Origin of the sequence: Streptomyces sp. NBC_00440 (genome assembly GCF_036014215.1) — a bacterium.
Lineage (GTDB): Bacteria > Actinomycetota > Actinomycetes > Streptomycetales > Streptomycetaceae > Streptomyces.
Genome location: NZ_CP107921.1, coordinates 4,011,612 through 4,069,282, shown reverse-complemented (window position 1 = coordinate 4,069,282; position 57,671 = coordinate 4,011,612). Strand labels below are relative to the sequence as shown.

The 57,671-nt window shown below is 70.0% G+C and carries 50 protein-coding genes (2 of these 50 cut by a window edge); 19 read left to right on the top strand and 31 right to left on the bottom strand.

The genetic code is table 11. The features are described from left to right. On the bottom strand, positions 1–359 hold the 5' portion of the coding sequence (locus OHB13_RS18360) for a DUF2269 domain-containing protein (RefSeq protein WP_328377828.1). It extends 172 nt beyond the left edge of the window; the window shows 359 of its 531 coding nt (coding positions 1–359); the start codon lies at positions 357–359; the stop codon falls past the left edge of the window. Between the two features lie 76 nt (positions 360–435). On the opposite strand from OHB13_RS18360, the gene OHB13_RS18355 reads away from it, so the two are divergent. After that, on the top strand, positions 436–1,074 hold the full coding sequence (locus OHB13_RS18355; protein WP_328377827.1) for an HAD family hydrolase: 639 nt from the start codon (positions 436–438) through the stop codon (positions 1,072–1,074). A 24-nt stretch (positions 1,075–1,098) separates the two neighbouring features. Here the strand turns inward: OHB13_RS18355 and OHB13_RS18350 are convergent, their stop codons facing one another. From OHB13_RS18350 to OHB13_RS18335, 4 genes are all read right to left on the bottom strand, one after another. Then, entirely contained in the window at positions 1,099–1,581 is a 483-nt protein-coding gene (locus tag OHB13_RS18350; protein WP_266855265.1) for an NUDIX domain-containing protein, read from the bottom strand. Between the two features lie 60 nt (positions 1,582–1,641). Then, positions 1,642–2,538 (bottom strand): LysR family transcriptional regulator, encoded by an 897-nt coding sequence (locus OHB13_RS18345; protein ID WP_266855266.1) that lies wholly within the window; start codon positions 2,536–2,538, stop codon positions 1,642–1,644. Positions 2,539–2,824: 286 nt separating this feature from the next. Continuing rightward, complete coding sequence (locus tag OHB13_RS18340) at positions 2,825–3,982, bottom strand: cystathionine gamma-lyase (protein WP_405752984.1); 1,158 nt, start codon at positions 3,980–3,982, stop codon at positions 2,825–2,827. A 7-nt stretch (positions 3,983–3,989) separates the two neighbouring features. After that, positions 3,990–4,367 carry a phage holin family protein gene (locus OHB13_RS18335; protein ID WP_266855267.1) on the bottom strand — a complete coding sequence of 126 codons (378 nt, stop codon included), beginning with the start codon at positions 4,365–4,367 and terminating at the stop codon, positions 3,990–3,992. A gap of 51 nt (positions 4,368–4,418) precedes the next feature. Between OHB13_RS18335 and OHB13_RS18330 the strand changes: the two genes are divergently transcribed. The 4 genes from OHB13_RS18330 (at position 4,419) to OHB13_RS18315 (ending at position 6,800) form a co-directional block, all read left to right on the top strand. Then, complete coding sequence (locus OHB13_RS18330; RefSeq protein ID WP_266855268.1) at positions 4,419–4,736, top strand: cupin domain-containing protein; 318 nt, start codon at positions 4,419–4,421, stop codon at positions 4,734–4,736. A gap of 156 nt (positions 4,737–4,892) precedes the next feature. Continuing rightward, positions 4,893–5,111, top strand: coding sequence for a DUF5326 family protein (locus OHB13_RS18325; protein WP_266855269.1), 219 nt, complete (start codon positions 4,893–4,895; stop codon positions 5,109–5,111). A 414-nt stretch (positions 5,112–5,525) separates the two neighbouring features. Further along, positions 5,526–6,251, top strand: a complete 726-nt coding sequence (locus tag OHB13_RS18320; protein ID WP_323183768.1) for an IclR family transcriptional regulator — start codon at positions 5,526–5,528, stop codon at positions 6,249–6,251. A gap of 114 nt (positions 6,252–6,365) precedes the next feature. Next, a complete protein-coding gene (locus OHB13_RS18315) occupies positions 6,366–6,800 on the top strand; it encodes an SsgA family sporulation/cell division regulator (RefSeq protein WP_266855271.1) in 435 nt (144 codons plus the stop codon). Between the two features lie 76 nt (positions 6,801–6,876). Here the strand turns inward: OHB13_RS18315 and OHB13_RS18310 are convergent, their stop codons facing one another. Next, positions 6,877–8,265, bottom strand: coding sequence for a YibE/F family protein (locus OHB13_RS18310; RefSeq protein ID WP_328377826.1), 1,389 nt, complete (start codon positions 8,263–8,265; stop codon positions 6,877–6,879). A 189-nt stretch (positions 8,266–8,454) separates the two neighbouring features. On the opposite strand from OHB13_RS18310, the gene thiC reads away from it, so the two are divergent. After that, on the top strand, positions 8,455–10,230 hold the full coding sequence (gene thiC, locus OHB13_RS18305) for a phosphomethylpyrimidine synthase ThiC (protein ID WP_266855273.1): 1,776 nt from the start codon (positions 8,455–8,457) through the stop codon (positions 10,228–10,230). Positions 10,231–10,418: 188 nt separating this feature from the next. Here the strand turns inward: thiC and OHB13_RS18300 are convergent, their stop codons facing one another. The 3 genes from OHB13_RS18300 to OHB13_RS18290 form a co-directional block, all read right to left on the bottom strand. After that, on the bottom strand, positions 10,419–11,249 hold the full coding sequence (locus tag OHB13_RS18300) for a hypothetical protein (RefSeq protein WP_266855274.1): 831 nt from the start codon (positions 11,247–11,249) through the stop codon (positions 10,419–10,421). A 149-nt stretch (positions 11,250–11,398) separates the two neighbouring features. Continuing rightward, complete coding sequence (locus tag OHB13_RS18295; protein ID WP_266860895.1) at positions 11,399–12,493, bottom strand: metallophosphoesterase; 1,095 nt, start codon at positions 12,491–12,493, stop codon at positions 11,399–11,401. 156 nt (positions 12,494–12,649) lie between these two features. Then, complete coding sequence (locus OHB13_RS18290) at positions 12,650–13,771, bottom strand: LacI family DNA-binding transcriptional regulator (protein ID WP_266855275.1); 1,122 nt, start codon at positions 13,769–13,771, stop codon at positions 12,650–12,652. Positions 13,772–14,106: 335 nt separating this feature from the next. On the opposite strand from OHB13_RS18290, the gene hisC reads away from it, so the two are divergent. The 5 genes from hisC (at position 14,107) to OHB13_RS18265 (ending at position 23,407) form a co-directional block, all read left to right on the top strand. Then, entirely contained in the window at positions 14,107–15,186 is a 1,080-nt protein-coding gene (gene hisC, locus OHB13_RS18285; protein ID WP_266855276.1) for a histidinol-phosphate transaminase, read from the top strand. A 239-nt stretch (positions 15,187–15,425) separates the two neighbouring features. Next, on the top strand, positions 15,426–17,009 hold the full coding sequence (locus OHB13_RS18280; protein WP_266855277.1) for a cytochrome ubiquinol oxidase subunit I: 1,584 nt from the start codon (positions 15,426–15,428) through the stop codon (positions 17,007–17,009). A 13-nt stretch (positions 17,010–17,022) separates the two neighbouring features. After that, positions 17,023–18,024 carry a cytochrome d ubiquinol oxidase subunit II gene (cydB, locus tag OHB13_RS18275; RefSeq protein ID WP_266855278.1) on the top strand — a complete coding sequence of 334 codons (1,002 nt, stop codon included), beginning with the start codon at positions 17,023–17,025 and terminating at the stop codon, positions 18,022–18,024. A 29-nt stretch (positions 18,025–18,053) separates the two neighbouring features. Continuing rightward, entirely contained in the window at positions 18,054–21,650 is a 3,597-nt protein-coding gene (gene cydD, locus OHB13_RS18270; protein ID WP_328377825.1) for a thiol reductant ABC exporter subunit CydD, read from the top strand. 20 nt (positions 21,651–21,670) lie between these two features. After that, entirely contained in the window at positions 21,671–23,407 is a 1,737-nt protein-coding gene (locus OHB13_RS18265) for a GAF domain-containing sensor histidine kinase (RefSeq protein ID WP_328377824.1), read from the top strand. Positions 23,408–23,427: 20 nt separating this feature from the next. Here the strand turns inward: OHB13_RS18265 and OHB13_RS18260 are convergent, their stop codons facing one another. Further along, positions 23,428–24,282, bottom strand: a complete 855-nt coding sequence (locus OHB13_RS18260) for an HAD-IIB family hydrolase (protein WP_328377823.1) — start codon at positions 24,280–24,282, stop codon at positions 23,428–23,430. 227 nt (positions 24,283–24,509) lie between these two features. On the opposite strand from OHB13_RS18260, the gene OHB13_RS18255 reads away from it, so the two are divergent. Continuing rightward, the gene (locus OHB13_RS18255) at positions 24,510–25,424 is read left to right on the top strand and encodes an LLM class flavin-dependent oxidoreductase (RefSeq protein WP_328377822.1); all 915 of its coding nucleotides are present in this window, start codon (positions 24,510–24,512) and stop codon (positions 25,422–25,424) included. Positions 25,425–25,599: 175 nt separating this feature from the next. Here OHB13_RS18255 and OHB13_RS18250 read toward each other — a convergent pair whose 3' ends face one another. The 4 genes from OHB13_RS18250 to OHB13_RS18235 form a co-directional block, all read right to left on the bottom strand. After that, positions 25,600–26,559 (bottom strand): MerR family transcriptional regulator, encoded by a 960-nt coding sequence (locus OHB13_RS18250; protein ID WP_328377821.1) that lies wholly within the window; start codon positions 26,557–26,559, stop codon positions 25,600–25,602. 182 nt (positions 26,560–26,741) lie between these two features. Beyond that, positions 26,742–27,680, bottom strand: a complete 939-nt coding sequence (locus OHB13_RS18245) for a metal-dependent hydrolase (protein WP_328380325.1) — start codon at positions 27,678–27,680, stop codon at positions 26,742–26,744. 26 nt (positions 27,681–27,706) lie between these two features. Then, entirely contained in the window at positions 27,707–29,485 is a 1,779-nt protein-coding gene (locus tag OHB13_RS18240) for an SDR family oxidoreductase (protein WP_328377820.1), read from the bottom strand. After that, positions 29,482–30,381, bottom strand: a complete 900-nt coding sequence (locus OHB13_RS18235; RefSeq protein ID WP_328377819.1) for a M24 family metallopeptidase — start codon at positions 30,379–30,381, stop codon at positions 29,482–29,484. The genes OHB13_RS18240 and OHB13_RS18235 overlap by 4 nt, the downstream gene beginning before the upstream one ends. 339 nt (positions 30,382–30,720) lie before the next feature. On the opposite strand from OHB13_RS18235, the gene OHB13_RS18230 reads away from it, so the two are divergent. The 4 genes from OHB13_RS18230 to OHB13_RS18215 are packed head-to-tail and all read left to right on the top strand — an operon-like array spanning position 30,721 to position 34,257. After that, on the top strand, positions 30,721–31,734 hold the full coding sequence (locus OHB13_RS18230) for an ABC transporter ATP-binding protein (RefSeq protein ID WP_328380324.1): 1,014 nt from the start codon (positions 30,721–30,723) through the stop codon (positions 31,732–31,734). Then, positions 31,731–32,612: an ABC transporter permease gene (locus tag OHB13_RS18225; RefSeq protein WP_328377818.1), complete on the top strand. Its 882-nt coding sequence runs from the start codon at positions 31,731–31,733 to the stop codon at positions 32,610–32,612. The genes OHB13_RS18230 and OHB13_RS18225 overlap by 4 nt, the downstream gene beginning before the upstream one ends. Next, complete coding sequence (locus OHB13_RS18220) at positions 32,609–33,520, top strand: ABC transporter ATP-binding protein (protein ID WP_266855286.1); 912 nt, start codon at positions 32,609–32,611, stop codon at positions 33,518–33,520. The genes OHB13_RS18225 and OHB13_RS18220 overlap by 4 nt, the downstream gene beginning before the upstream one ends. Before the next feature lie 17 nt (positions 33,521–33,537). Further along, positions 33,538–34,257, top strand: coding sequence for an ABC transporter permease (locus tag OHB13_RS18215; RefSeq protein WP_266855287.1), 720 nt, complete (start codon positions 33,538–33,540; stop codon positions 34,255–34,257). Between the two features lie 129 nt (positions 34,258–34,386). Here OHB13_RS18215 and OHB13_RS18210 read toward each other — a convergent pair whose 3' ends face one another. The 12 genes from OHB13_RS18210 to OHB13_RS18155 all read right to left on the bottom strand — a co-directional run bounded on the left by OHB13_RS18210 (position 34,387) and on the right by OHB13_RS18155 (position 47,853). Further along, a complete protein-coding gene (locus OHB13_RS18210; protein ID WP_328377817.1) occupies positions 34,387–35,124 on the bottom strand; it encodes a hypothetical protein in 738 nt (245 codons plus the stop codon). 226 nt (positions 35,125–35,350) lie between these two features. Further along, positions 35,351–36,628: a CynX/NimT family MFS transporter gene (locus OHB13_RS18205; RefSeq protein WP_328377816.1), complete on the bottom strand. Its 1,278-nt coding sequence runs from the start codon at positions 36,626–36,628 to the stop codon at positions 35,351–35,353. 77 nt (positions 36,629–36,705) lie between these two features. Next, positions 36,706–37,380, bottom strand: coding sequence for a FadR/GntR family transcriptional regulator (locus OHB13_RS18200; RefSeq protein ID WP_266855290.1), 675 nt, complete (start codon positions 37,378–37,380; stop codon positions 36,706–36,708). A gap of 310 nt (positions 37,381–37,690) precedes the next feature. Continuing rightward, a complete protein-coding gene (locus OHB13_RS18195; protein WP_328377815.1) occupies positions 37,691–38,503 on the bottom strand; it encodes an HAD family hydrolase in 813 nt (270 codons plus the stop codon). Further along, the gene (gene serS / locus OHB13_RS18190) at positions 38,500–39,777 is read right to left on the bottom strand and encodes a serine--tRNA ligase (protein WP_266855292.1); all 1,278 of its coding nucleotides are present in this window, start codon (positions 39,775–39,777) and stop codon (positions 38,500–38,502) included. The genes OHB13_RS18195 and serS overlap by 4 nt, the downstream gene beginning before the upstream one ends. Before the next feature lie 708 nt (positions 39,778–40,485). Then, positions 40,486–41,421 (bottom strand): prephenate dehydratase, encoded by a 936-nt coding sequence (pheA, locus tag OHB13_RS18185; protein WP_328377814.1) that lies wholly within the window; start codon positions 41,419–41,421, stop codon positions 40,486–40,488. 166 nt (positions 41,422–41,587) lie between these two features. Further along, positions 41,588–42,862, bottom strand: a complete 1,275-nt coding sequence (gene efeB / locus OHB13_RS18180; protein WP_328377813.1) for an iron uptake transporter deferrochelatase/peroxidase subunit — start codon at positions 42,860–42,862, stop codon at positions 41,588–41,590. Positions 42,863–42,868: 6 nt separating this feature from the next. Then, positions 42,869–44,830, bottom strand: coding sequence for a copper resistance CopC/CopD family protein (locus OHB13_RS18175; protein ID WP_328377812.1), 1,962 nt, complete (start codon positions 44,828–44,830; stop codon positions 42,869–42,871). 14 nt (positions 44,831–44,844) lie between these two features. Further along, positions 44,845–45,369, bottom strand: a complete 525-nt coding sequence (locus OHB13_RS18170) for a copper chaperone PCu(A)C (RefSeq protein ID WP_328377811.1) — start codon at positions 45,367–45,369, stop codon at positions 44,845–44,847. Further along, positions 45,366–46,052 (bottom strand): SCO family protein, encoded by a 687-nt coding sequence (locus tag OHB13_RS18165; RefSeq protein WP_328377810.1) that lies wholly within the window; start codon positions 46,050–46,052, stop codon positions 45,366–45,368. The genes OHB13_RS18170 and OHB13_RS18165 overlap by 4 nt, the downstream gene beginning before the upstream one ends. Positions 46,053–46,090: 38 nt before the next feature. Continuing rightward, on the bottom strand, positions 46,091–46,918 hold the full coding sequence (locus OHB13_RS18160; protein WP_328377809.1) for a YcnI family copper-binding membrane protein: 828 nt from the start codon (positions 46,916–46,918) through the stop codon (positions 46,091–46,093). 107 nt (positions 46,919–47,025) lie between these two features. Next, positions 47,026–47,853, bottom strand: a complete 828-nt coding sequence (locus OHB13_RS18155) for a hypothetical protein (RefSeq protein ID WP_328377808.1) — start codon at positions 47,851–47,853, stop codon at positions 47,026–47,028. Between the two features lie 251 nt (positions 47,854–48,104). On the opposite strand from OHB13_RS18155, the gene OHB13_RS18150 reads away from it, so the two are divergent. Next, positions 48,105–48,578: an ATP-binding protein gene (locus tag OHB13_RS18150; protein WP_328377807.1), complete on the top strand. Its 474-nt coding sequence runs from the start codon at positions 48,105–48,107 to the stop codon at positions 48,576–48,578. A gap of 107 nt (positions 48,579–48,685) precedes the next feature. Here OHB13_RS18150 and OHB13_RS18145 read toward each other — a convergent pair whose 3' ends face one another. Next, complete coding sequence (locus OHB13_RS18145; protein ID WP_266855301.1) at positions 48,686–50,176, bottom strand: aminopeptidase P family protein; 1,491 nt, start codon at positions 50,174–50,176, stop codon at positions 48,686–48,688. Between the two features lie 129 nt (positions 50,177–50,305). Then, positions 50,306–52,006, bottom strand: coding sequence for a PP2C family protein-serine/threonine phosphatase (locus OHB13_RS18140; protein ID WP_328380323.1), 1,701 nt, complete (start codon positions 52,004–52,006; stop codon positions 50,306–50,308). Positions 52,007–52,522: 516 nt separating this feature from the next. On the opposite strand from OHB13_RS18140, the gene OHB13_RS18135 reads away from it, so the two are divergent. Further along, positions 52,523–53,245 (top strand): bifunctional DNA primase/polymerase, encoded by a 723-nt coding sequence (locus tag OHB13_RS18135; protein ID WP_328377806.1) that lies wholly within the window; start codon positions 52,523–52,525, stop codon positions 53,243–53,245. A gap of 437 nt (positions 53,246–53,682) precedes the next feature. Here the strand turns inward: OHB13_RS18135 and OHB13_RS18130 are convergent, their stop codons facing one another. The 3 genes from OHB13_RS18130 to OHB13_RS18120 form a co-directional block, all read right to left on the bottom strand. Next, positions 53,683–54,666: a DUF5926 family protein gene (locus OHB13_RS18130; RefSeq protein ID WP_328377805.1), complete on the bottom strand. Its 984-nt coding sequence runs from the start codon at positions 54,664–54,666 to the stop codon at positions 53,683–53,685. A 120-nt stretch (positions 54,667–54,786) separates the two neighbouring features. Then, positions 54,787–55,380, bottom strand: coding sequence for an ATP-binding protein (locus OHB13_RS18125; protein WP_266860905.1), 594 nt, complete (start codon positions 55,378–55,380; stop codon positions 54,787–54,789). A 208-nt stretch (positions 55,381–55,588) separates the two neighbouring features. Continuing rightward, positions 55,589–56,395 (bottom strand): glycerophosphodiester phosphodiesterase, encoded by an 807-nt coding sequence (locus OHB13_RS18120; protein WP_328377804.1) that lies wholly within the window; start codon positions 56,393–56,395, stop codon positions 55,589–55,591. Between the two features lie 340 nt (positions 56,396–56,735). On the opposite strand from OHB13_RS18120, the gene OHB13_RS18115 reads away from it, so the two are divergent. Then, a protein-coding gene (locus OHB13_RS18115; RefSeq protein ID WP_266855305.1) for a S1C family serine protease crosses the window boundary here: on the top strand, positions 56,736–57,671 show its 5' portion. The gene runs 486 nt beyond the window's last position; 936 of the gene's 1,422 nt are visible here — the first part of the coding sequence; its start codon is at positions 56,736–56,738; its stop codon lies off the right edge, out of view.

Genomic DNA, 57,671 nt, shown 5'->3' with positions numbered 1-57,671 from the left:
GGATGCCCGGCTGCGGCAGCCCCGTTGATCTGCGGGCGGAGCGCCAGGGCGGAGGCGGTCAGGGTGACGAGGGTCAGCCAGAACTTGATCCACACCCAGCGGTAGCGGGCCAGCCCCCAGTGCGTGCCGAGGGAGAGCACCACTCCGCTGATCAGAGTGAGCAGGCCGATCGGGATGACCACCCAGTCGCCGAAGACCTTCATCGACCGGTACGCGGCCTCCGTCATGGGTGCGTCGGCGCAGATGTACGCGGTGACCCCGAGCGCGAGCAGCCCGATGGTCAGGCCCAACCAGCCCACCGAGACGGCGACATGGACCACGAGGACACCCCGGCGTACGGAGCGGGTCAGAGGTTTCACGTGAAACACGGTGCCGCGTATCCGGGGCCAGGGCGTCGGACAGGGGGAGTAAGCGGCTGTACTAGCCTCGGCGTACATGGCGCGCTTGCATCTCTTCGACCTTGACGGAACCCTCATCCGTGGCTCGGCCGCACCGGTGGAGATATCCCGCCAGCTGGGGCTGCTGGAGGAGATCGGCGTACTGGAGCGGGACCTGGTCTCGGGGCGGATCGGCCCGCCGGAGTACGCGGTGGAGGTGCACGCCCTCTGGTCCGGGCTCACCGCGGACCACGTGGCGGCCGCTTTCGACGCCGCGCCGTGGCTCGCAGGGATCCAGGAGGTCTGGCGGGACATCCGAGAGCGCGGTGACTACTGCGCGGTCATCTCGCTTTCGCCCTCGTTCTTCGTGGAGCGGCTGCTCGGCTGGGGTGCACATGCGGCGTACGGCTCACGCTTCCCGGAGGTTCCGTTCAGCCGGCCGGTGGACCCCTCGGGCATTCTCAGCGCAGCCGCGAAGGTCCGGATCGCGGACCGGCTCTGCACGGAGTTCGCCGTCGGGCGAGCGGACTGCATCGCCTATGGGGACTCGATGTCGGACGTGGAACTCTTCGGGGCGGTGGCCCGGTCGGTCGCGGTGAACGCGGACAGCCATCTGGCCGAACTCGCCACGCACCACTACGCGGGCGGCGATCTGCGCGAGGCCTACGGGCTCGTTGCCGGGACCGACGGGAACTGACCGACCCGGCCCCAGCAGCCGGACTCATCCAAGGTCTGCGGCCTGGAGCGCCCGGACCCCTTCGATGTTGCCGTCGAGATAGTGCCGCAGCGACAGCGGAACCAGATGGACGACCGCGATCCCGACCCGGCTGAAGGGGACCCGGACGATTTCGTACTCGCCGCAGGGCTCCTCCATCTCGGGCCCGTGCCGCAGAGCGGGATCCATTGACGCCAGCCGGCAGACGAAGAAGTGCTGCACCTTCACGCCCGCCACCCCGCCGCCTTCCGGGATGTGTTCGACGGTGTCGACGAAGCAGGGCACCACATCGGTGATCTTGGCGCCGAGTTCCTCGTCGACCTCCCGGTGCAGCGCTTCGACCACGGTGGAGTCCTCGGCCTCCACCCCGCCGCCGGGTGTGACCCAGTACGGCTCCACGCCGGGCTTGGTCCGCTTGATGAGGATCATGTCGTCGCCGTCGAGGAGCACGGCGCGGGCGGTGCGCTTGACCACTGGACGTTCGGTCATGGAAGGAGATTGGCCCGTGAAACCGGTTCCGAAACGCATCACCTGCCCCGGAACTCCCCCTCAGGACCAGTCGGAGGCCGCCCGCAGCAGCCACTCCTGGGCCCGCGCGATGTGCGGGAGCGCCAGAGTGCCGGTGCGTACGGCGAGAAAATAGGTGCGCAGCGGCGGTACCGGCGGATCCAGCAGCGCCACCACCTCACCCCGCTCCAGGGCGTCCTGGCACAGATAGCGCGGCAGTACGGCGAGCCCGGCGCCCGCCACCACCGCCTGCTGGACGGCTCGCAGATCGGGCGCGACGACCGCGCCGGTCTCGACGGGGCGTGCGTCGAAGACGGTGCTCCAGTAGCGGGAGACGAACGGCAGCGACTCATGGACCTCCACCACGGGCAGGTCCTTCAGTACGGAGGGTCCCTGGCGCCGCAGTGTCCCGGGGCCGATCCGGGCAGCCCAGCGGGGAGAGGCGACCAGGACGTGTTCCTCGTCGCAGAGCGTCGTCGCGGTCAGGAGTTCACCGCGTGGCCGTGCCGTGGTGATGGCGAGGTCGTGGTGTCCGGCGCCGAGCCCGTCCAAGGTCTCCTCGGTGTTGCCGAACGAGGCTCGCAGCGCGACGCCCTGCGGAATCAGCGAGGTGAGCGCGGGCAGAGCGCGCATCGCGGTGAACTCCGGCGGACCGGCCAGATGCAGGGTGCGGCTGCCGCTCTCCTCGTCGATGCCCGTCTCGGCGATCTCCATGAGGGCGTCCAGATGCGGTGCCGCGCGGTGGGCGAGTTCGTCCCCGATGGTGGTCGGGGTGACACCACGGGCCCGGCGCAGGAACAGCGGCCGCCCCAACTGCCGTTCCAGCGTGCGTATCTGGCTGGTCACCGCGGGCTGGGAGAGCCCGAGGAGTGCGGCGGCGCGGGTGAAGGACCCGGCCCGGTGCACGGTGACGAAGGTGCGGAGCAGGGCCAGATCCATGTCCGTACCGTCCCGTTCTGACTGCGGCTGAAGTGTCCCGCCCCCCGGCAGAACTATAAATAAGTCGATAGGTCGCTGCCGCTACTGTGATTGGACACTGACGCAGAGTCAACTAGCCTTGTACAGGCGGTTCTTCGCGCGTTGACCGGGGGACCGCGACGGTCCGAGCCATGAGGGGGGAGGCTCGGACCGTCAGCAGCGCAGTCACGGGGAAAGCCCGCGCGGTCCACGTACCGTCGCTGGTGCCGCCCGCTGCCGGTGCCGAACGCGCTGCCGCTGCCGACCGCTACTCCTGCCGCGCAGCCTCGTCCAGGGCTCGCAGGACGTCCGCCACCAGATCACGGGTGTCCTCGACGCCTGCGGAGAAGCGGATGAACCCCTCCGGCACGGCATCGCCGCCCCACCGACCGCGCCGCTCGGCGGTGGAGCGGACGCTGCCGAAACTGGTCGCGTCGTCGGCCAGCTCCAGTGCGTCGAGAAAGCGCTCCGCGTGGGCGCGGTCCGGCAGTACGAACGAGACAACGCAGCCGAAGCGGCGCATCTGGCCGGCCGCCGTGGCGTGCGAGGGGTCCGACGGCAGCCCGGGATGGCGCAGGCCCTCGACCTCCGCGCGTCCGGCCAGCGCCTCCGCGAGCGCCAGGGCGTTCGCGGACTGCCGGTCGGCACGCAGCTGGATCGTGGCGAGCGAGCGGTGCGCGAGCCAGGCCTCCATCGGCCCGGGGATCGCGCCGACCACCTTGCGCCACTTCCGTACTCGCGCGGCGAGCTCCGCGTCACGGCAGGTGACATAGCCGAGCAGGATGTCGCCGTGCCCGGTCAGCCCCTTGGTGCCGCTCGCCACGGAGAAGTCCGCGCCGAGGTCGAGGGGCCGCTGTCCGAGCGGGGTCGCGAGGGTGTTGTCGACCGCTACCAGCGTCCCGCCGGTGTGTGCGGCCGCCGCGAGCCGCCGTACGTCGCAGACGTCCAGACCGGGATTGGACGGGGTCTCGATCCACAGCAGCCGGGCACCGGTCAGGGCGTCCAACTGTGCGTCGCCACCGGTCGGCGCGGTCCGCACCTCGACGCCGTACGCCTCCAGCTGCTCCCGCACGAGTGGCAGTGCCTGGTATCCGTCGTCGGGGAGTACCACCGTGTCGCCCGCGCGCGCCTGGGAGAGCAGGACCGCCGATACGGCCGCCATACCGGAGGCGAAGGTGACCGTCTCGGCCGGCTCGTCAGGTGACTCCAGCTCGCTGATGGCCGCTTCGAGGTGCGTCCAGGTCGGGTTGGTGTCGCGACCGTAGGTGTAGGGCCCGGTGGGCTCACCCGGCAGGTGGTAGTGGGCGGCGAAGACCGGCCCCGGCAGGGTGGGTTCGTACTTCACCGGTGCGGGCAGCCCGGCCCGTACCGCTCGTGTTCCGTCTCCGGGGCCGGTGGCGGGTGTGTTCATGGCATGGGTGCTCATCAGGGCCTCAGTCCTCGTCGGGCAGAACGACGTTCATCGCCCACGAGACGACCGAAATGATCAGGCCGCCGAGTACAGCGGTCCAGAAGCCGTGGACATGGAAGGAGAGGTCGAGCTTCCCGGACAGCCAGGAAGTCAGCAGCAGCATCAGGGCGTTGATCACCAGAGTGATCAGCCCCAGTGTGAGGATGAACAGGGGAAAGGCGATCAGCTTCACGATCGGCTTGACGACGAAGTTCACCAGACCGAAGACCACGGCCACGATGATCAGGGTGAGAACTTTGCGGCCGGTGGAGTCGCCGCTGAGCGTGATGTCCTGAAGGAGCCAGATGGCTACGAAGAGTGCTGCTGCGTTGGCAACTGTCTTGACTACGAAATTCTTCATGTGTCTGATCGTGGCAGACACGATCGGTACGAGTGCAGGGGCTGACAAGCGATGAAAGCATTCCGGCTGGATGAACTGGAGGCGGAGCGTGCTGCCAACGACGGTGCGTATCTGCAGTTCCTGCGCGAACGGAACATGTCGGTCGGGCTCTACGCGCTGGACGCGGGAGCGACCGACCGCCAGCAGCCGCACGGCCAGGACGAGGTGTACTTCGTGGTGAGCGGCCGGGCTTCGATCACGGTCGGTACGGAGACGACCGAGGTGGCGCGGGGCGGGGTGGTGTACGTACCGGCCGGGGTGACGCACAAGTTCCACCACATCTCCGAGGACCTGCGGGTTCTGGTGGTCTTCTCGCCGCCCGAGAGCTGACCCGGCGGACCCGGATGCTGCTGTCCCGTAGGGGGCGGATCAGGGGATTCCAAGGGCTGCGTGGCCTCCGCCGAACCCCCGGGCGCCTTTAGCATCGAAAGCAGAGCACCCGGAGTGGCCGGTGTGGTCCAGGAAGATCCAGGAAGAGGTAGGACGATGGCGGTCCGAGAGATTTTCGCGGGAATGCCGTGGTGGGTGAAGTGGGTAGCGGTGCCCGTCCTCGTGCTGATCGTGTTCGGCGGTCTCATCGCGACCGTCATCGGCTTTGTGATCGGGCTGCTCTTCAAGGCCCTGCTCCTGGTGGCGCTCGTCGCCGGACTGATCTACGTCGTACGGAAGTTCACCTCTTCGTCGTCCTCGCGGAACGACTGGTAGAACGGCGCGACTGGCCGGCGCGAGGGGTTGGAACAGCGCGACTGGCCGGCGCGACGGATGGGAACGACGGAGGACCCGGGCTGGTGTACCCGTACGGTCGTTAGCCCGGCTGAGGGACGGGGGCAGCGAATCCCCACGCCCGGACGGAGGCTGTGGCTACAGTGAGAAATCCCTGCCGCCTCCTCGGGAAGCTGGCCTGAAGAAGGCGCTGACCAGCGGATTGTGCGCGGTGGGACCCACGGGGGAAGCCCTCGCGGGCACGCGATCCGCCGTCGGCATCCTGGGGGTGACCCTTTGGCCACAGCACCTCACACCACAGCACCTCACACCGCTGGACCTCACACCGCTGGACCTCACACCGCTGGACCTCACACCGCTGGACCTCACACCGCTGCGCCGACACTGATCGGCTCGGTGCAGCGCGCGCTCAGACTGCTGGAGGCGGTCAGCTCCCACAGCGGCGGAGCGCCCGCGAAACAGCTCGCCAGGGAGGCGGGACTCCCCCTCCCGACCGCCTACCACCTGCTGCGCACCCTGGCCCACGACGGCTATGTGCGCCGGGAGAACGGCGTATTCGTGCCCGGAGCCGCCGCCGAGCGGCTGGCCGACCGGTGCGCCGTGCGGAACCGGCGCGCGGCGCTGGTCGAATCGCTCAACTCCTGGCGGGACGCGCTCGGGGTACCGATTTATTTTGCGGCCTACCGCGAGGGTGAGATCGAGCTCGTCGCGGTCGCCGACACTCCCGCCGCGCCCGCCGTCGAGGAGTGGGCGGACTTCCGGGAAACCGGTCATGCACACGCCCTCGGACAGTGCCTGCTGAGCCAGCTCGACGAAGCCTCTCGCAGAGATCATCTGGACCGCCATCCGGTGCGTCCGCTGACCCGCTATTCGGTGCGTGACCGGTGCGTCCTGCTGCGGAGACTGGCTGCGACGGAACGGATACAACCGGTTGTCGAGCGGCAGGAGTACGCACTCGGAACCGTCTGCGCGGCCATCCCGATCACGGTCGGTTCAGGTGTTGCCGCGATGGCTGTTTCAGGCCCCGTGCACCAGCAAGTACGGTTGCTCTCCGCTGCTAAAACGTTACGGTCCGAGGCTGGGGCTTTGCTCGATTCGCTTGCGTTCTCTATCAGTATCTGAAATATCACTCCTTGTGATCTGTTTGCGCTTACAGCACGATTACGTCAAGAGGGCCTGGAGGTACATTCCCGGCCATCCGGTGAACCAACACGGCGTCTACTGCGGGGTAGGGACATGAGCGAATCGGTCCAGGCAGAGGTCATGATGAGCTTCCTCGTCTCCGAGGAGCTCTCTTTCCGTATCCCGGTGGAGCTGTGCTACGAGGTGAGCGATCCGTACGCGGTCCGGATGACCTTCCACCTTCCCGGGGATGCGCCGGTGACCTGGACGTTCGGTCGTGAGCTGCTTCTCGACGGGATCAACGCCCCCACGGGGGACGGCGACGTGCACATCGCTCCCAGTGATCCGGCAGGGCTGTCCGACGTCCATCTGCGCCTCCAGGTCGGGGCCGACCGCGCGCTGTTCCGGGCGGGCAGCGCTCCGCTGATCGCCTTCCTGGACCGCACCGACAAGATCGTGCCCCTCGGCGAGGAGCGCAGTCTGGGCGACTTCGACGGACATCTGGAGGCAGCACTCGGCCGGATTCTCGCGGAGGAGAACGCGGGCTGAGGGGTGAGGGCTGAGCTGTGAGGGCTGAGAACTGGGCCTGGGAGCTTCGGCCTGAGCGAGCGCCGAGCCCGACGGCTCAGTGCTTGCGACGGCGGCCCCCACCACCCCGCGCGATGCCCCTTCCGGGGAGCGCCCAGCCCGTCCCACGGCCCGCACCGCCGGTCCCCTGGCGCGGGCGGTCGGCCGAGACCACGAGCGTGGCGAGCGCCGTGGTCACCGGCACCGAGGCGACCAGGCCGATCGAGCCCACCAGGGTTCGTACGATCTCCTCCGCGACCAGTTCGGAGTTGGCCACCGTCCCCACACTGCTCTGCGCGATGGAGAAGAGCAGCAGCAGGGGCAGCGCCGCACCCGCGTAGGCCAGGACGAGCGTGTTGACGACGGACGCGATGTGGTCTCGGCCGATCCGGATGCCCGCCCGGTAGAGCCCGCGGGCCCCCATCGTGGGGTCGGCCTGGTGCAGTTCCCAGACGGCTGAGGTCTGTGTGACCGTCACGTCGTCCAGCACTCCGAGCGATCCGATGATGACGCTCGCCAGCAGCAGCCCGCTCATGTCGATGTGCGGGTAGAGGCCGTGGATCAGTCCGGTGCTGTCGTCGGTGTTGCCCGTCAGGCCGGCCCAGCCGATGAAGAGCGAACCGAGCAGCCCGATCAGCATCAGCGAGATCAGCGTGCCGATGACGGCGACCGAGGTCCGCGCCGTCGGACCGTGGCAGGTGTAGAGCGCGATCAGCATGATGGCGCTCGCCCCGATCACCGCCACGACCAGCGGATTCGACCCGTGCAGGATCGCGGGCAGGATGAACAGCGACAGCACGGCGAAGCTGACGGCCAGCGCGACCAGCGCCATCAGCCCGCGCAGCCGGCCCACGGCGACCACCACCAGCGCGAAGATCCCGGCGAGCAGCGCCAGCGGGAACTTCCGGTCCACGTCGGACACCGAGTACTGCAGGTCGCGGGGAGCGTCGGGGGCGTACGCCACGATCACGCCCTGCCCCTGGTGCAACTGGCGCGGGGAGTCCGGCTGAACGATCTCGGTGAAGGTGCGGCCCTTGTCCTTGCCGCTCGTCACCTCGATCCTGGCCCTCTTGCACTGGGTGCCCTGCGGGGCCGCACGGGCGCCGGCCTGCTGTTCCGCCGCGTCTGCGCCTCCGCCCTCGCCCCCGCTCGCGCTCCCGCCCCCGTCGGCCGCCGACGACTGACTCGCGTGCACGTCCTTGCAGTTGACCGAAGTGATGTCCACCACGTCGCCCTGCTGCGTCTGCCGGTCGAACCCGACACCGCTGCGGGCATGGTGCGGCGCACCGCCCGGCCAGAAGACCGCGAGACCGACAACAACCGCCGTCGCGAAGGGAATCAGCACCGCCGCGATGACCTTGCGCAGATGCTTGGACACGGGCGCCGCAGGGCCGTGGCTGTGCGAGTGGCCGTGCCCGCCGGGAGGCGGTTCGGGGTGTGGGGTCACCAGCGGATCATCGCAAGAAAGGGGAGGCCCTCTGTTCAGTGTGCGGCTGATGGCGTTAGCGTGGGGGCACCTTTGCACACGCGGGAGCTCGGAGCACCGGGCTGAGAGGGCGCTGACCAGCAGACTGCTGTGAGCTGCGCCGACCGCCGAACCTGTTACCGGGTAATGCCGGCGTAGGGAGTAGGTCTCATGACCACAGTGGATGCACGCACGCCTGCCACCGACCAGGACGAGCGCAAGCCGGGCTGGCACAAGGGATATGTCGCGGGCCCGGAGGGCTCGCGCGCGGATCTCAGGGTGCCCGTCAGGCAGGTGCACCTCACCAATGGGCAGGACGTGACGCTGTACGACACGTCAGGCCCGTACACCGATCCCACCGTCGAGACCGATGTACGGCGCGGGCTCGCCCCGCTCCGGGAGAACTGGATCATCGGCCGCGGCGACACCGAGGAGTACGCGGGCCGCCCGGCCCGCCCCGAGGACGACGGGATCAAGCACACATCGCCGCGCGGAGGACTCCGTAACCTCGACGCGGTCTTCCCCGGCCGTCCCCGCCAGCCCAGAAGGGGGCGTGAGGGGCGCGCGGTGAGCCAGCTCGCGTACGCCCTGCGCGGGGAGATCACCCCGGAGATGGAGTACGTCGCGATCCGGGAGAACGTCTCCCCCGAGGTCGTACGGGAGGAGATCGCCGCGGGCCGGGCGGTCCTGCCGGCCAACGTGAACCACCCGGAGATCGAGCCGATGATCATCGGTAAGCGGTTCCTGGTGAAGGTCAACGCCAACATCGGTAACTCCGCGGTCACTTCCTCCATCGAGGAGGAGGTGGACAAGATGACCTGGGCCACCAAGTGGGGCGCGGACACAGTCATGGACCTGTCCACCGGGCGCAATATCCACACCACCCGCGAGTGGGTGCTGCGCAACTCCCCGGTCCCGATCGGCACGGTCCCGCTCTACCAGGCACTGGAGAAGGTCGACGGCCAGGCCGAGGAGCTGACCTGGGAGATCTACAAGGACACGGTCATCGAGCAGGCCGAACAGGGCGTCGACTACATGACGGTGCACGCGGGGGTGCTCCTGCGGTACGTGCCGCTCACCGCACGCCGTAAGACCGGCATCGTCTCGCGCGGCGGCTCGATCATGGCCGCCTGGTGCCTGGCGCACCACAAGGAGTCGTTCCTGTACGAGAACTTCGAGGAGCTCTCGGACATCCTCGCTTCCTACGACGTCACCTACTCGCTGGGCGACGGGCTGCGGCCGGGGTCGATCGCGGACGCCAACGACGAGGCGCAGTTCGCGGAGTTGCGCACCCTCGGGGAACTCAACACGATCGCCAAACGTCATGGTGTACAGACGATGATCGAAGGTCCCGGTCATGTCCCGATGCACAAGATCAAGGAGAACATCGACCTCCAGCAGGAGATCTGCGAGGAGGCCCCCTTCTATACGCTCGGCCCGCTCACCACGGACGTGGCCCCGGCGTATGACCACATCACCTCCGGCATCGGGGCGGCGATGATCGCCTGGTGGGGCACGGCCATGCTCTGCTACGTCACGCCCAAGGAGCACCTGGGGCTGCCCAACAGGGACGACGTGAAGACCGGCGTGATCACGTACAAGATCGCGGCCCATGCGGCGGATCTCGCCAAGGGGCACCCGGACGCGCAGAAGTGGGACGACGCGCTCTCGGACGCGCGCTTCGAGTTCCGCTGGGAGGACCAGTTCAATCTGGCTCTCGACCCCGACACGGCAAGGGAGTTCCATGACGAGACGCTGCCGGCCGAGCCGGCCAAGACCGCGCATTTCTGTTCCATGTGCGGGCCGAAGTTCTGCTCGATGAAGATCTCCCAGGACATCCGCCGCGAACACGGCGGAAGCCAGGAGGAGATCGAGTCGGGCATGGCGGAGAAGTCGAAGGAGTTCGCGGCGAGCGGCAACCGGGTGTACCTGCCGATCGCCGACTGACCACGCCCCTCCATACCGGGTCCGCTCCTGTGTCACACCGGCCGGTCCCACAGCGGCCCGGCCGGTGTCACAGCGGCCCGGCCGGTGTCACCAGGGTGGTGTCACTACGGCCGGTGCCACTGCGGCTGTCACTGCGGCCGCTGTCCCAATGGGTGCTGTCCCAAAGGATGCTGACCCAACGGGTGCTGTCACTCCGGCTGATGGTCGGGGCCGCCGAAGTCCGGGCTCGTGAAGTCCGGGCTGGTGAAACTGGGGCGGTCGTGGGCTGCCGTCTCGCCCGCGTCCGGACTGGCGAAGTCGGGGCGGCTGTACCCGAGGTTGGGTATGCGCCCCGCCGGCCGGTAGGGGGCGGGCGCCGCCGGGTCCACGCTCGGGTCGGCCAGCGCGGCGCTCAGGAACGGGACGATGCCCCGTTCCAGCAGGGCGTGGCGCCAGGCGTCCCGGGCGCGGGCGACCTCTTCGGAGAGCTCGTCGTCCCCCTCCTCCGGCTCGGGGTGCACCTCGGTCGAGCCGTTGCGCAGCGCCGTCAGGAGGAGCCCGATCGCTGCGACCAGGATGGCCGCGGCGGTGAGGGCCGCGAAGAACCAGCCCGCGGTGACCATGGTGTTGCCGAAGGCGGGCGCGGGATTGAGCGCCTTGAGCAGGTAGCCCACCAGCAGGAAGATCACGGCGGCGGTGCCCGCGAGCACCGGGGCCAGTACGGCCAGTACGGCGGCGAGCCCCGCGCCCGCGTTGGGGCCGCCTCTGACGGGCGCGAGGACGGAGGCGCGCACCGAATCCGCGGCGGGTGCGCGCAGTTCGGCGCGCACCTTCACGAAGTGGTCGTACTCGGCTGCCGCGGCCGAGGTGACCAGGCTGTCGGCGTCGAGCACCATGGTGCGCAGCTGCTCGCTGTTGAGCCGCTGCCCCAGCTCGGCCAGATCCGGTCGGTCGGGCGCGGTGCGCAGTGCGTCGTCGAGGAGCCGCTCGAACTCCGGACGGTCCTCAGTCAGCAGGTGCGAAGCGCTGTTCATGTGCATCCCCCGATGCTCCGTCGGGCCGTGCCGCCCGCCTTCTGACGGGCAGTTGGGCGTAAACGGAGGAGAGCCTGCTACGGATAACCCGATGGTAGAGCTGTTATGGCACGGGGTAACAGAGGGTTTCCGGAAATCGCCTTCAGGTGCGCTGTTCAGTTCGGCAGCGGCAGCTGCACCACGAGCAGCTTTCCGGCCATGGTCACGCCGCCGTCCATGGCGACGGCGAGCCCGTCCGCGTACACGTGCGGACCCTCGATGACGGTGCGCGGACCGTCATCGCCGTCCTCGCCCCCGACCTCGCCCAGCAGGTACGGGATGGGGCTGTGGCCGTGGACGATCCGGTGGCCGCCGAAGACTTCGAGGAGCTCCTGCACGGCCTGCGGACCCGACTCGTCGCGGAACGCGAAGCGCTTGGTGAACTTGCGGAACAGGTCCCAGCATTCGTCGGCGTCGTTACGGGTGAGCGTCTCGCGGACGGTGTCATTGACCGCTTCGAGCGAATCGCCGTAGTCGAGATAGGCGGTCGTGTCGGAGTGCACCAGGAGGTGGTCGTCCTCCAGCTCCATGGCGTCGAGCCGCGACATCCACTGGAGGTGGACGTCCTGCAGCCGGTCCATGTCGGCCTTCTGGCCGCCGTTGAGCAGCCACGCGGCCTGGAAGGTCGCGGTACCCGCACCGGAGTTGACCGGGGTGTCCCCGAAGCGCTTGGCGCCGATGAGCAGCAGTTCGTGGTTGCCCATGAGGGCCTTGCAGTAGCCGCCGGCGGCCGCGGCCTCGGCGGACAGCCGCATCACCAGGTCGATGACACCGATGCCGTCGGGCCCGCGGTCGGTGAAGTCGCCGAGGAACCAGAGGCGGGCGTTGCCGGCGGCCCAGTTGCCCTCGGTGTCGATGAGCCCCTGGGCGCACAGGGCGGCCAGGAGTTCGTCGAGGTACCCGTGGACGTCGCCGACGACATAGAGCGGCCCGAGCCCTCCCTCGCCCTCGGAAGGGGCGGGGAGGGGCTGAGGTTCGGGCACGATCGGTACGACGACCGTGTCACCGGGTCCGCCGCGGCTGATCACGGGCAGGTCCCGCTGGGTTGCCGTATACCCGTCCGGCTCCTCACCGGCGGCGTACCGCGGCGTCTTCCCGGCATCGCGGGCGTGCTCGGACGCGGGCAGGGGCGGTACGCGGAAGTCCCGCACTGTCGCCGTCCGCATCGCGGGTTCCAGACCGGCCCCCTGAGTCATCGACCCCTCCACCACCGTCGCGCGCCGTGCACCGGTCGGACCTGCCTGGTCGGGGGGTCCGCGGTGTCGTGCGCCCATCATAGGAATGCGACTAGCACTCTGTGACGCACCAGGGGTGCTGAATCCGGATGGTCTGCCGCCCCGCCGCCCTTTTCGCACCTATTGAGGCGGTCAGTCCGGCGCCGGAGAGCGGGGTGCGCTGACCGTGGTGCGCGGCGGGCGGCGCTGCGAGGAGGTCCGGACGATGAGTTCGGTCGGTATCACCTGCTCGACCGGGTGGTCCTCATTGATGCCTTCGATGGCATCGATGAGTAACTGGATGACCGCTGTACCGATCCGGCGTGGCTTGAGCGAGAGGGTCGTGATGGGCGGCTCGGTGCTCGCGTACACGGTGGATTCGCTGCAGCAGACCAGCAGCAGGTCCTCCGGGACGCGCAGTCCGTACCGCCGTGCTGCCGCGAGCAGATCGGTGCCGTTGGGGTCGAAGAGTCCGTAGACGGCGTCCGGGCGGTCGGGGCGGGCGAGCAGGCGGTCCGCGGCGACGGCTCCCGCACACGGGTCGTGGGCGGGGTAGGACTCGTACACCGGATCCTGCCCGACCCGCTCGCACCAGCGCAGATACGCGGTGGTGGAGAGCCGGGTGTACGTGTCGGTCGTGGTGCCGGTGAGCAGCCCGATGCGGCGGGCCCCGGCCGCGGCGAGATGGTCGAGCAGGTCGAGGACCGCTGCCTCGTGGTCGTTGTCGACCCAGGCCGTGACGGGCAGGGTGCCCGCCGGGCGGCCGTCGGAGACGACGGGGAGACCCTGGCGTACGAGTTCGGTGACGACCGGATCGTGGTCGGAGGGGTCGATGACGACGGTGCCGTCGAGGGCGACGTTCGACCAGACGTCGACCGCGCTGTGGCGCGAGGTCGCGGGGAGGATGACGAGTGCATAGCCGCGTGCGAGCGCGGCGGAGGTGGCGGCTCTGGCCATCTCGGCGAAGTACGCGAATTCGGTGAAGGTGAAAGGTTCATCCCCGTACGTGGTGACGGTCAGGCCGATGAGGCCGGACTTTCCGGTACGGAGGGTTCGGGCCGCGGCGGAAGGGCGGTAGCCCAGCCGGTCGGCGACCTCGCGGACATGGCGGCGGGTGGCGTCCGGGAGCCTGCCCTTGCCGTTGAGCGCGTCGGAGACGGTCGTGATGGAGACACCGGCTGCGGCGGCCACGTCCCGGATGCCCGCTCGTCCTTGCCGGTTGGCCCTGCGGGGAGTCTCCGCCCGGCTCACCTGGTGCTTCCCTGCTGCTGTCATGGCGAGCCGATAGTAGGGCGATGAGGGGCGGTTGGGCTGAGCGCATATGCATGCGTTGACAGGCACGTTTCTGCATGATCATTTAGCATCAATCACCTTTGAATACAGGGGATTTGGGGGTCGTGTCAAAAGAGTCTCGGGTGTCGGCGGGTGTGTACCTGGCCCATGGCTGATGTTGCGATGAGGTCTCAACTCACCTCTTCGGGGGACGCGCGCCACGGCGCAAGCCATGGGCGCGCGCCAGGTTCGGCAGTACGCCCCCCATCGGCGCCCGGCATTCGCAGGGGGCGGCGCTCCTCATAGGGTGGGTTCATCCGAGTCGAGGAGGATCCGCTGTGAGCCAGAAGAGCCCCAAGCTGCGCGCCGCGCTGGACGGCATTCCCGCGTATGTTCCGGGCAGGCCGGCCGCCGCGGGCGGCCCGGTCGCCTACAAGCTGTCCTCCAACGAGAACCCGTATCCGCCGCTGCCGGGTGTGATGGAGACCGCAGTCGCCGCGGCCGGAAGCTTCAACCGGTACCCGGACCTGGCCTGCACCGTCCTGATGCACGAACTGGCCGAGCGCTTCGGGGTGCCGGTCTCGCATCTGGCGGCCGGCACCGGATCGGTCGGCGTCGCCCAGTCGCTGCTCCAGATCACCTCGGGCCCCGGCGACGAGGTGATCTACGCCTGGCGGTCGTTCGAGGCGTACCCGATCGTCACGCGGATCAGCGGGGCGACCGCGGTGCAGGTGCCGCTGGACTCCGGCGATGTGCACGACCTGGACGCGATGGCGGACGCGATCACCGAGCGGACCCGGATGATCTTCGTCTGCAACCCCAACAACCCGACCGGGACCGTGGTCCGCAGGGCCGCGCTGGAGCGCTTCCTCGACCGGGTGCCCTCCGACATCCTGGTGGTTCTGGACGAGGCGTACCGGGAGTTCAACCGGGACACCGATGTGCCCGACGGCATCGAGCTGTACCGGGACCGGCCCAATGTGGCGGTGCTGCGGACCTTCTCCAAGGCGTACGGGCTGGCCGGACTGCGGGTCGGCTTCGCCATCGCCCACGAGCCGGTCGCGGCCGCGCTGCGCAAGACCGCGGTGCCGTTCGGGGTGAGCCAGCTGGCGCAGGACGCGGCGGTCGCGTCCCTGCAGGCCGAGGACGAACTGCTGGGCCGGGTGGGATCCCTGGTCGCCGAGCGGACGCGCGTGTACGAGGGTCTGGTCGGCCAGGGCTGGACGGTGCCGGAGACGCAGGCCAACTTCGTATGGCTCCGGCTGGGCGACCGCACCGTCGACTTCGCCGCGGCCTGTGAGAAGGCAGGGGTGGTGGTGCGTCCCTTCGCCGGCGAGGGCGTACGGGTCACCATCGGCGAGACCGAGGGCAACGACCTCTTCCTCCAGGCGGCGGCGGCCTACCGCAAGGAGCTGTAGCGGCAGGAGTCGCAGCGGCAGAGAGCTGTAGCGGAAGGGGCTGTAACCCCCTTTCGGGCTGGGTTCGAACAGGGCGGGGTGTCATTGGGGCACCCCGCCTTCGTCATGCCCGGAGTGCTTTCGTAGTATTGCTTGTGAATGTGAACGCTTTCACAAGCGCGTCCTTTTTCTTCCGGGCTGTGTGGGATCAAAGGGACGGAAACCCGCTGTGACCCCGGCCACGTAAGGAGAGTGACGACGTGGAACTAGCTCTGTCGCCGGATACCCTGGCGCGTTGGCAGTTCGGGCTGACCACCGTCTACCACTACCTGTTCGTCCCCCTCACGATCTCCCTGGCGGCGATCACCGCGGGCTTCGAGACCGCCTGGGTGCGGAAGGGCGCGGAGAAGTACTTCCACGCCTCGAAGTTCTGGGGGAAGCTCCTGCTGATCAACCTGGCTATCGGGGTCGCCACCGGCCTCGTCCAGGAGTTCCAGTTCGGGATGAACTGGTCGGACTACTCGAAGTTCGTCGGTGACGTCTTCGGGGCGCCGCTCGCGATGGAGGCGCTGATCGCCTTCTTCTTCGAATCGACCTTCATCGGGCTGTGGATCTTCGGCTGGGACAAGCTGCCCAAGAAGATCCACTGTGCCTGTATCTGGATGGTGGCGATCGGGACGACCCTCTCGGCGTACTTCATCCTGGCGGCCAACTCCTGGATGCAGCACCCGGTCGGGTACTCCATCGACCGGGCCACCGGTGTCGCGCACCTCAACGACATCTGGGGCGTGCTCACCCAGAAGACCGCGCTGGTGGTCTTCACCCACACCATGACCTCGGCGTTCCTCACCGGCGGCGCCTTCGTCGTCGGCATCGCCAGCTACCACCTGTGGAAGATCAGGCGGGCCAGGGCCGCGGGTACCAGCACCGACACCAAGCGCACCCGCGTGATGCGCACCTCGTTGCGCATGGGCCTGGTGATGACGGTGACCGCCGGGATCCTCACCGCGCTCTCCGGCGACCAGCTGGGCAAGGTGATGTTCGAGCAGCAGCCCATGAAGATGGCCGCGGCCGAGGCGCTCTGGGAGACCCAGGCACCGGCGCCGTTCTCCGTCTTCGCGGTGGGCAATGTGGCGGCGGGCCACAACTCCGTCGAGCTGTCGATCCCGGGGATACTGTCCTTCCTCGCCCACGACGACTTCCACACCGCGGTACCCGGCATCCACCAGACCGCGAAGGCCGAGGCTGCCAAGTACGGCGGCAGCCCCGACGACTACGTACCCAACATCTTCGTCACCTTCTGGGGATTCCGGCTCATGATCGGGATCGGGCTCACGGCGTCGGTGGCCGCGGCTGCCGGACTCTGGCTGACCCGGAAGAAGAAGTGGCTGCTGCCGGAGCACCGGACCGGCGACGACGAGGCGCCCAAGCTGATGCTCACGGCGGGCCGGGAGCTGAACCCCTTCTTCACGAAGTGGGGCTGGCGCGTGGGGATGGCCTCCCTGGTCTTCCCGCTGATCGCCAACTCCATCGGCTGGGTCTTCACCGAGATGGGCCGGCAGCCCTGGGCCGTCTTCGGTCTCTTCAAGACCGCCGACTCCGTCTCCCCCGGTGTCTCCCAGACGGAGATGCTGATCTCGCTGATCGTCCTGGTCACGCTCTACGCGATTCTCGGCTGGATCAACGTCCGGCTGATGAAGAAGTACGCGGTGATGGGTCCGGACACCGACGAACAGCCGCCCGCCAAGGACCCGCGGCTGCGCGGCCCCTTCTCAGGGCCCGGTGGGCCGGGAGGCCGAGACGATGACGATGACGCCGACAAACCCCTGACCTTCGCGTACTGAGAGGAGAGACGTCATGGGCCTCAACGACTTCTGGTTTCTGCTGATCGCCGTGCTGTGGACCGGGTACTTCTTCCTCGAAGGCTTCGACTTCGGGGTCGGTATCCTCACCCGGCTGCTGGCCAGGGACCGGCGCGAGCGCCGGGTGCTGATCAACATCATCGGTCCTGTCTGGGACGGGAACGAGGTGTGGCTGATCACCGCGGCAGGCGCGATGTTCGCGGCCTTCCCGGTCTGGTACGCCACCTTCTTCAGCGGCTTCTATCTGCTGCTCGTACTGATCCTGGTCCTGCTGATCGTGCGGGTGCTGTCCTTCGAGTACCGCCACAAGCGGGCCGAGGAGAGCTGGCAGCGCAACTGGGAGTGGGTGCTCTTCACCACCTCTCTGCTGCTGCCGTTCCTCTGGGGGCTGATCTTCGCCAACATGGTTCACGGGGTGCCGGTCAACAGCCACCAGGACTACGCCGGTTCGTTCGGGGACCTGCTGAACGGTTACGGGGTCCTCGGCGGGCTCGCCTTCACCGCGCTGTGCACCCTGCACGGGGCTGTCTTCACGGCGCTCAAGACGGTGGGCGACATCCGCGTGCGGGCCAGGGCCTTCGCGGCCAAGGCCGCTGTCGTCACGGCGGCTCTCGCCGCGGCCTTCCTGATCTGGCTGCAGGCGGACCGCGGCGACGGGTCCACGCTGACGGCGCTCTGTGTGGCGCTGGCCGCGCTCGTCGCGGCGTTCGTGATGAACGCCCGGACCCGGGAGGGCTGGGCCTTCGCCTTCACGGGGGTGGCCATCGCGGCCACGGTGGCCGCACTGTTCCTCTCGCTGGCGCCGGATGTGATGCCGTCCTCGCTCAACGCCGCCTGGAGTCTGACGATCGACAACTCGGCGTCCGGCCATTACACGCTCAAGGTCATGACCTGGGTGGCGGGCATCATGACGCCGCTGGTCCTGCTCTACCAGGGCTGGACGTACTGGGTGTTCCGCAAGCGGCTGGGCACTCAGCACATCGCCGACGCCCACTAGCCGATGCCCACCAGGAGAGGGTGTTTCACGTGAAACCGATCGACCCGCGTCTGCTCCGGTACGCCGGTGCCACTCGCCTCTTCCTGGGCGCCGTGGTGGTCCTCGGACTGGCCGGCGCGGGTCTGGTCGTGGCCCAGGCCATGCTGATCGCCGATGTGGTGGTGGGGGCGTTCCAGCACGGCCTGGACGGATCAGGGCTGCGGACCTCGCTGCTGCTGCTTGTGGCGGTGGCACTGGGCCGGGGGCTGGTGGCCTGGCTGACCGAGCTGGCCGCGCACCGGGCCAGCGCCGCGGTCAAGTCCGAGCTGCGGCGGCGGCTGCTTGAGAGGTCCGCTGAGCTGGGGCCGCAGTGGCTGACCGGTCAGCGGACCGGGTCGCTGGTCGCTCTCGCCACCCGGGGCGTCGACGCTCTGGACGACTACTTCTCGCGCTATCTCCCGCAGTTGGGGCTCGCGGTGGTGGTGCCGGTGGCGGTGCTGGTTCGGGTCGTCACCGAGGACTGGGTGTCGGCGGCCATCATCGTCGGGACGCTGCCGCTGATCCCGGTCTTCATGATGCTCATCGGCTGGGCCACCCAGGCCCGCATGGACCGTCAGTGGAGGCTGCTCTCCAGGCTGTCGGGGCACTTCCTCGACGTGGTGGCCGGACTGCCGACACTGAAGGTGTTCGGTCGGGCCAAGGCGCAGGCCGAGTCGATCAGGACCATCACGGACGAGTACCGGAAGGCGACGCTGCGGACGCTGCGGATCGCCTTCCTCTCGTCGTTCGCGCTGGAGCTGCTGGCGACCCTGTCGGTGGCGCTGGTCGCCGTCGGTATCGGGCTCCGGCTCGTCAAGGGAGAACTGGACCTGTACACGGGCCTGGTGATCCTGGTGCTGGCGCCCGAGGCCTATCTGCCGCTGCGGCAGGTCGGGGCGCAGTACCACGCGGCGGCCGAGGGTCTTTCGGCCGCCGAGGAGATCTTCGCGGTGCTGGAGACTCCGCTGCCGACGGGAGGGACCAGCGAGGTCCCCGGATCGCTCCGGCTGGAGCTGGACCGGGTGACGGTGCGCCATCCCGGCCGTACGGAACCGTCGCTGGAGTCGGCTTCACTGGTCGTCGGGGCCGGAGAGACGGTCGCGATCACCGGACCGAGCGGGGTCGGGAAGTCGACGCTGCTCAATGTCCTGCTGGGCTTCGTGGCGCCCGACGAGGGACGGGTTCTCGTCGGGCCGGTGGGACCGGCCCCGACGGCGTCCGGCGGGGCGGCCGGAGCGGGCCGGGGCACCGCTGTCGATCTTGCCTCGCTCTCCCCCGAGCGGTGGCGCGAGCAGATCGCCTGGGTGCCGCAGCAGCCGTATCTGTTCGCGGGCACGATCGCGGAGAACGTACGGCTCGCGCGCCCCGACGCCGATGCGTCCGCGGTGCACGGAGCTCTGCGCGATGCCGGGGCGTACGACTTCGTCGCCGCACTGCCGGACGGGGCGGACACGGTCCTCGGTGAGGGCGGTGCGGGGCTCTCGGCCGGACAGCGGCAACGACTCGCGCTGGCCAGGGCGTTCCTCGCCGACCGGCCGCTGCTGCTGCTCGACGAGCCGACGGCGGCGCTGGACGGCGAGACGGAGGCCGGCATCGTCGACGCGGTACGGCGTCTCGCGCTGGGCCGCACCGTGGTGCTCGTGGTGCACCGGCCGGCCCTGCTCGCTGTGGCCGACCGTGTGGTCGCGCTGGCGCCCGGCACATCGCAGGCTGCCCCGGCGGCCGGTGGTGACGCTCCCGTGCCGCAGGCCGCTGCCGTGCCCGTACCGCGGACGGAGCAGGTGACGGACCGCGAGACGTCGGCGACCGACGCCCTCTCGGCTGCCCGGCCCGGACGGCGGAACCCGCTGGCGCGGGTGCGGGAGGCCGCCGGTGCGCTGCGGGGGCGGCTGCTGCTGGCCCTGCTGCTGGGAAGTCTCGCGCTGGGCTCGGCCATCGGGCTCATGGCGACATCGGGCTGGCTCATCTCACGGGCTTCGCAGGAGCCGCCCGTGCTCTATCTGATGGTCGCTGTCACGGCGACCCGGGCCTTCGGGACCGGGCGGGCCGTCTTCCGCTATGCCGAGCGGCTGGTGTCGCACGATGCGGTGCTGCGGATGCTCGCCGATCTGCGCGTGGCCGTCTACCGCAGGCTGGAGCGGATCGCACCCGCCGGGCTGAGCAGGGTCAGGCGCGGCGACCTGCTGTCGCGGCTGGTCGCCGATGTGGACGCGCTGCAGGACTACTGGCTGCGCTGGCTGCTTCCGGCCGCGGTCGCCGTGGTGGTGGGAGCGGCCACCGTCGGGTTCACGGCCTGGCTGCTGCCCGCAGCCGGGGCGGTGCTCGCGGCAGGACTGCTGATCGCCGGGGTCGGGGTGCCCGCGCTGAGCGGTCTCTGCGCCCGGCGGGCCGAGCGCCAACTGGCCCCCGCACGCGGGGCACTGGCCACCCGGGTTGTTGATCTCCTCATGGGGACCGCCGAGCTGACGGTCGCCGGTGCGCTGCGCGGGCGGCTGCACAGCGCCAGGGACGCGGACCGGACGCTGACCCGGATCGCCTCACGGGGTGCCACCGCCACCGCGCTCGGTGGCGGGCTGACCGCTCTCGTCTGCGGGCTGACCGTCGCCGCCGCCGCTTTCGTCGGTGTACCGGCCGTCCACGACGGCAGGCTCGCCGGCGTGGAGCTCGCGGTGGTGGTGCTGACTCCGCTGGCGGCCTTCGAGGCGGTCACAGGACTGCCGCTCGCCGTGCAGTACCGGCAGCGGGTCAGGAGGAGCGCCGAGCGGGTGTACGAGGTGCTGGACGCGCCCGTCCCCGTACAGGAGCCGGTACGCCCGGCAGCGGAGCCCCGGTCGCCGTTCCCGCTGGAGGTGCGGGGGCTGACCGCGCGTTACGCGGGGCAGCGGGGGCAGGCGCTCGACGGGGTGGGCCTCAGGCTCGAAGCGGGGCGCCGGGTCGCCGTCGTCGGTCCCTCCGGGGCCGGCAAGACGACGCTCGCCCAGGTGCTGCTGCGCTTTCTGGACCCGGAGTCGGGGACTTACACGCTCGGCGGAGTGGCTGCCGACGCGCTGGACGGTGACACGGTGCGCGGACTCGTCGGGCTGTGTGCCCAGGACGCGCACATCTTCGACAGTTCCCTGCGGGAGAACCTCAGGCTGGCCCGTTCCGGTGCCTCGGACGGCGAACTGCGCGGGGCGCTCGCCGGGGCCCGGCTGCTGGACTGGGTGGACGGGCTGCCCGACGGTCTCGACACTCCGGTGGGGGAGCACGGTGCGAGGCTCTCCGGCGGGCAGCGCCAGCGGCTGGCACTGGCCCGCGCACTCCTCGCCGACTTTCCCGTACTCGTCCTGGACGAGCCGGCGGAACACCTCGACCTGGCGACCGCCGACGCGCTCACCGCGGATCTGCTGACCGCCACCGAGGGGCGTACGACCCTGCTCATCACCCACCGGCTCCGCGGGCTCGACGCCGTCGACGAGGTGCTTGTGCTGGACGGTGGGCGGGTCGTGCAGCGTGGACCTTACGCGGAGCTGGCAGCGCTGGAGGGGCCGTTGCGGCGGATGCTGGAGCGTGAGCGGGCGGGCGATCTGCTCGGCAGCCAACGGAATCCGACTTTCCAGGACATATAGGACTTACTAGGCTCTGGGGTATGTCAGCTCCGGACCCCACCGATCCCGCGGAGGACGCTGCCGCGGAAGACGCTTCCGGGGAGGACTCTCCCGCGGAGGACTTCGGTCGGCACGGGCTCTCCGCCGAGTTCACCGCGCGCGTACCGCAGCTGCTGGAGGCCATGCGCTCCATCGGTACGGGCCTCGAACTGCACGCGACGCTGAACAGGATCTGCGAGACCGCCGCCGGGCTGGCCGGTGCGCGCTATGCCGCGATCGGTGTCGTGGACGAGGAGCGTGGCGGCCTCAGCGAATTCGTCACCCATGGCGTGCCGGAGGAGGTGGCCGCACGGATCGGCCATATCCCGGACGGGCACACCGGGATCCTGGGCGCGCTGATCGAGGATGCCCGCGTCGTGCGGCTCGCGGATCTGACGACCGACCCGGGATTCGCCGGATTCCCTCCGCACCATCCGCGGATGCGGACGTTCCTGGGGGCCCCCGTGCAGGTGCAGGGAGAGACCTTCGGCAATCTCTACGTCGCGGAGAAGACCGACGGCAGCCGGTTCACCGACGGCGATCTGCACATGGTGCAGGTCCTGGCCACCGAGGCCGGTATCGCGATCAACAACGCCCGGCTGTACGAGGCGGCCCGGCAGCGCGAGCGGTGGATCGACGGTTCGGTGGCTGTCACCACGGCACTGCTGGCCGGCGGCGACGCGGATGAGGCGCTCACGGTGGTCGCCGAACAGGCGCGCCACCTGGCGGACGCTGCCGCCGGAGTGGTCATGCTGCCTGCCGCGGAGGGCGGACTTGAGGTCGTCGCCGTCTCCGGCGACCACCCCAGTCAGGTCCTCGGGCTGATCATCCCGCCGGAGAGCGGGGTCGTGGCGACACTGCTCTCGGGCGCTCCGGTGTTCGTGGACGACTCGGCGTCCGATCCGCGGATGATCACTGAGATGGGCAGGCGGTTCGGGCCGAGCATGTTGCTGCCGCTGCACAGCGGCGGCCGTCTGCTGGGCGCACTGGCCACGCCGCGCGAACGCGGCGCCCGGCCCTTCACGGCGGCCGAACGTTCCCTGGCCTCACGGTTCGCCTCACAGGCCGCGCTGGCGCTGATGATGGCGGACGCCCAGCGCGACAGAGAGCGCCTCGCGGTTTTCGAGGACCGCGACCGGATCGCCCGTGACCTCCATGACCTGGTCATCCAGCGGCTGTTCGCCACCGGGATGATGTTGGAGGGCGCTCACCGTCAGTCGGCGGCGCCAGGGGTGCGCGACGGTGTGGGCAAGGCCGTCGGCGAGCTGGATGTGACGATCCAGGAGATCCGTACCGCCATCTTCGCGTTGCAGCAGGGGCCCGCCGAAGCTCCGTCGGGGCTGTGCAGACGGGTGCTGCGCGAGATCAACATGGCGGCCGTACCGCTGGGGTTCAAACCCACGCACCGCTTCGTGGGCCCGGTCGACTCAGGGGTCGGTGAGCTGACGGGGAAGAACCTGATCGCGGCGCTGCGGGAGGCGCTCTCCAACGCGTTCCGGCATGCCGCCGCCTCCCGGATCCAGGTGGACGTCGACGCCACAGCGCAGCTGGACGACGGTCGCCCTGCGGTACGCCTCACGGTCTCCGACGACGGGGTCGGCATCCCCGAGGGCGGCCGTCGCAGCGGGCTGCGCAATCTCAGCCGGCGCGCGGAGGCGCTGGGCGGATCCAGCTCCTACGGGCCGGGGCTCGGCGATGAGGGCGGTGGCACGGCAGTGGTGTGGGAGGCACCGCTGTAGGTGTGCGGGCGGCCTCCCGGTCAGTGGGCCTTCAGGATCTGCTCGATGACGACCGCGACGCCGTCCTCGTTGTTCGCGACCGTGCGCCCGGAAGCGGCGGCCACCGCTTCCGGATGCGCGTTGCCCATCGCGTACGAGGTGCCCGCCCACCGCAGCATCTCGACGTCGTTCGGCATGTCCCCGAAGGCGACGACCTCTGCGGGCGAGATGCCGCGCTCAGCACAGCACAGCGCCAGCGTGCCGGCCTTGGAGACGCCGGGGCCGCTGATCTCCAGCAGTGCGGTCGGGCTGGAACGGGTGATCGAGGCGCGGACGCCGACAGCTTCACGGGCCAGGACGAGGAAGTCGTCGGGTGTCAGCTCCGGGTGGTAGGCCAGCACCTTCAGTACGGGCTGGTCCGCGAGGTCGGAGTCCGTGGCGAGCAGTTTCTCGACGGGCGCGACGCACGACGCGGCGTCGAACATCAGGGGCGGGTAGCCCGGCTCGTGGTGGATGCCGCCGGTCCGCTCGACGGCGAAGGACGTGCCCGGGGCGGCGGCCCGCAGGATGGCGACCACGTCGAGGGCGTCGGTGCGCTCCAGCGGGAGGACCCTGACGAAAATGTGCCCGCCCTCGTCGCCGTGGAGGTCGACCACGGCGGCGCCGTTGCCACAGATGGCCAGGCCGTGGCCGTGCACATGGTCGCTGACGACGTCCATCCAGCGGGCCGGGCGGCCGGTGACGAAGAAGACGTCGATGCCGGCCTCCTCGGCGGCTGCGAGCGCCGCGATGGTGCGGGCCGAGACGGTTTTGTCGTCGCGGAGCAGCGTGCCGTCCAGGTCGGTGGCGATCAGCCGGGGCGGGAGGGGGGCGGCGGGGCCGTTAGCTGAGGTCACCCGGTCATTCTCCCGTACGGAGTGCGTGGAGCGCACGGGAGTGCGAGGAGGCGCGCAGATGAGTACGCACGCCGCCGGGCGGGGCCGCCGGGCGGTGACCGGATCAGGGCGGGATCCGGAGCAGGGAGGGTTCCGGGGCACGGCGGTGGCGGGGCCCCGTCGGCGACCGACCCGGCCAGGCGGCGACAACTGCGGTCCGGGAGCGGGCACCCGTACGACGTAGGGTCGTGGGCATGCGTCTGAGTACCGTGATTCTTCCCGTCCGCCGGTGGAGCGAGGGTGGCCGTGAGCAGTGGGTGCGCGCCGAGGAGCTGGGCTTCCACACCGCGTACACCTACGACCACCTCTCCTGGCGGGTGCCGTTCCGCGACGGGCCCTGGTTCGGGGCGGTCCCGACGCTGACCGCGGCGGCCGCGGCCACCACGCGCGTCCGGCTCGGCACGCTGGTCACCTCGCCGAACTTCCGGCACCCCGTCACACTCGCGAAGGATCTGCTCTCGCTGGACGACATCTCCGACGGCCGGGTCACCCTGGGCATCGGTGCCGGAGGCACCGGCTTCGACGCCACTGCGCTCGGCCAGGAGCCGTGGACGCCGCGCGAACGGGCCGACCGGTTCGGCGAGTTCGTCCCGCTCATGGACCGGCTGCTGACCGAGGACTCGGTCTCCCACCGGGGCACCCACTACTCCGCCGACGAGGCCCGCAACATCCCGGGCTGTGTGCAGCGGCCGAGGCTCCCCTTCGCCGTCGCGGCGACCGGGCCGCGGGGGATGAGGATCGCCGCGCGGTACGGGCAGAGCTGGGTGACGACGGGTGATCCGAAGATCTTCGAGACGGGTACGCCGGAAGAATCGGTCGAAGCCGTACGCGGCCAGCTCGGCAGGCTCGGCACGGCGTGCGAAGAGATCGGCAGGGATGCGGCCGAGGTGGAGAAGATCCTGCTCACCGGCTTCACGCCCGAGGAGAGCCGCCCGATGGAGTCCGTGGACGCCTTCGTCGACTTCGCGGGGAAGTACTTCGCGCTCGGCATCGACGAGATCGTGATCCACGCGCCGATCCCCGGCACCATCTTCGCCGCCGACGAGAAGGTCTTCGAGCAGATCGCGACCGACGCACTGGCGCAGCTCGGACCGAACAGCTAGGGCCTCCCGTTTGCATCAGGCCGGGGCGAGGGCCGGGGCCGGGGCGAGAGCCGGGGGCGCGTGCGCCGGTGTGCATCCGAATTATCTTTTGCGCCCCCCGAGTTAGGCATGATCCACAGGCAAGGGGACTTATCCACAGGCTATTTGGCGATTCTGTGGACAAGGGGATGGGGATTTACGTTCTTTGGTCGTTTTGCCGGACTTCTTGCTGTGGAAGAGTCAGCGCGTCCAACGCCCTTGCCTGAAGCTCTCGTTCAGTGGCGCCGGCGATGAACGCGGCGGCGTTCTCCCGGCCCACCAGCCTCTCCACCGCAGCGAGCGTGGCCGCCGGAACCGGTACGGACGAGGGGCCTCCGGGTTGCGCCGGCGGGCTCTCGGGGCCGAGGTGCTGCTGGAGATGGCGGGTGGCGAACAGCCGCATGGCCCGGGCCAGTTCGGCGTCGACACTCTGCTGGGCCAGCGGGCGCAGCCGCCGTACCAGTGAGGCGGCCTCCGCCACATGCGCGTCGGTGGGCCGGGCGGGGGTCAGATAGCGCGCGAAGACGTGCTCCGTCGTGAACTCCAGGAAGCGCGAGGCGATGTGCTCGACCTGGCCGCGCAACTCCCGCAGATGGACCGAGATGGCCTTGAGCGGGACGCCGGCCGCGTGCAGCTCCACAGCCACAGCCAGTTCCTGCGGGCTCGGCACCAGGAACTCGTCGTCGCTGCCGGACACCCGTTCCAGCACGCCCAGCGCCACCGCGTCGGCGACTGCCTCGTCGTCGGGCACCCCGCCGAACCGCGCGTCCAGTTCGGCACGGGAGATCCGGTCCGCTTCCTCATCGGTCCACGGGCCGCTGACCTCGGCGACCAGCCCCAGCACCCCGCCGAGACCGCGTCCGGCGTCCCATGCCTCAAGCAGTTCCTTGATGGAGGCGAGGGTGTAGCCGCGGTCGAGCAGCTCGGCGATCTGGCGGAGCCTGGCCAGATGGCTGTCCCCGTACACATTGGACCGGCCGCGCCGCTGCGGTTTGGGCAGCAGGCCGCGGTCCTGGTACGCGCGGATCGTACGGACAGTGGCGCCACTGCGGTGCGCCAGATCCTCGATCCGGTACTCGGGCCCGGCCTCCGAGGCCCGCACCTCCGACGCTCGCACTTCTGGCGCCGGCACTTCTGCTTCGAGCGTCGGCACCTCCGACGTCGGCACCTCCGAGGCCCGCACTTCTGGCGCCGGTACCTCCGGCGTTCCCGTCTCCGACGCCGGCACCTCCGACGCTCTCACCCCGGCCACGCTGCCTCCCTCTGCTTTCTTCCCCTCTGCCTTCTCCCCTGGCAGGGCTACGGCAGGGCCGCGCGGCCTATCGCGCCTGCCGCCGCGCGGGCGGCCGGCGAGGCTGCGAGGTACTCGACCGCCCTGCGCAGCGAGCCCTCCTGGGAGGGATGGTACGACCGCCTGAAGTAGCGGGGTATCGCCGAGCCCAGCTCGCCCCAGGTGGGCAGCAGCCCTTTGGCGACCGCCCGGTTGTGCTCGCGCATCGAGTACCGCGTCCTGCCCGCGCGCCCGGGGCCCCGGCGCAGGAGAGCGGGGTCGTGGCGCATGAGATACGAGGCACCCCACACCCACAGGTACAGCAGTACCGGAGTGACGACGGCCATGCCCTCGATCCGCCGGGCATAGCGCGGCAGCCCTTCGCCGCCGCAGTGCTGGTACATGTCGAAGGCCACGGCCCGGTGTTCCACCTCCTCCGCGCCGTGCCAGCGCAGCAGATCGAGCATGACGGCGTCGGATCCTGCCCTGTCGAGTGCGTCGGCGCCCAGCACCCAGTCCCCGAGGACCGCGGTGAACTGCTCGATCGCGGCGACCAGCGACAGCCGGAAGCGGAGCCACTCCCGCGCCGGGACCGGTATGCCGAGCGGTGGCTGCTCGCCGAGCAGTTTCTCGAAGAGGAAGTCGACGTGCCGGGTGTACGCCGCGGTGTCGAGCCGCTGGGCGGCTAGGTGGTCCAGGACATGGGAGTGCTGCACGCTGTGCGTGGCCTCCTGGCCCATGAACCCCTTGACGTCCTTGAGCAGTCCGGGGTCGTCGACGAGCGGCAGAGCCTCCTTGAAGACCTTCACGAACCACCGCTCACCCGCCGGGAGCAGCAGATGCAGCACATTGATCACATGGGTGGCGGTGGGCTCGTCCGGTATCCAGTGCAGCGGCGTGTTCTCCCAGTCGAAGGAGACCCGGCGCGGCGCGATGACATGGGGTCCCGGCTCCGGGTGCGGCCCCATGTCCGCTTCCGGGGCCTGTCCGTTGCTCACAGCGGCGGCTCCATCCGGGCGACGGCGCGCAGGGCCCTCGGCGCGAACCGGGACATGAAGCGGGCGCCGCGTGCCTCCGGTGTCACCGGCACCACCGCCCGGTTGTTCACCACGGCGGAGAGGATCGCTTCGGCCACCTTCTCCGGCGGGTAGTTGCGCAGCCCGTACAGCCGGGACGACTTCTTCTGCCGGCGCTTCTCCTCCTCCGCCGATACGCCCGCGAACCGCGCGGTGGAGGTGATGTTGGTGTTCACGAGGCCCGGGCATATCGCGGTGACCCCGATGTCCTGTCCGGCCAGCTCGGCACGGAGACACTCGCTCAGCATGAGTACGGCGGCCTTGGACGTGGAGTACGCGGGGAGTGCCTTCGACGGCTGGTACGCCGCTGCCGAAGCGGTGTTGACGATGTGCCCGCCCTGGCCGCGGTCCGCCATCTGCTTTCCGAAGAGCCGGCAGCCGTGGATGACACCCCACAGATTGACGTCGAGGACCTGCTTCCAGTCCTCGCTCGTGGTGTCCAGGAAGGAGCCGGAGAGGCCGATGCCCGCGTTGTTGACCAGGATGTCGACCGTCCCGTACTCGGCGGCGACCTTCTCGGCGAGCTTCTCCATCGCCTGCTCGTCGCTGACGTCCACCGCCTCACCCCAGGCATCGGGGGAGCCGATCAGCCGTGACATCTCCGCGGTGCGCGCGGCCCCTTCCGCGTCCCGGTCGACGGCCACCACACGTGCTCCCGATTCGGCGAACGCGAAGGCGGTGGCCCGGCCGATCCCGCTCGCCGCGCCCGTCACCAGGACGAGCCTGCCGCTGAAACGGTCGGCGTACGCGCCGGTAGCCGCCGTCTGCGGGGCAGGCCCCGGACTCTCGTTGGCGGTGACGAAGTCCCCGATCCAGGCGGCGACCTGGTCCGGCCTGGTGCGTGGCACCCAGTGCTTGGCAGGCAGGGTGCGACGGGTCAACTGCGGAGCCCAGTGCTCCAGTTCGTCGTAGAGGTGCTCGGAGAGGAAGGCGTCGCCGGTGGGCGTGATCAGCTGGACGGGGGCGTGGGCGTACGCGTCGGTGCGCGGCCTGCGCAGCCGGGACCGGACGTTGTCACGGTAGAGCCAGGCGCCGTGCGCGGCGTCCGACGGCAGCGAGGCCGTCGGATAGTCGCCGGACGGCACCTTCTCGGCCCGTTCCAGGATCTTCGGCCACCGTTTGCCGAGCGGTCCGCGCCAGGCCAGCTCCGGCAGTACCGGCGTATGCAGCAGGTACACATACCAGGACTTGGCACCCTGGCCGAGGAGTTGGGCCGTCCTGCGGGGGGTCGGCCGGGACATCCGCTTCTTGATCCACTGCCCGAAGTGGTCGAGCGAAGGACCGGAGATCGAGGTGAACGACGCGATCCGGCCCTCGGCGCGCGGCACGGTCACGAATTCCCAGGACTGCACGGATCCCCAGTCGTGGCCGACGAGGTGCACCGGCTCGTCCGGGCTGACCGCGTCCGCCACGGCCAGGAAGTCGTCGGTCAGCTTCTCCAGGGTGAAGCCGCCGCGCAGCGGTACCGGCGCCGATGACCTGCCGTGGCCCCGGACGTCGTACAGCACCACGTGGAAGCGTTCGGCCAGTCGGGCCGCGACCTCGGTCCAGACCTCCTTGCTGTCCGGATAGCCGTGCACCAGCAGTACGGTCGGCCGGTCCGGGTCGCCCAGTTCGGCGACGCACAGCTCGATGCCTCCGGTCCGCACCCAGCGCTCGCGCGCTTCTTCGACGCCCTTGATGATTCCCTTGCTCATGCGGCCCTCTCCTCTGCCCAGCGCCGCACATGCGGCAGATCGTCGTCCAGCCAGAAGGCGCTCTGCTCGGGGTCGGCCGAGTCGGTGACGACCAGGATTTCCTCGAACTTCGCGCCCGTGCCCCGGAATCCGAGGTGCGGCTCGACCGCCCACAGCCCCGGCCGGGGCGGATGGTCGGAGAACTTGTACGGGCTCCACAGCGGCGACCAGCCGTCCCGGTGGCCGTGCAGCGCATCGCTCGCCAAGCCCTTGAGGGACTGGGTGCCGAACCCGAACACATGAGGTGACCAGCGGCGTTCCTTGACCTCGTCGACCTTGTGCGCGATCACGCCGAACGGATAGGCGCGGTGCCGGTTCGCGTACCCCTGAGTGGTCATCAGCCGCTCCACGTCCTCGTAGATCGTGCGCAGCGGGCGTCTTTCGCGGACCTCCCGAAGGATGAGGTCGCGGTGCGCTTCCAGGTCGGCGAGCAGCTTGTCGTGCACGGGGTTGAGGCCGAGGCAGCCGGAGTAGCCGATGTCGGCGGTGAAGCCGCGGAAGACAGGGGCCATGTCGAGGATGAACGGCATCCCGGCTTCGAGCCGCCGGTTCGTCGGGAAGAACTGGAGCGGCACCCTGAACCCCGCGAAGGCGGTGCGGTCACCGAACCAGGCGAACGGCAGGTGGAACCAGTCCCGTACACCCCGCCGGTAGAGCCACTCGCGCTGCATCCGCGCCGCTTCGCGCTCGGTCACACCCGGTCTGAGCTGTGCGGCGACAGCCTCCGCGCAGGCGTAGGCGAGGGTCTGCACCTCTCTGAACCCCCGCAGCCGCGCGGCCTCCCCGCTGCCCTGCGCGACCGGCCGTGCGGCCGGGCCACCTGCCCACCGCGCTGCTGCTTTCACCCCTGAGGCCATGCCACCTGACCGTCCCGTCCGTGTGCGGTACGTGCTCGTAACTTGACACTGATGAATGTGACAATGCCTGGCGGCTACGTCAAGGGCCCCGCCTTACCTGTGGACAACCACCTGTGGACAACTCCTCTGGCCAACTCCGCCCGAGATGCCGCCCGTACCGCCCCTGCGCCCCTGCGCCTTCGCCTCCGCCCCTGCGCCGGAGACCCTTCCCCTCTTCCCTCCTCCCCTCCCTCTCCCGTATCGGGCCCCTACGGGTCCGTACCTCTGGAGGGGGACAGGGATCCAGCCGTCTGGGCTGACGCCCGGGGTGAGCCGCGCCACTACCTTCGGAGTGTGACTGTGATCGCGACCGAAAGCCTGAGCAAGCGGTTCCCGAGGGTGACCGCGCTTGACCGGCTCTCCCTGGACATCGGACCCGGTGTGACCGGACTGGTGGGATCCAACGGAGCCGGCAAGTCCACGTTGATCAAGATCCTGCTGGGTCTGTCCCCCGCCACGGAGGGCCGGGCCGCCGTGCTCGGGCTCGATGTCGCCACCAGTGGCGCCGAAATCCGTGAGCGCGTCGGGTACATGCCCGAGCACGACTGCCTGCCGCCCGACGTCTCGGCCACCGAGTTCGTCGTCCACATGGCGCGCATGTCCGGACTGCCGCCCACCGCCGCACGGGAACGCACCGCCGACACGCTGCGCCACGTCGGCCTCTACGAAGAGCGCTACCGCCCCATCGGCGGCTACTCGACCGGTATGAAACAGCGCGTGAAGCTGGCCCAGGCGCTGGTCCACGACCCGCAGCTGGTGCTGCTCGACGAGCCGACGAACGGCCTGGACCCGGTCGGCCGCGACGACATGCTCGGGCTGATCCGCCGGGTGCACACCGACTTCGGCATCTCGGTCCTGGTCACCTCGCACCTGCTCGGCGAGCTGGAGCGGACCTGCGACCACGTCGTCGTCATCGACGGCGGCTCGCTGCTGCGCTCCAGTTCCACCAGCGACTTCACCCAGACCACCACGACGCTGGCGGTCGAGGTCACCGACTCCGACACCCATCCCGACGGGACGCGGGCGCTCCGCGAGTCGCTGACCGCGGCAGGCGTGACACTGCACGAGGGCACGGAGGAGGGGCTGCCGGGCGCGGGCCACATCCTGCTGGTCGAGGCGGCGGGCGTGGAGACGTACGACCTGGTCCGCGACACGGTCACCGACCTGGGGCTCGGCCTCGTACGGATGGAACAGCGCCGCCACCACATCGCGGAGGTCTTCCACCCCGACCAGCAGAGCCAGTCGCGGGACCAGCAGCAGAACCGTCCGCCGGCCCAGCCCGGCCAGCAGAAGCAGGAGGTGCAGGCGCGATGAGTACCGAGACCAGTCAGATCCACAACATCGGATACCGGAACTACGACGGACAGCGCCTGGGCCGCGCCTACGCCCGCCGTTCGCTCTTCGCGCAGTCGCTGCGCGGCGCCTACGGTCTGGGCCGCTCGGCCAAGTCCAAGGTGCTGCCGATGATCCTCTTCGCGGTGATGTGCGTGCCCGCGGCGATCGTCGTCGCGGTGGCCGTGGCGACGAAGGCCAAGGACCTGCCGCTCGACTACACCCGCTACGCCATCCTCACGCAGGCCGTCATCGGGCTGTACCTCGCCGCACAGGCCCCGCAGGCGGTCTCCCGCGATCTGCGCTTCAAGTCGATCCCGCTGTACTTCTCCCGGCCCATCGAGCGCGTCGACTACGTCATCGCCAAGTACGCGGCGATGGCCTCGGCCCTCTTCATCCTGACCGGGGCGCCGCTGGTGATCCTCTACATCGGTGCGCTCCTCGCCAAACTCGACTTCGCCGACCAGACCGAGGGGTTCGGCCAGGGACTGGTCTCCGTCGCGCTGCTCTCGGTGCTGTTCTCCGGCATTGCACTGGTGGTCGCCGCGCTCACCCCGCGCCGCGGCTTCGGCGTCGCCGCGGTCATCGCCGTACTGACCATCACGTACGGAGCGGTCTCCACGGTGCAGGCCATCGCCTTCAACCAGGACGCCGCAGGCGCCGTCAGCTGGCTCGGGCTCTTCTCCCCGATCACGCTGATCGACGGCGTCCAGACCGCGTTCCTCGGCGCCACCTCGGCCTTCCCGGGCGGGACCGGCCCCGGAGCGGGGACCGGCGTGGTCTATGTGCTCGTCGTTCTCGCGCTCATCGCCGGCTCGTACGCCGTCCTGATGCGCCGCTACCGGAAGGTCGGGCTGTGACCACGATCAACATCGACCACACCTCGCGCTGGTTCGGCAACGTGGTGGCGGTCAACGACATCACCATGACGGTCGGCCCCGGGGTGACCGGACTTCTCGGCCCCAACGGCGCCGGCAAGTCCACTCTCATCAACATGATGGGCGGATTCCTCGCCCCGTCGACGGGCACGGTGACCCTCGACGGCGCGCCGATCTGGCGGAACGAGAGCGTCTACCGGCAGATCGGGATCGTGCCGGAGCGGGAGGGGATGTACGACTTCCTCACCGGCCGCGAATTCGTCGTCGCCAACGCCGAACTGCACGGCCTCGACGAGCGCGCCGCACAACAGGCGCTCGCCACCGTCGAGATGGAGCCCGCGCAGGACCGCAAGATCGCGACGTACAGCAAGGGCATGCGGCAGCGCGTGAAGATGGCGTCCGCCCTCGTCCACAACCCCAGCGTGCTGCTGCTCGACGAGCCCTTCAACGGCATGGACCCCCGCCAGCGCATGCAGCTGATGGAACTGCTGCGGCGGATGGGTGCGGAGGGCCGCACGGTGCTCTTCTCCTCGCACATCCTGGAGGAGGTCGAGCAACTCGCCTCGCACATCGAGGTGATCGTGGCGGGACGCCATGCCGCGTCCGGTGACTTCCGCCGGATCCGCCGTCTGATGACGGACCGGCCGCACCGCTATCTCGTACGGTCCAGCGACGACCGGGCCCTCGCCGCCGCGCTGATCGCCGACCCGTCGACCGCCGGTATCGAGGTGGACGTCACGGAGGGCGCGCTGCGCATCCAGGCGGTCGACTTCGGCCGGTTCACGGCGCTGCTGCCGCGCGTCGCCCGTGAACACGGCATCCGGCTCCTCACCGTCTCGCCGTCGGACGAGTCCCTGGAATCGGTCTTCTCGTACCTCGTAGCGGCCTGAAAGGAGCTGTGACGCCCATGTACAACCCCACAGTCGCCCGGCTCACCTACCGGGCCCTGCTCGGCCGCCGCCGGGCCGCGATCCTGTTCGTGCTGCCCGCACTGCTGATCGTGATCGCCGCCGCGGTACGCACCTTCAGCGGCGCCGACGACCAGGTCGCCGCCGATGTGCTCGGCGGGTTCGCCATGGCCACGATGGTGCCGCTGATCGGTGTCATCGCGGGTACGGGTGCGATCGGCCCGGAGATCGACGACGGTTCGATCGTCTATCTGCTGGCCAAACCGGTGAAGCGCCCCACGATCATCTTCACCAAGCTCATCGTGGCGATCGCCGTGACGATGGCGTTCTCCGCGATTCCGACCCTGATCGCGGGCCTGATCCTCAACGGCAACGGCCAGCAGATCGCGATCGCCTACACGGTCGCCGCGCTGGTCGCGTCCATCGCGTACGCCTCGGTCTTCCTGCTCCTGGGCACGGTCACCCGGCACGCGGTGGTCGCAGGTCTTGTCTACGCGCTGGTCTGGGAGGGTCTGTTCGGCAACCTGGTACCGGGTGCGCGCACCTTGAGCATCCAGCAGTGGTCGCTCGCCCTGGCGGAGAAGATCGGCGCGCCGGGTGCGATCAGCTCGGATGTCGGACTGCCCCTGGCCGTGGTGCTGCTGGCGGGGGTCACTGTGCTCGCCACCTGGTACGCGGGACAGAAACTGCGACGGCTGACGCTGGCCGGCGAGGAGTGAGACCGGGGCCGGGGGCGGGAGCGACGGGCACCCCGTCGCTCCCGCCCCCGGCTCTTTGCCGGGCTTCCCTCAGGCTTCCCTCGGGTTTCTGCCGGGTTTCTTTCGAGCTTGCTGTGCGGGGCTCTTCCTTCAGCGCCGGCGACGACGTCGGCGCTGAAGGCATTGCTGCGGTGCCTGGTCTGCCGGGTGCGGCAGACGGTGCTTGATCTCAGCTGTGTCCTCGCTGAGATCCGACAGCCGTACGCTCATGGCGCCGACGACGCGGTTCGTGGCGTCGAGCCGTCGGTCCAGCGACTCCAGGCGGTCCGACACGACCTCCAGGCGATCCGACATCCGGGCCAGCACGGGGCCCAGCTCCTGTAGCGCGTGGCCGGCCTCGGTCATCGCGGATTCCAGCTGGGTGACGCGGCGGTCGAGCCCGTCGAAACGGGGGTCCGACGCCGGCGCCCGGTGCTGCTCCTCGGTGTCGAGGAGGTAGCCCCGCACGCGACGGGCGACTTCGCTGTCGCGCAGCAGCATGGCGATGTTGAGGACAGCGCGACGGGTGTGAACCGTGAGGCCCGACCGGGGCTGTGGATAACTCAGGCCGTGCCAGGGCAAGGGGGACAGGTTGTCCCCCTTGAATTCTTCGAGGTCAGCGCCTTGCAGGACGCGCAGTCCGTTTGAGGCGAGCTCCTCACGGTGCCGTTGGGTCACCTTCTTGATGACCTCTGTGGATACGTCGAAGTACCGCGCCACATCCTGCGTACGGAGATGAATCCCGTCCGGCAGCAGTGCGAGCGCCTTGACCTTGTCCAGGACGTCGACGCGCCCCAGATGGTCCGCGCGCAGCGCGCGCGATTCGAGCAGGGCGATTTCGGTTGGCATGGATGAGCCTGCCGTTCATGGTCATTCGTGCATGACAGTGACGGCCCTCTCCCCGGGCTTCAGGGGTGGAGATCCGCTCATCTACGTCACGTACTCAATGACCGGCCCGGCTTCCGCCTCGGGACCGGCACTCCCCGACTTCACGCGCTCTCGTCGCCTCGAACCCCAGTTGCCTCCACGCGCACTGACCAACGACCTGACAGTCGTACAAGTCACGCGCCCGCCCTCACCTGACGGCCTGGACCTTCCTGTCCCGGGCCGCGAACAGGCCCACCACCAGGGCGGCCGCGCACACCCCGAGCACCAGCGCGATCGGCAGGGTCCAACTGCCCGTCGCCTGGTACACGGCGCCGGCCGTGAGCGGGCCGACCGCGGCGAGGAGGTAGCCGATCGTCTGCGCCATCCCGGACAGCCGCGCCGCCGTCTGGGCGTCGCCGGACCGCAGCACGATCAGCGTCAGGGCCAGCCCCACCGCGCCGCCCTGGCCGACACCCAGCACGGCCGACCACAGCCAGGCACCCGACACCGGGGCGATCATCAGGCCCGCGTAGCCGACCGCCACCATCGAGGTGACCAGCACGATCAGCGGGCGCTGACTGCGCATACGGCCGGCCAGCAGCGGTACGCCGAAGGCCCCGGCTACCTGGATCAGGTTGTTGAACGCGAAGATCACGCCCGCTGTCGAGCGGCTCATCCCGTGGTCCGTGAAGATCGTCGGCATCCAGGCGATCAGCACGTACGACCAGAGCGACTGGAGGCCCATGAACAGCGTGACCTGCCAGGCGAGCGCCGAGCGCCAGATGCTCCTGGCCGGTCCCGTGTGCGCCGGCGTGACGCGTACCTCGTGGCCGGTACGGCCGCGGGCGATCAGCACCTGCGGCAGCCATGCCACCGCGGCGACCACGGCCAGCAGCGACCAGAAGGCCAGCGACGCCTGCCAGCTGTTTCCGAACGCCTTCTCCAGCGGGACCGAGGCCGCGGCGCAGAGGGTGGCGCCGCCGATCATCGCGCCGGTGTAGACGGAGGTCATCGACGCGGCCCGGTCCGGGAAGTCCCGCTTGATCAGCCCCGGCATCAGGACGTTCAGCAGGGCTATCGCGGTGCCGGCCAGCACTCCGCCGCCGTACAGGGCGAACACGGACGGCAGGACCCGGACCAGAATGCCGACGCCGAGCAGGATCAGAGCGCACAGCAGAACCACCTCGGTACCGAACCGGCGGGCCAGCCACGGGGCGATCATCGCGCCCACCCCGAGGAACAGCACCGGCACGGAGGTGACCAGGCTCGACGCCGTCGACGAGAGGCCGAACGTGCTGCTGATCTCGCCGATGAGAGGTGACACGCTCGCCAGCGCCGCCCGCATGTTGAGCGAGGCCAGCACGATGCCGATGAAGAGCACCGCGGGGTGGGCGATCAGGGCGCGCCGTGCGGCGGCCCCCTCGCGGGACGGCCGGACGTCGGCCTCGGCGTCGGGAAGCAGTTGATCCAGGTCCGGGCGGGACACGTCAGGCACCTCTCAGCGTTTCTCTTCGTGTGTCGGTGGTGCTGCGGGTGGCAGGGCGGGGCGGGTGGGGCGCCTGGTCAGCGGCCCACCAGTCGGCGGACGACATCCATCGGTACCTGGAGCAGTGCGCGGGCAGCCTGTTCCGCCGCTGCCGGGTCACCGCTCTCGATCGCGTCCACCAGGGCCTCGTGGGCGGTGATGTCGATCGGCGGCATCTGCTGGTCGCCGAGGGCGGCGACCAGGGATTCGTGCATCTGGGTCGAGAAGAAGCGGTAGACCTCGGCGAACGTGGTGTTGTGCGTGGCCTCCACCACCCCCAGGTGGAAGGCGAGGTCGGCGTCGGCCGCCCGGTCGCCGTGCTCGTGGAGGGTGCCGAGGGCTTCGCGCAGCCAGTCGAGGTCCGCCGCGTCTCTGCGGACGGCTGCCAGCCTGGCGGCCTCCGTCTCCAGGGCGACCCGCAGCTCCAGGATGTCCAGCACGCCCGCGTGGCTCATCGTGCGGAGAACGGCGGAGGGGTCGGCGGTGGAGCGTACGAAGGTGCCGTTGCCCTGACGGGACTCCAGGAGCCCGGCGTGCACCAGGACGCGTACCGCCTCGCGGACGGTGTTACGTCCCACGCCGAGCTGCTCGGCGAGGTCGTGCTCGGTGGGAATGCGGTCGCCCACGGACCACTCCCCGTCGGTCAGCTGGTCCCGCAGTTGTTGGACGACGGTGTCCACGAGGGAGTGCCGTCCTGCCGCACGCAGTGCCATCTCGTCGCCCCTTGTTCATTGAGCCTTGTTCATCGAGCCTTGTTCATCGAGCGTGGTATCCGGGTCACCCTGTTGCCCAGTCATCCTACAACTGACCCAAGGGGTCGGAGGTCAACCGGACCAGCCGCCCATGTGTTCTACCGATCACCCGGCCGGTCGGGCACCCGGCCAGCTGGCTACCCGGCCACCCGCTACCCCCGCTACCCGGCCACCGGATCACCCCGCCACCGGATCATCACCCGGCCACCGGTCACCCGCGCCACCCACCGTACGTCCGGGCCAGCCGAACCCCCGGGCGCCCCCCAGCCGTTCAGCCCTGGAGCAGCCGTTCCAGTACCACAGCGATACCGTCGTCCTCGTTGGACGTGGTGACCTCGTCCGCCACGGCCTTCAGGGAGTGATGGGCGTTGGCCATCGCCACCCCGTGCGCCGCCCAGCCGAACATCGGGATGTCGTTGGGCATGTCCCCGAAGGCGATCGTGTCCGCGGCCGTGAGCTTCAGGCGCCGGGCTGCCAGCGACAGGCCCTTCGCCTTGCTCAGCCCGAGCGGCAGGATCTCGACCACGCCCTCACCCGCCATGACCACGTCCACCAGGTTCCCGACGGACTGCCGAGCGATCTCCGCCAGCGCGTCGTCGCTCAGCTCCGGGTGCTGTATGTAGACCTTGTTGATCGGCGCGGACCACAGCTCGTCCCGGTCCTCGAACCGCGCCACGGCCAGCAGACCCTCACTCGTCCGGTAGTCGGCGCTCACCAGCACCTCGCCGTCGAGGCCGTCCTGGCTCACGGCCAGCGCCAGCGGACCGGTCTCCGTCTCGATCTTGGCGAGCGCGACGGCGGCCAGCTTGCGGTCCAGGGTGACGGAGGTGAGCAGCCGGTGTTCACCCGCGTGATAGACCTGCGCCCCCTGCGCACACACCGCGAGGCCCTCGTAACCGAGGCTGTCGAGGATGTGCCGGGTCCATGGAGCCGCCCGGCCCGTGACGATGATGTGCGCCGCCCCCGCCGCCGTCACCGCGGTCAGTGCGGCGCGGGTGCGCTCGGAGACCGAACCGTCGTCACGCAGCAGCGTGCCGTCGAGGTCGGTCGCGATCAACCGGTAGGGCAGAGCGGGGGTCGTCACTTGGACGTGGGCTCCAGAGTCTCTCGTCCGCCGAGGTAGGGCCGCAGCACCGGCGGGACCCGGACCGAGCCGTCGGCGAGCTGGTGGTTCTCCAGGATCGCCACGATGGTGCGCGGTACGGCGCAGAGCGTGCCGTTGAGCGTCGCCAGCGGCTGGACCTTCTTGCCGTCGCGCATCCGGACCGACAGGCGCCGCGCCTGGAAGCCGTCGCAGTTGGACGCCGACGTCAGCTCGCGGTACTTGCCCTGCGTCGGGATCCACGCTTCACAGTCGAACTTCCTGGAGGCCGAAGAGCCCAGGTCGCCGGTCGCCACGTCGATCACCTGGAAGGGCAGCTCAAGGCTGGTCAGCCACTGCTTCTCCCACTCCAGGAGCCGCTGGTGCTCGGCGGCCGCGTCGTCGGGGTGCACGTACGAGAACATCTCGACCTTGTTGAACTGGTGCACCCGGAAAATGCCCCGGGTGTCCTTCCCGTACGTGCCGGCCTCGCGGCGGTAGCAGGGCGAGAACCCCGCGTACCGCAGCGGCAGTTCACCGGCGTCGATGATCTCGTCCATGTGGTACGCGGCGAGCGGGACCTCGGAGGTGCCCACCAGGTAGTAGTCGTCCTTCTCCAGGTGGTAGACGTTCTCGGCTGCCTGGCCGAGGAAGCCGGTGCCCTCCATGGCGCGCGGGCGGACCAGCGCCGGTGTCAGCATCGGGATGAACCCGGCCTCGGTGGCCTGCGCGACCGCCGCGTTGACCAGGGCCAGTTCGAGCAGCGCGCCGATGCCCGTCATGTAGTAGAAGCGCGAGCCCGACACCTTCGCACCGCGCTCCGTGTCGATGGCCCGCAGGGCCTCGCCGAGCTCCAGGTGGTCCTTGGGCTCGAAGCCCTCGGCCGCGAAGTCGCGGATGGTCCCGTGCGTCTCCAGGACGGTGAAGTCCTCCTCGCCGCCGACCGGGACGTCGGGGTGGACCAGGTTGCCGAGCTGGAGCAGCAGGCGCTTGGTCTCCTCGTCGGCCTCGTTCTGCTCGGCGTCGGCCGCCTTGACGGAGGCTGCGAGCTGCCCCGTCTTCTTGAGCAGCTCGGCCTTCTCGTCACCCGAGGCCTTGGGGATCAGCTTGCCGAGCGTCTTCTGCTCGGAGCGGAGTTCGTCGAACCGGAGTCCGGACGACCTGCGCCGCTCGTCGGCGGAGAGCAGGGCGTCGACAAGAGCGACGTCCTCTCCACGGGCGCGCTGGGAGGCGCGAACACGGTCGGGGTCCTCACGGAGCAGGCGAAGGTCAATCACCCCACCAGGCTACCGTTGCCCGCTTCCCGCACTCGACTTGATATTCACTGTGCTGCATCTCCAGTGGTGCTTTGTCCGGATTGCTCCACTATCTATGGAATGGTGGAGCGGGGTGGGATATCCCGGCGGCGGCGCCGTCTGGCCCTCGTCGGCCGGAGGTCAATAAAGGTGACCGATTCCCCGGAACGAAGCATTCCGGGTGAAACCGTTGACTCATTTCCCTTGCGCCGGGCGGGACTTGGGCTCGCTTGTCCACAGGAATCCACAGCCTGGATTAGTTATCCACAGGCTGTGTGGGAAATCTGTGGATGGCGAAGGAGATGGTTCCGAAAGCCCCACGGTCAACCGACTGTTTGCTGGAATTTCCCCTTCAAACCCCCTACGCATCCTCATTCAGGGGGGAATTGATCGCTCTAAAGGGTTGATCGGTAGAATTGGGGTGACAGTGCCCCACCTGCGGAGTTGTGGACGGAAGTGCCGTCACTGGGACGATTTGTCGACCATGTCGACTTGGTCTGTCGACTTGTCCCCAGGTCGAGACGGAGCCTGTGGATAACTTTTCCGGAGTGCGGAAATCGGGACGTACGACGATTACGCGCGGCGATTACGGGGTTCACGTACGCCGACGTCAGGCCCGGGTCGGCCCCCGGGCCGGCCGGGCTCCCGATCGGACCCGGCCGCCTCCCAGCAACCCCCCAGCCCCCCGGGTCAGGCCCGGCCGTCCTCGCTGCGTGCCAGCCAGTCCGACGCCGCCACGAACTCCGCGTCCGATGTGCCGGACCGCAGCGCCCGTACGTCCTGGGCCGTCACCCCGGCCCGCGGGTACGAACCGAGGAACCGCACCTCGGGGCAGCTCCGCTTGAGCCCCATGAGCGCCTCGCCCACCCGGCGGTCCGAGATATGGCCCTCCGCGTCGATGGCGAAGCAGTAGTTGCCGATGCCCTCGCCCGTCGGCCGCGACTGGAGGAGCATCAGGTTGACCCCCCGCACCGCGAACTCCTGAAGGATTTCGAGCAGTGCGCCGGGATGGTCCTCGCGCTGCCAGACGACCACCGACGTCTTGTCGGCGCCGGTCGGTGCCGCGGGCCGGGCGGGGCGCCCCACCAGGACGAAGCGCGTCTCGGCGTTCTGCGCGTCGTGGATCTCGGTGATCAGCGGTTCGAGCCCGTACGTGGCGGCGGCGAACTCACCGGCGAAGGCCGCGTCGTACCGGCCTTCCTGTACGAGCCGTGCGCCGTCCGCATTGGACGCGGACGACTCCCACACGGCCTCCGGGAGGTTGGCCCGCAGCCAGTTCCGTACCTGGGGCTGGGCGACGGGGTGCCCCGTCACCGTCTTCACATCGGACAGCTTCGTGCCGGGCCGCACCAGCAGCGCGAAGGCGATCGGCAGCAGCACCTCGCGGTAGATCATCAGCGGCTCGCCGCCCGACAACTCGTCGAGGGTCGCCGTGACGCCGCCCTCGACGGAGTTCTCGATCGGTACGAGCGCCGCTGCGGCCTCCCCGGTCCGTACCGCGTCGAGCGCGGCCGGTACGGACACCATCGGGACGAGTTCGCGGGTGGCGGCCTCGGGGAGCGTGCGCAGGGCCGCCTCGGTGAACGTGCCTTCGGGGCCCAGATAGGTGAAGCGAGTGGCTGACATACGGTCACCCTAATGGGCCGAACGCCCCGCGTCCGGGGGCGCCGGACAGGAGCGATCGCGTACCGGCCGGTCGGCGCCCGGCCCCGCCTGCCGCCTGCCGATCAGCGTCCGGGTACCGCGTACCGTTCACCGCCGACCGCTCACCGCCCGGCCGCAGGCCTCGTGGTCAGTGGCCTTCGAGGAGGCGCTGGCCCACGTACTCGCCGGGCCCGGCAGCCCCCGGCACCGCGAAGAGTCCGCTGGACTCGTGCCGGATGAACGTGGACAGCGCGTCGCCGCGGTCCAGCTTCCGCTGCACCGGTACGAAGCCCTGTGCCGGATCGGCCTGCCAGCAGACGAAGAGCAGCCCGGCGTCCGGTGTGCCGTCCTGGCCGATTCCGTCGTGGTACGAGAAGGTGCGCCGCAGCAGCGCCGCACCGCCGTTCTGTTCGGGGGCCGAGATCCGGGCATGGGCGTTGTCGGGGATGACGAACTTGCCGTCCGGGCCGACCTTGGTCAGATCCATGGCGGTCGTCTCGGTACCTCCTGTCAGCGGGGCGCCGTCCTTCTTCCGCCGCCCGATGACCTGCTCCTGCTTCCCCAGCGGAAGCCTCTCCCAGTCGTCGAGGAGCATCCGGATCCGGCGTACGACGGCGTACGAGCCGCCCGCCATCCACTCCGGCTGCGCGCCCGCGCCCTTGCCGCCGCCCGCCGGGACGAAGATGCGCCGGCCGAAGTTGCTGTCCGAGGGTTTGGGGTTCCCCGTCCCGTCGATCTGGCCCATCAGATTGCGGACGGTCATCGGCTTGGCGGTCGCGCCGGGCGAGCGGTTGAAACCGTTCATCTGCCAGCGGACCCGGGCCGCCGAACCCGCCTCGTTCTGGAGTGCGCGCAGAGCGTGGAAGGCGACGAGCGGGTCGTCGGCGCCGATCTGCACCCACAGATCGCCGTTGCTGCGCTTGGCGTCCAGGTGGTCGGAGGCGAAGTCCGGCAGCGGGTCGAGCTGGGTGGGGCGCTGCGCGGTCAGTCCCGTACGGCTGAAGAAGGACCGTCCGAAGCCGAAGGTGACCGTGAGGGAGGACGGGCCCGCGTCGAGCGCGATCCCGGTGTCGTCGCCGGTCGGCTCGCCCGCCATCATCCGCTCTGTACTCGCCGACCAGCGGCGCAGCAGCGCCGCGGCCTGGGTGCGGCCGGCGCCGGCCGCCAGGTCGAAGGCGATCAGATACCCGGTGGACTGGGCGGGTGTGGTGATGCCCGCCTGGTGCGCGGCCCCGGTGGAACCGCCGCTCTTCCCCGAGCTGTGGAAGGCCACCTCGGTCGAGCCGACAGTCGTCAGCGCGGTCGCCGGAGCCGCCTCGGTCGCCGCGTGCGCCGCTGCTCCGCCGGCTGCGCCCACCACGAGGCCGCCTGCGCCCACAGCGCCCGCGGTCCCGAGCAGCCGCCTCCTGGAGATGTCGTTCATTGCTGGTCAGCCGATCTCCACCGTCTTGTTCACGGTGGTCTCGTCGATGTCGGAGGTCCGCACGGTCACTGCGATGTCCCACTTGCCCGCCATCGGGATCTGGACGCCGTCCGCGCTCCAGTGTCCGGTGAACAGGTGGTCGGGGACGACGGGCAGCGGCCCGATCTTCTTCGCCTTGAGGGTGAGGGCGATCCTCACCTCGGGGACGTCGTACGGCTTGCCTGCCGGGTTGTTCACGAAGAGGTGCAGTTCGTTGTCGCCGCTGCGGCCCGGAGTGAGTTCGAGGGCCGCTGTCCCCTTGCCCTTGGGGCCGCCCGTGTCGAACGGGAGCGTGATGTCGACCGGCCCCGAAGGCACCGCCGCCGCGGCGGACGAGGAGGCGCCCCGTCCGGCCTCCTCCTCGGTCCTGCCCGGCTCGGTGGTCGTCAGGACCGTCGTCACGGCGAGCAGCGCCACGGCGACCACGGTCTCGGCGAGCACCGACTTCCGGAGCCCGGTGCGGTGCGGGTCGGCGTCCCGTACCCGCCTCTCGCGCACCACGGTCCTGGCGGCCTGCTGCCGGGCGAGCTGGGCGGCGCGCTGCGGATCGGCGGGGACAGTGACCTGTTCCTGTTCCTGTTCCTGTTCTTGGTCCTGTTCTTGTTCCTGCGCTGCGGTGCCGGTAGCGCCGCCCTCGGCAGCGTCAACAGCCTCACCCACAGCCGTCTCCGAGAGCCGCGCCGTCCAGCGCCGCGAGAAGAACGCGATGCAGACGACCACCGCGACGAGCCCCACCTTCACCATGAGCAGCTGCCCGTACCCCGTACCGAACAGCGCGTGCCAGGAGCCGACCTGCCGCCACGACTGGTAGAGGCCGGTCGCCGCCAGGGTGCAGACAGCTGTGAAGGCGATACGGGAGAACCGCTGCACAGCGGCGCGTTCGATGGACGGAGTACGGAACAGGGCGACGAGCAGCGCGGCAAGACCGCCGAGCCAGACGGCGACCGCGAGCAGGTGCACGATGTCGACCGGCATCGCGATCCCGGGCTGGAGGCCGACCGACGCGTGCTCGGTGAGCGCCCAGGTGGCGGCGATCCCGGCGGCGACGACGGTCCCCCCGAGGCCCAGACCGAAGGCGAGGTCCTTCCGCTCCTTCGCCGCTTCCGGCTCCGTGGAGGCCGTGCGCCGGGCGTACGCCCCGAAGAGGACGGCGATGAAGACCGCGGAAGCGCCGAGCAGCAGCAGCCTGGAGACGAGTGCGGCGCCGGGTTTGGTCTGGAGCACGCCCTTGAGCGCGCTCAGGTCGAAGACGTCCGCGAGGTGCCCGGAGCCGGTGTACGGGGCCCTGAGCAGCAGCAGGACGAGGGTGGCAGCGGTCAGCGTCAGCCAGCCGCGTACGACGAGCCGCTGCAACGGCCGTTCGTTCGCCCCGCGCTGCCAGCAGGCGACGACGAAGGCGGCGCCGCCGACCAGGACGATGAATCCGGCGTACGAGGCATAGCGCGCGGCGCCGTAGAGGACGCCGACGAGTCCGCCGCCGACGTTCTCGCCGGTGGCGGAGACCGTGGTCCTGGACGGGGCGCCGATCGAGAAGGTGAAGGCTCCCGACACGGGGTGGCTGTCGGCGGAGATGGCCTGCCAGGCGACGGTGTACGTGCCCTTCGCGAGGCCGGGGCGCAGGTCGACACCGTAGGTGACGGTGCTGCCCTTGGAGAGGTTGCGGAGTCTGGCGGTGTCGGAGCGCTTGCCCTTCGGGTCGAGGACGCGGATGGACTTGTTGTCCATGGCGACCTGTTCGGAGAAGGTGAGCGCGACGTCCGCCGGAGCCTTGGCGACCACCGTTCCGGCTTTCGGATTGCTTCCGAGCAGCGCGGCGTGCGCGGAGGCGGGGGCGGCCGCGGCGAACAGCGCGCCGAGGACCGCCGCCGCGACGAGCAGCAGCCGGGTGAGCGGAAGACCGGAGCGCGGTGGGGCGGTGGTCGCCGTCATGGTGTGTCAGCTCCTCAACTGTGCTGCGGGTTGTAGGTGGGCTGCTTGACGGGGAGTTCGGCCTTGAGCACGCCGCCCTTCGCGAAGTGCAGTTCCACGGCCACCTTCTGGCCACGCTTGGGCTGCTTCTTGAGGTGCATGAACATGAGGTGGTTGCCGCCGCGCTCCAGATCCAGTTCGCCGTGGGCGGGGACCGGGAGCGACTTCACGGCGAGCATCTGCTGGTTCTTGGTGGTGTGCATGGTGACGTCGTCGGAGAGTGTGCTGGTGACGGACGTGAGCCGGTCCGCGGTGGCACCGCTGTTGGTCACGGTCACGAACCCCGCGGCCATCCCGCTGCCGCCGACCGGCTCGGGCATGAAGGACTCGGTGACCTTCAGCTCGGGCTTGCCGCCGGCCCGGATGTCGGCCGAGCCGGAACCCGACCCCGAGCCGGAACCGGACCCCGACCCCGAGCCGGACGAGGAACACCCGGCCAGCGCCAGGGCCGCAGCGGCGGCTATGGCGCAGACGGCGGTCGCCCGCGTGCCCCGGCTCACGGCTTCTCACCCTTGACGATCTTCGGGAGATCCTTCGTGTAGTCCTTGACGGTGGTGTCCTCGCCGTACAGGAGGTAACCCTTGTCCGTCTTCGGCGAGAAGGCGATGACCTGCGCCCCGTGCATCGAGACGATCGTGCCGTCCTTCTCCTTCTTGGTCGGGGAGATGCCGATCCCGATCGAGCGGGCGCCCGCCTGGATCGTCTTGAAGTTGCCGGTGAGCCCGATGAACGACGGGTCCTGCGCCTTCAGCCACTTGCCGAGCTCGGACGGGGTGTCGCGGCCCGGGTCGGTGGTGACGAAGACGACCTGGAGCTTCTTCTGCTCGTCCTTGGGCAGGGCCTTCTTGGCCACGGCGATGTTGCCCATGGTCAGCGGGCAGATGTCGGGGCAGTGCGTGTAGCCGAAGTAGATCAGCGTCGGCTTGCCCTTCGTCTCCTTGCGGAAGTCGAACTTCTTGCCGTGCGTGTCCGTGAGGACGAAGTCCGGCTTCGTGAACGGGGTGTCGAGCACCGTCGCTGCCTGCGTCTTCTGCCCACCGGAGACATCGGCCACCGGGTTCTTGCCGCCGCTGCCGCTGCTGCCGCTGTCGGTGCTGCAGGCCGCGAGGGAGAAGGCGGCCGCCACCGCGAGGGCGGCGGCCGTCAGCGACTTCTTGTATGTGCTGCGTGTCGTGCTGTGCATGGAGGAACGTCCCAAGTGCTGTGGGTGGTAGGGGCCCGTCAGGCGGTACGGCGGCGGCCGGCGAGGACACCGAAGGCGACGCCCGCGATGCCGATGACGATGCCGATGACCCCGAGGATCCTGGCGGTGTTGTCACTGCCGTCCGAAGACGAGGCGGTGGCAGTCTTGGCGGGCGTGCCGCTGTCGCCCGATGCGGATGTATCGCCGGACGCGCTGCCCGGTGTGGCGCCGGCCGTGTCGGCGGCCGGGGTCAGCTTGAGCACGGGCGCCGGGTTCTGCGGCTCGTCGGCGCCCGGCTTCTGCTCCTCGATCCAGCGCACGACCTCCTTGTCGGAGTACGTCTGCAGAGCCTTGAAGGTCAACTGATCGGTGTTGGTGGGCAGCTGGCCGACGGAGAGCGGGAACTGCTCGAACTGTCCGGGCGCGATCTTCCCGCCGGTCCAGGTGACCTTGGTGACGGCCTTGTCGATCTGCTTGCCCTCGATGGTCAGCGGCTTGGCCAGCTTCGACGTGGTGACGTCGACCTTCCAGCCCGGCACGGGCTCCGGCATCACGGACGCGAGCGGGTGGTCGGTCGGGAAGTTGACCTCAAGCTTGGTGGTCGACGCGTTGTCACGCTCGTTGGGAACCTTGAACGCGATCGTCGCGTAACCGCCCTTGGCCGCGTCGCCCTGCGGCTGGACGGTGACGTGCGCGAAGGCCGTACCCGACAGCGCCAGGACGGACGCGGCGGCGATGCCACCGACCACGGCGATACGGCGGGTGCGCCCCGGGCGGCGGCCGGCGCCCTGAAGGCCGGCGCCCTCATGGCCGGTGCCCTCACGGGTGTTGCCCAGCAGGTCGGCGTTTAGCGGGTTGATGCTCATACGGAACACACTCCACGGTGCGGAAGGAAGGGTGGCAGCCCGCGCGCCGGTGCGCGCGGACAGCACGGCACCCGCTCCCGTCGCTTCTCGCGTGGGGAGGTGCCGCGTCAGGCTGCGAACGCGTATATGACGGGCGGACCGCGCCTGATCACCGTGTGCTGGAGTGCTTCGCCCGCCGTCCACAAGGGCGCGGGGAGAGGTGCGTACCCGGCGCGCGGCCCATGGGCGGGTGCTCCCGGAAGCCCGGCACGCAAGGCGCGTACCAGCGCGAGCGCGGCGCGCAGATTGCGTACGAGCGCCCCCTCGGCGACACCGTGCGACTGCCGGGTCAGCCGGAACAGGGCGATCTCGCCGCGTCGCAGCACCCAGCCGGTCGCCAGGGCCGCCAGCAGATGGCCGAGCACCATGGGAAGGCTCGGCAGCATGAAGAGGCACGTCGAGGCCGTGGCGCCCGCCATGTGATGCGGTGCGGCCTGGGCGGCACTCGTCGACGGGTCGATGCCCGCCGCGCTGACGATGCTGTGGGCCTTGGCCGCGCTCAGCGGGGCAGCCCCGGCGCCGCAGACGAGCTTCCCCGCGAGCTGAACCACCGCGGAAGTGTTGCCGGCGGGCCCGCCCGTACCGCCCGTCGCGGCGGTCGTGCCCATGGCGCCCATCATCATGGCGCCGTGCTGGCCGAGCCCGAACAGGGTGTGCAGTGCGAGCTGGCCCGCGGTCAGTGCCGCGGCGATGCCGGGCAGCGAGCGCTCCCGCCCGGCGAAGGGCGCGGCCACGACGAACAGCCCGGCGAACCCGAGGACCAGCGGCCGCCACGGGACGGCCGCACCGGAGGCCAGTGCGTGTCCCACCCCGGCCAGCACGACGCAGACCGCGGTGAAGACCGCGGTCCTCAGGAGCCGTGGAACGACTCCGGCGCGTACGGCTGAGGTAAGCATGGCCGGGCCATCATCGCACTGGGCCCGGGGCCCGCATACGGCAGGTCCGGAAGGTCCGCATCCGTCCCGGTGAGCCGCCCGCACGCGGTTCGAGTTCCCGCGAAACGTCTGCCACAGGCGCCCGCGGTACACCTGCGCACGGGGTATGCGCGTCCGCCGAATGAGCGGTATCACGTCAACTGCGTGCTTACGCCCCCCGTACCGCGGCAATACGTAACCGTAATGTCGAGCCGCAGCCAGGAGGCTGGAGCATGAGCATCTGGTGGTCTCTGCATTTGCGGCGCGAAGCCGCGAGCGTTCCGCTCGCCCGCCGTCTTCTGCTCGGTGCCATGGAGACCGCGGGCGTTGACCCCGACATCTCCTTCGATCTGTCGCTCGCACTCAGCGAGGCCTGTGCGAACGCGGTGGAGCACGGCGGAACCGGAGGGCCGGGCGCCACTTCTCCGGGGTACCGGGTGACGGCGTTCCTGGACGGTGAGCGGTGCCGGATCGAGGTCACCGACTCCGGTCCGGGCTTTCCCGTCCGGCAGAAGCGCCGCACCGCGCCGCAGAACGTGCTGGCACATCCGACGGCGCCGCCCTGCGCCGAGAGCGGCCGCGGCCTGGGTCTGATCGCGGAACTCTCCGACCACGCCGACTTCCGTAACCGGCCGGGCCGTGGCGCGATGGTGCGCTTCGACAAGGTCTTGAAATGGCGCGAGGACGCGCTGCTCAGGGCGTCGTGACTGTACTGCCCTCAACGGCGGTACTGCCCTGAACGGCGCGCCCCCTGCTCTCGCGGGCTTACCGGGTTCTGCGGGTGCGGCCGGTCCGGCCGGTTCTGCCGGGAAGGTCAGCCCTGCTTGACCGAGGCCATCCACGCCTCGACCTCGTCCGCCTGGCGCGGCAGCCCCGCGGACAGGTTCCGGTTGCCGTCGGCGGTGACGAGGATGTCGTCCTCGATCCGGACCCCGATGCCGCGGTACTCCTCGGGCACCGTCAGGTCGTCCGCCTGGAAGTACAGACCGGGCTCGACCGTGAGGCACATGCCGGGCTCCAGCGTGCCGTTGACGTACGCCTCGGTGCGCGCGGCCGCGCAGTCGTGGACGTCGAGGCCGAGCATGTGACCGGTGCCGTGCAGGGTCCAGCGGCGCTGGAGACCCAGTTCGAGCACCCGCTCCACGGGTCCCTCGACGAGGCCCCACTCGACGAGCTTCTCGGTGAGTACGCGCTGGGACGCGTCGTGGAAGTCGCGGTAGGCGGCGCCGGGCTTGACGGCGGCGATACCGGCTTCCTGGGCCTCGTACACCGCGTCGTAGATCTTGCGCTGGAGCGCGTTGAAGCGGCCGTCGATGGGGAGCGTGCGGGTCACGTCGGCCGTGTAGAGGGAGTGCGTCTCCACACCAGCGTCCAGCAGCAGCAGCTCGCCGGAGCGTACGTCGCCGTCGTTGCGCACCCAGTGGAGGGTGGTCGCGTGCGGTCCTGCGGCGCAGATCGAGCCATAGCCGATGTCGTTGCCCTCGACGCGGGCGCGCAGGAAGAAGGTGCCCTCGATGTAGCGCTCGGAGGTGGCCTCGGCCTTGTCGAGGATCTTCACGACATCCTCGAAGCCGTGCACCGTCGCGTCGACGGCCTTCTGCAGCTCGCCGATCTCAAAGTCGTCCTTCACCGCGCGGGCCTCGGAGAGGTGGACGCGCAGCTCTTCGTCGCGCTCGGCGGTGACCTTGTCGGTCAGCGCCGACTCGATGCCCGCGTCGTAACCGCGGACGGCGCGGACCGGCCCGGTGGCCGCGGTCAGCGCGGCGGGCAGCTCGCGGACGTCCTTCGCCGGGATCCCGAGCAGCTGCTCGGCCTCGGCGAGCGAGTGCCTGCGGCCGACCCACAGCTCGCCCTGGCCGCTCAGCCAGAACTCGCCGTTCTCACGGTCGGAGCGGGGCAGCAGGTAGATCGTGGCGGTGTGCCCGCCGCCCGCGGCCGGTTCGAGTACCAGGACGCCGTCCTGCGTCTGGTCGCCGGTGAGGTACGCGTACTCGCTCGCGGCACGGAAGGCGTACTCGGTGTCGTTGGAGCGGGTCTTGAGACGGCCCGCCGGGACCACCAGGCGCTCACCCGGGAAGCGCGCGGAGAGCGCGGCGCGGCGGGCGGCGGTGTGTGCTGCCTGGGCGATCGGCTCCAGGCCGTGCAGCTCGGTGTCGGCCCAGCCGGACTTCATGTTCTCGGCGAGCTCGTCGGACACGGCCGGGTAGAGGCCGTTCTTCCGCGGCTTGACGGCCTCCGCTGCCGGGGTCTCCAGGGATTCCGGGGTCTCGGTCTCCGGGGTCTCCGGTGTGAGCTCCTCAGACACGTTTCTGTCTCCTCGATACGACGCTGGGCCCCTTGATACGACGCAGGCCCCCTCCATCGTACGGGTGTACGGAAGGGGGCACAGTGCCGAAAGGCCTCTTACCCGGACTGCCCTGCACCTGAGGGGGGATCAGTCGAAACGGGCGGCCAGAATCACCACGTCCTCGGCGCATTCCTGCTGGTCGAGGCCTTCGGGCAGCAGGGTTCGCAGGACGTGGTCCGCGATCGCGGCGGGGTCGTCGCGCAGCGGCCGGGGCAGGTTCGCCGCCACCGAGTGGAGCCGGGCGAACGCACGGTCCGTGGAGTCCCCGGTGCGGCGCAGCAGCCCGTCGGTGCAGAGCAGAACCGTCTCTCCTGGCGCAGGTGAGAACTCCACACTCGGCGCTTCCCAGCAGGAGAGCATCCCCAGCGGCGCCGACAGCGAGGTCTCGATGAACTCGGTGCGCCGGTCGCCGATGATCAGCGGCGGGGTGTGGCCGGCGCCGGCCAGCACGATCTTGCGCTGTGCCGGTTCGCAGTAGGCGAAGAGCGCGGTCGCCGAGCGGGCGGGTTCGGTGAGCCGCAGCAGCAGTTCGAGGTCGGAGAGGACCGCGACCGGGTCCTCGCCCTCCATGACGGCGTACGCCCGCAGCCCGGCCCGCAGCCGTCCCATCGCGGCGGTGGCACCGGGGCCCGAGCCGGTGACCGATCCGACGGTGAGGCCGAGCGCGCCGTCGGCCAGCGGCAGCGCGTCGTACCAGTCGCCGCCGCCGCGCGGTCCGGTGCGGTGGCAGGCGGCGAGCTGCACTCCGGGCACCCTGGGCAGCCGGCGGGGCAGCAGTTCGTCGGTGAGGGTGGTCACCCGGGCGCGGGCTCGGGTCAGTTCGACCAGCCGGGCCAGGTGCTCGCTCGCGTACCGGGTGTAGAGGCCGACGAGACGGCGGTGGCGTTCCACGGGTTCGGCGGGTTCGTCGTAGAGCCAGACGGCCGCGCCGAGCGGCCCGGCCGTCGCGGCCGACAGCGGGACGGCGTAGCTGGCGGCGTAGCCGAGGCGGGTGGCGACCTCGCGGTGGCGCGGGTCGAGTTGCTTGTCGCCGAGGATGTCGGGGGTGGCGACACCGTCGACGGGGGCGGTGTCGGCGCCGCCCTCGCCACGGCCGCCTGTGCTGCTCTGCGCGGTGTTCCCGGTGCTGCCTGTGCTGTTCTGCGCGCGGCTCTCGCCACTGTTGCCCGTGCTGTTCTGTGTGCTGCTCCCGGTGTCGTGCTCCGTGCTGTTCTTCGCGCCGGAGCGCGCGCCGGGGGGCGTGCCCGTACTGCCGGCTTCGAGGATGCGTCCGTACGCGGTGAGGCTGCGAGGAACCGTTTCGATGTGGCCGAGTTCGGCGTGGGTGAGTCCGAGTCCGACGGTGCGGGCGGGGCAGGGGCCGTACGCCGCTGCGCCCTGCGCCGAGGTGCCCGCGGGCTCCAGTACGACCAGGCCGCGCCGGGCACCCACCAGGGAGGCGCCCGCCCGCAGGAACTCCTGGAGCGCGTCGTCCAGGGTGTTGGTGGCGGCCAGCCGTTCGGTGAGTTCGTGCAGCGTGGTGAGGTCGAAGACCCAGCCGGCCAGCCGGTCCTGGATGAGGGCGCCGGGGGCGGCGGCGGGAACGGGGGCGGGGAGTGGTGCGGCAGTGTGCGCGGGGGCCGGAACTGTGGAGTCGATTCCAGCCACTTTCGGCAGGTGAGGTGCGCTCATGGCAGCCGGCTTTCTGACTGGTGTGTTTCGCTCAATAGCATCGCAAACCCCCATACCATTCTGCGTAGCTATCAATGGATCCACATGTACACGCAGAAGCGAGGAGATGTCCAGCATTGTCCCCTTGGGGCCCCTGGTGTCCACGGGAGGAAACTGTCTCCCTCCAGTAGATAACCAACTTGGCCGGAAAGTGCCCCCCTGTGCGGCTATTTGATGTCGACTGAGGTCGTTCGGCAGAGCGTCACACCGACTGCGGTGGGTACGTAACCGGTGATGACCAGGGGCAGTTGACACGGCCCCGGAACCTGGCGGCAGGCCTGGGCGTCTAAACCGCTGTGGGTCACGCCCCAACCCCGAACGGCGGGGTTCGCGCAAGCGGCACAGTGACACAGCGATTCAGCGGCACGGCGATTCTCCGGCACAGCGCACAGCACAGACAGCAAGCACAGACAGCACGGGACAAGTACGCGCCACGCACGCGCCACTCCTGGCCATGCTTGAGCAGTGAACTCGGACCAGCTCCGCCCTGCCGGTCATCAACACCGCAGGCCAGCAGCGTGTGTACGTACAGCGACGCGACATATCCATGGCGCGATGCGGACCTCGGCGTTCAACGGAAAGGAACGAGCGCTCATGCGCGAGATCCTCGGAAGGCGACGCGGACTCCGGTTCCGGCGCAGCGGGAGGCACGCCCAGCTCGATGCGGCGCTGACCTGCGCAACCGGCTGGCAGTGGCCCGTCGTTCCCGGCGTGGGGCACACCGCCTCCGCCGGCCGGGAGCGCAGCTGCGGCTGCCCCGACCCCGAGTGCGTCGTACCCGGCGCACACCCCTTCGACCCAGGGCTGCTCACGGCGACCACGGACGAGCGCATGGTGCGCTGGTGGTGGACCAGCCGTCCCGACGCCCCGGTGATCATGGCGACGGGCGGCCGCGCGCCGTGCGCGCTCAGCCTGCCCGCCGTCGCGGGTGCACGCGCGCTGGTGGCGCTCGACCGGATGGACATGCGGATCGGACCGGTCGTGGCGACGCCCACACGCTGGTCGCTGCTGGTCGCCCCGTACTCACTGGAACGGCTCGGCGAACTGCTGCACGCCAAGGACTGGGTACCCAGCTCGCTGCGGTTCCACGGCGAGGGTGGCTATCTGGTGCTGCCGCCGTCCGAGACGGGCAAGGGCCCGGTCTGGTGGGAGCGGGCTCCTTCCCCGGCCGCACGGCCGCTGCCGGGCGCGGGAGGCTCAGCCGGCGCTCGCGGTATTGCGGCGGCACCCTGGCTACCGGATGTCGAAGCGGTGGTGGACGCGCTGGTCGAGGCGAGCACCGGCGCTCCCGGCGGCGGCAGCAAGCTCGCCTACTGACGGCCGGCCCGCCTGCTGCTGACGGCCGAGCGGCACCCGGATGCGTACACACCGTGAGGGTGCCGGACGGCCGGACCGTGCGTCGGGTCGCGCGGCCGGCTCCGTGGACGGGACTCGCGCCCTGCGGGAACCGGCGTGCGGGACGCGCAGGGAGTACGAGGGCCGGCGGCTTGTGTCGCGGGGGCGGACGGTGCCGGGGCGGCGCGCTGCGCCTGTGCTCCGGAAGCAACTCCGCGCCCCCTGCCGGGCATTGACAACCCGGGCATGGAAGGGCCCGGCCGTTGGCGACGGGGGATGCACCAACGACCGGGCTACTAGAACGGTAACAAGAGATCGGCGGTTCGCAAATTCGATCTCATGTATTCGGACAGCGACTTACCCGCGCGTACGGGCAGTTGTGACTGGAGTCACCTGCTGTTCCGTCCGGGTCGTCACTCTCAGCTGAGCGTCACCTGGCGGTTGGTGAGACCGCCGCGGGCCCGGCGCTCCTCCGGAGTGAGCGGAGCGTCGGCGGCCAGAGCCTCGGCGAGCCGCTCCGCGAACTCGGCCGCGGGCTTCTCGCACTCCTCGGCGTTCATCGCGCTCGGCAGGTCCCAGACCGGCACCGTGAGCCCGTGCGCCCGGAAGGAGCCGACCAGCCTGGTGCCGACGCCGAGCGATGAGGTGCCCGCGGCATGCAGCCGGGCCAGGGCGTCCAGGAGCTGCTCCTCGGGGTGGAGCATCACCCAGCGCAGATGGTTCTTGTCGGGGGTCTCGCACCAGTAGGCGGAGTCCACCGATGCGAGCTTCACGGTGGGGATGACCGCCTCGTTCGCGCGCTCCAGCGAGGCGGAGACCTCCGGGGTGGCGTTCTCCGAGTCGGGCACCCAGAACTCGAACCCGGGGTGCACCACCGGCGCGAAGGGGGCGCCCGGGTCCAACAGGTCCTGGAGCCGGGGCCCGTCGGGTGCGGCCTGCTTACCGGCGACCGGCGTGCCGGGCTCGGCGGTCAGGGCCCGCTGGAGGGTGTCGGCCAGGTCGCGGCTGAGGTCGCCGGACGGGGTGTCGTTCTGCAGGCCGACCAGGACGGAGCCGTCGTCACGCCGCAGCGCGGGCCAGGCCATCGGCAGGACGGTCGCGAGCGTCACGGACGGCACACCGTCGGGCAGCCCGCCCTTGAGGGTGAGTTCCACGGTCGCCGCGGGCACCAGCTCGCGCAGCGCGACCCAGTCGCCCTCACCGGGCAGCCCCTCGAAGGGGCGCTGGACCAGCTCGGCCACGGCGTGCGCTGCGGCCCGGCCGTGGCAGGCCTTGTAGCGGCGGCCGGAGCCGCAGGGGCAGGGCTCACGGGCCCCGACCACGGGGACATGCTCAGCGGCGCCTGCGGAGCGGGCCCCGTTGGTTCCGTGAGGGGCCTTCGTCTGAGGACGCTTCTTCGCCATGGTGCGGCTCTCTCCCGACTGCGCTGGTCCTGTGTGTGGCGCGAGCCTATGGGATGTCCGCCCGTTCGTGCGGGGGCTCACGGAGACCGGACCGCAGCTCCCCACCCGTCCGGTACCGGATCAGTCGACTCCGTCGAAGACGTCCGGGACCGAGACATCAGGGAAGTCGGCGACCTCGGCGAATTCCGGGAAGCCCGCGACGGCCGACACGGCCGGGGCGGCCGGCGCCGGGAAATCCGGCCCACCGGCGGGCCCGGCGGCGGTGAAGTCCTCGCGGCGCGCCTCGGTGACGAGCACCCAGACGGTCACTTCGCCCGACGCGTTGTCCCGTACGCCCCACTCCTGGGCCAGCGCACTGATGATGTTGAGCCCGCGGCCGCCCCGTGCCGTGACCGATGGAGTGGCCGGAACCGGTCGGGTCGGACCGCCCCCGTCCGTCACTTCCACGGTCAGTCTGCCTGCCTTGTCCACGCGCCAAGCAGCCCGTACGTCGCCGTCGCCGATCTCCGTCCGGCCCAGCGGCCTGCCATGCCGGCAGGCGTTGCTGAGCAGTTCGGAAAGGATCAGTACGGCGTCGTCGACGACCGAGTCGGACACCCCGGTCCTGCGCAGCTGATCACGCATCCGGTGTCTCGCTTCACCCACGCCCGCAGGGCCATGGGGTACGGCCATGCTCGACGACGCGGGCACTTCCTGTGCCACCACCAACGCCACCCCCGAGACCTCCTTTGCCCCCACGCCACCGATTGGATGCCCCGGGTTACTGGACCGGAAACCGGCCAAAGGGGGCCCGGTGACGCACTCAACATGCTCGAATACGAACCGAACGCGCCGGTGCACTCCCTGTGACCGCATTAATAGGGATTGAACTGGATTGAAAGGGACTAATCGGTCTCAGGTTGCTAATCAGGACTAAGTGGGGCTAAGGGCGGCCCAGTTGGGACAGGACCTGCTTCGGGCGGTTGGTGATGATCGCGTCCACTCCCAGCTCGGCGCAGAGCGCGACGTCCTCGGGCTCGTTCACGGTCCACACATGCACCTGGTGCCCGGCCCGGTGCAGCCGCTCGATGTAGCCGGGGTGGTTGCGCACGATCCGCATGCCGGGGCCGGCGATCCCGGCACCGGCGGGCAGCCGGCCGTCGCGCAGCCGCGGCGAGAGGAACTGCAGCAGATAGACGGTGGGGATGGCGGGCGCGGCGGCGGCGATCCGGTGCAGCGAACGGGCCGAGAAGCTCATGATCCGCACCGGCGACGAGTCACCCTGCGACGGCGAGTCCAGACCGAAACGGGCCAGCGCCGCGAGCAGCTTCTCCTCCACCTGGCCGGCCCACCGGGTGGGGTGCTTGGTCTCGATGGCCAGCTCCACCCGGCGGCCCGAGTCGTGGACCAGCTCCAGGAGCCGGTCCAGGGTGAGTACGGACGTACTCTCCCGGTCCCAGTCCGGGGACTCCTGCGGGTCCTTCCAGTCCCGCCAGGACCCGAAGTCGAGGGTGGCCAGATCGGACAGTTCCAGAGTGGAGACCGCGCCGCGGCCGTCGGATGTGCGGTTCACCCGGCGGTCGTGCACACAGACGAGATGGCCGTCGGCGGTGAGCCGTACATCGCATTCGAGGGCGTCGGCGCCGTCCTCGATGGCACGCGTGTACGCGGCGAGGGTGTGCTCGGGGGCGTCCTCGGATGCCCCTCGGTGAGCGACGACCTGGATGCTGTGCTGTCGTACGTGGGTCACCGCGTCATGGTGCCACCGTGGCGGGGTAGGAGGACGCAGAAGGGCGCGGGCAGGTGTGTGAAGGTGCGGGCTTCTCACCCCTCTCATCCTTCTCATCCGAAATAAAGGATGTGCGGGGAGCGGGCGGGGAGAAGTTCAGTGGGACGACCGAGCAGGACAACCCCGTAGTACGACCCCGCAGGACATCGCAGTAGGACAACGCAGCAGGACAACCCACTGAGAAGACGAAGACGCACAGCTCCCGTTTACAGTGCCCCGACGTGCTGTGGGAAAAGCTGTCCGCAGACACTTGCACAGCGGGACTCTGACCGAGACGACGTGGAACCGAGGAGAAAGAGCTGTGAGCACCGAGAACGAGGGCACCGAGGGCACGGCGGCCGAGACCGCACCACCCGCCCCGTCCGCACCTCCCGTACCGGTTGCCGCTCCTGAGGGCACGCCCGCTTCCGCCACCGAAGCCACTGCGCAGCTCCCTGGGCCGGTGCCCGCCGGCGCGCCCGAGCCCGTCCGGGCCGCGGACGCCGGCTGGCCTCCGCCGCCGCCGTCAGTTCCTGCGTACGGGGGCGGCGGCAACGGCGGATACGGGGAGGGCGGCGGCCCCGTATGGGGTGCGCCCGTACCGGCTCCGCCCGCCGCGCCGAAGAAGCGCGCGGGCGGTCTGATCGCTGCGGTGGTCGTCGCGGCGCTGGTCGCGGGCGGTATCGGCGGCGGCATCGGGTACTTCGCCGCCGAGCACAGCGACAACGCGACGGGCTCGACGACCGTGTCGGCACCCGGCAAGGCGCAGGACGTCAAGCGCTCCCCGAACACCGTGGCGGGGATCGCTGCCAAGGCGCTTCCGAGCGTGGTGACCATAGAGGCCAAGAGCGGCAACGGCGACGGCGGCACGGGCACCGGCTTCATCTATGACACCCAGGGCCACATCCTCACCAACAACCACGTGGTGGCGGAGGCGGCCGACGGGGGCACCCTGACGGCGACGTTCTCCAACGGCAAGAAGTACGACGCCGAGGTGGTCGGCCGGGCGCAGGGTTACGACGTGGCCGTCGTCAAGCTCAAGAACGCCCCCTCCGGGCTGACCCCGCTGGAGCTCGGCAACTCGGACCAGGTGGCGGTTGGCGACTCGACCATCGCGATCGGTGCGCCGTTCGGCCTGTCCAACACGGTGACGACCGGCATCATCAGCGCCAAGAACCGCCCGGTCGCCTCGGGCGACGGCTCGGGCAGCAAGGCCTCGTACATGAGCGCCCTGCAGACCGACGCCTCGATCAACCCG

What these genes read in the sequence shown, in the direction of transcription:
- OHB13_RS18355 (WP_328377827.1), top strand. Translation starts at nt 436, where the DNA reads ATGGCGCGCTTGCATCTCTTCGACCTTGACGGAACCCTCATCCGTGGC.
- OHB13_RS18350 (WP_266855265.1), bottom strand. Translation starts at nt 1,581, where the DNA reads ATGACCGAACGTCCAGTGGTCAAGCGCACCGCCCGCGCCGTGCTCCTC.
- OHB13_RS18345 (WP_266855266.1), bottom strand. Translation starts at nt 2,538, where the DNA reads ATGGATCTGGCCCTGCTCCGCACCTTCGTCACCGTGCACCGGGCCGGG.
- OHB13_RS18340 (WP_405752984.1), bottom strand. Translation starts at nt 3,982, where the DNA reads ATGAGCACCCATGCCATGAACACACCCGCCACCGGCCCCGGAGACGGA.
- OHB13_RS18335 (WP_266855267.1), bottom strand. Translation starts at nt 4,367, where the DNA reads ATGAAGAATTTCGTAGTCAAGACAGTTGCCAACGCAGCAGCACTCTTC.
- OHB13_RS18330 (WP_266855268.1), top strand. Translation starts at nt 4,419, where the DNA reads ATGAAAGCATTCCGGCTGGATGAACTGGAGGCGGAGCGTGCTGCCAAC.
- OHB13_RS18325 (WP_266855269.1), top strand. Translation starts at nt 4,893, where the DNA reads ATGGCGGTCCGAGAGATTTTCGCGGGAATGCCGTGGTGGGTGAAGTGG.
- OHB13_RS18315 (WP_266855271.1), top strand. Translation starts at nt 6,366, where the DNA reads ATGAGCGAATCGGTCCAGGCAGAGGTCATGATGAGCTTCCTCGTCTCC.
- thiC (WP_266855273.1), top strand. Translation starts at nt 8,455, where the DNA reads ATGACCACAGTGGATGCACGCACGCCTGCCACCGACCAGGACGAGCGC.
- OHB13_RS18300 (WP_266855274.1), bottom strand. Translation starts at nt 11,249, where the DNA reads ATGCACATGAACAGCGCTTCGCACCTGCTGACTGAGGACCGTCCGGAG.
- OHB13_RS18290 (WP_266855275.1), bottom strand. Translation starts at nt 13,771, where the DNA reads ATGACAGCAGCAGGGAAGCACCAGGTGAGCCGGGCGGAGACTCCCCGC.
- cydB (WP_266855278.1), top strand. Translation starts at nt 17,023, where the DNA reads ATGGGCCTCAACGACTTCTGGTTTCTGCTGATCGCCGTGCTGTGGACC.
- OHB13_RS18265 (WP_328377824.1), top strand. Translation starts at nt 21,671, where the DNA reads ATGTCAGCTCCGGACCCCACCGATCCCGCGGAGGACGCTGCCGCGGAA.
- OHB13_RS18245 (WP_328380325.1), bottom strand. Translation starts at nt 27,680, where the DNA reads ATGGGGCCGCACCCGGAGCCGGGACCCCATGTCATCGCGCCGCGCCGG.
- OHB13_RS18240 (WP_328377820.1), bottom strand. Translation starts at nt 29,485, where the DNA reads ATGAGCAAGGGAATCATCAAGGGCGTCGAAGAAGCGCGCGAGCGCTGG.
- OHB13_RS18235 (WP_328377819.1), bottom strand. Translation starts at nt 30,381, where the DNA reads ATGGCCTCAGGGGTGAAAGCAGCAGCGCGGTGGGCAGGTGGCCCGGCC.
- OHB13_RS18225 (WP_328377818.1), top strand. Translation starts at nt 31,731, where the DNA reads ATGAGTACCGAGACCAGTCAGATCCACAACATCGGATACCGGAACTAC.
- OHB13_RS18215 (WP_266855287.1), top strand. Translation starts at nt 33,538, where the DNA reads ATGTACAACCCCACAGTCGCCCGGCTCACCTACCGGGCCCTGCTCGGC.
- OHB13_RS18210 (WP_328377817.1), bottom strand. Translation starts at nt 35,124, where the DNA reads ATGCCAACCGAAATCGCCCTGCTCGAATCGCGCGCGCTGCGCGCGGAC.
- OHB13_RS18200 (WP_266855290.1), bottom strand. Translation starts at nt 37,380, where the DNA reads ATGGCACTGCGTGCGGCAGGACGGCACTCCCTCGTGGACACCGTCGTC.
- pheA (WP_328377814.1), bottom strand. Translation starts at nt 41,421, where the DNA reads ATGTCAGCCACTCGCTTCACCTATCTGGGCCCCGAAGGCACGTTCACC.
- efeB (WP_328377813.1), bottom strand. Translation starts at nt 42,862, where the DNA reads ATGAACGACATCTCCAGGAGGCGGCTGCTCGGGACCGCGGGCGCTGTG.
- OHB13_RS18175 (WP_328377812.1), bottom strand. Translation starts at nt 44,830, where the DNA reads ATGACGGCGACCACCGCCCCACCGCGCTCCGGTCTTCCGCTCACCCGG.
- OHB13_RS18165 (WP_328377810.1), bottom strand. Translation starts at nt 46,052, where the DNA reads ATGCACAGCACGACACGCAGCACATACAAGAAGTCGCTGACGGCCGCC.
- OHB13_RS18160 (WP_328377809.1), bottom strand. Translation starts at nt 46,918, where the DNA reads ATGAGCATCAACCCGCTAAACGCCGACCTGCTGGGCAACACCCGTGAG.
- OHB13_RS18155 (WP_328377808.1), bottom strand. Translation starts at nt 47,853, where the DNA reads ATGCTTACCTCAGCCGTACGCGCCGGAGTCGTTCCACGGCTCCTGAGG.
- OHB13_RS18150 (WP_328377807.1), top strand. Translation starts at nt 48,105, where the DNA reads ATGAGCATCTGGTGGTCTCTGCATTTGCGGCGCGAAGCCGCGAGCGTT.
- OHB13_RS18140 (WP_328380323.1), bottom strand. Translation starts at nt 52,006, where the DNA reads ATGCTGGACATCTCCTCGCTTCTGCGTGTACATGTGGATCCATTGATA.
- OHB13_RS18135 (WP_328377806.1), top strand. Translation starts at nt 52,523, where the DNA reads ATGCGCGAGATCCTCGGAAGGCGACGCGGACTCCGGTTCCGGCGCAGC.
- OHB13_RS18130 (WP_328377805.1), bottom strand. Translation starts at nt 54,666, where the DNA reads ATGGCGAAGAAGCGTCCTCAGACGAAGGCCCCTCACGGAACCAACGGG.